Consider the following 57,671-nt stretch of genomic DNA (forward strand, 5'->3'; position numbering starts at 1 on the left):
TGAATATCGCTTTAATCATCGTCGTGATAATCTTTACCTTGGACTACTCAAATTGTTGAGACTAAACCCGCTTTAACTTCCTAAGACCCTAAAAAAATACAGAACAGAGGGGCTCTGCAAAATCATCCCCCTCAATAGCTGGCGTAATTAAGCCTCAAGATCGGAGACACCATGAACCAACCCATATTATGGTATTTCGCAGACCCCATGTGCTCCTGGTGCTGGGGGTTTTCCCCCACCATCGAAGCACTCAAACTTACCTATCAGGACAAACTGAAAGTCGCGCTGGTACTGGGCGGCCTCAGAGCTGGCACCACCGACCCCATGACGCCACAGCAGAGAGAAGACATCCTGCACCACTGGCATGCCGTGCAAAAACATACAGGGCAAACATTCCAGTTTGATGGTGCCATGCCGGAAGGATTCATCTACGATACCGAACCCGCTTGCAGAGGAGTTGTCGCCATATCCGAATCCAGTCCGGAACTTACCTTTCCCTTTTTTAAAGCAGTGCAATCGGCATTTTATGTCAAAAATCAGGATGTCACAAAACCCGAAGTATTGGCAAAACTGGCAGAAGAGTTAGGGGTAGACCCCAAACTTTTTTTGGAAGCTTTTCATTCAGAAGAAACCAAACATAAAACCCTGGCCCATTTTCATAAAGCCCGCGAATGGGGAGTGCGGGGCTTCCCCACCATCGTTTTACAAAGCGACGCAAATTACCATTTACTCTCTAAAGGCTATAGCACAGAGGCAGAACTAAAAGAACAAATCGACCCAATACTCGCAGAGAAACAGGGGGATTCGAACAAATCCATCCAATAAATAAAATTATTGTTTTTCTCCATCAGACCATTTTAAGCTAAAATGCTCCCTTCGCCCCGGTAGCTCAGTGGATAGAGCGACCCCCTCCTAAGGGGTAGGCCACACGTTCGATTCGTGTTCGGGGCACCAAACAATACAACAAAACAATAAGTTAATATCCTACCCAACTTGATGCTATCTAGCCATTGTATTAAAGAAATGTATCAAAGTATTTCATCGACTGGATACCTCAGTAAAAACTTAAAACTTCCCATCTAAAAGAATTTTTATATAGCCATTGCTAGACTGTAATATTGCGGTTAAAGTTAAGGCAAGCTTCTTCATCATCTAATTAGGACTTGGGGTGTGACTAACACAACGTTCAAACAAAATTATGGATTGAAGTAGCACTTAATCTACTGGGTTGCCATTAAACTGAATCAACTCTTGATTCCTTAGGAAGTAATCGACCAGCGCAATAAGGGCATCCTCTTTTACCTTTCGTTCGCTTTTCAATCTCTCTGAGCCATTCATGACCTATTGAACATTGCCACCAAGCTTTCTTCCCTGATCCAGCCACTACATCGTTAGCAGTCAATTTTCCATTCTTTGTTGGGTGCCATTGCTTTGCAATTTCAGGGTACAGTCTAGCCAAGGAATTTTCTGGGGTTACTCTTCTATTTGAACAAAATGGACACCCTGCCTTTGTTCTTGTATATAAATATGATTGCCATTCATGTGCATTAGAACACTGCCACCATATATTTAATCCAGACCCCACTGAAACCATATCAGGAGTAATTTTTCCGTTCTTTGTTGGATGCCATTGTGCGGCAATTTTTGGATGCGTTACCGTGAGGGACTTATCATATCCGGGACCAGGTAATTCAGAAATAAGTTGCTGATAAAGCCCGTCATTTTTATAATTTTCAAGACTTAGGTAATTCTCTACCTTGATCATTTGTTTCTCAGATAACGAACTCTTCACTAAAATCATTTTAACTAAATTTTGTATTAAAAATAAATTGTTATCTCTGTCTTTTTCCTGATAAAAAATATTGTTTTCACCAAGAACCCCTAGCCTTTTGTCACGAACTCTTAATAAAAGATAACCATTTGCTTCACACAACAGATTCTTTTGGAAATCTTTTTCTTTCTTTTCTAAATGCCAAGGATAACCATCAATTTCAATACACACAGATAAGCTAGGAATGCTTATATCAAATTCTTTACCCCAAATCTTTTGCTGCCTACTAACATCTGAAAAGAGGCTCAAAAATTCTGCAAATATTCTAAGTTCAAGCCTTGAGATATTTGGTCTACATAAAGGGCAACCAGTTTTTGCAACAGTTCTTTGTTGAATTGCAGCGATCCATGAATGACCTCTATTGCAATTCCACCAAACTTTTTTATTAGAAGTACCAACATAATCATCAGGCGTTTTCCCGTCATTTTTCTCATAGTCCCACGCCTTCGCAATTTCTGGAAACCGCACGGCAAGGGAATTATCTTTGCTAACAATCAGATTTGCACAATATGGGCAACCGCTATTTTGATTTGTTCTTCGACGAATGGGGGCTTCCCACTCATGACCTTTTGAACATTTCCACCAGACTTTTTTAGCTGATCCAGCGACAACATCGCTAGGCGTGAGTTCTCCATTTTTAACAATTTGCCAATCATGGGCTATATCAGGAAAACAATATCCAAGACTATTTTCTTTATGAACGCTGCTATTTTTGCAATAAGGACAACTGCCACCAGAAGACAATCTAGATGGTGGAGCTTCCCACTCGTGTCCTTTAGTGCACTGCCACCAGACCTTCTTATTGGTTTTAGGCATCACATCGCGTGGAGTTAAGTCTCGATTCTTTGTTGGGTGCCAGAGTTTGCTTACTTCGGGATGAATAGCTTCTAGGCAGTTTTCATTTGTTGCTTTTTGTCCAGCACAATACGGACATCCACTTTTACTTCTAGTACGGTGTTCAATTTTTGTCACCCACTCATGACCTTTTGAACATTTCCACCAGATTCTTTTTGCCGAACCAGGCACAACATCATTCGGCGTAAGCTTCCCATTCTTGTCTGGATCCCACTCTTGGGCTATATCAGGGAATAAATATGAAAGAGATAGTTCATTTTTATACATGTTTTTCATTTAAGTATTTCCATAGCACTTGGTTTTTTTCTGTAAGGAAATGTTTTCAACTTAAATTGCTAAACTTTACAATTGCTGTTGCTGACAACTACTAACAATTTGAATCTGATACAAAATATAAACAGATCTGGATTACCCGGTATGGACTGATCTCTTTGCTTGTATAGCTTTTCTTGGTGTAGCTACCGAGACGTTCATAATGATCTTCATGCTTTCTACAGTAGAGATGATTAAGTCCATGACTAGTACCAGCACTGGCAGCATTAGGACAACCTATGACTCTGCAATGGGAGTACATATGGTTGGGACTTGAGACTCGCTCAAGTAGTTTATCTTTAATCATAAAACATCAATAAATAAAATATTAAGAAATACCTTATGACTAACATAATAGCCACCCCACAAGCATGATAAGTGAAGACTAAAGTGACTGCTTAGGCTAATCATTAACGTTATTAACTACTTTAATCATCTACTTTATTTATTTTGGCGGAGCTTAACTCTGCCATTACTCGCCAATTTGTTAGGGCATAAAGCATTTATACATAAGATTTACAATGCTCAAAATTTACGATAACATTCTTTTTGCATTTTAATTCATTGATTAACTATTTGAATAACATAATTTTCTAATGCCAAATAAATTCAGGCAACTTTCAAAACTCGAACATTATTATTGCTAATCTATTTGCAGCTGGTAGGACGATAAATTGAAAACACTATTAACAAGCACTAAATCATTTATTGAGAAAAACAAAAAATTTGCTCTCGATGATTCCTTTATGGTGATTTACCTCATTCTGGCTTATTTTTTTAAATGGGCACCTGTTTCTACTCTCTTAGAGAGCACCGTCCTGTTTTTAAGTGCGGTTTTTATTTTTTGGGGTTTTATTATAAATAGCAATTGGGCCATCCAAAAAAAGCAGAAAACGCACATTGCCTTTCAAATCATTGCGGCAATCCCTTTAATCATTGAGATGTTTAAGTAACCAATCACTCTACTATCAGGCGTTCAGCTCATAGCCTTCATCTGAACACAACATCGCACTGGTAGCGATGCCCTTTCAAATATTAAATTTTCAATTTAATATTTGAATAAAAATGCTTTAGCTATGATAATTCCATCTTTAAAAATCATGAAACCGAATACGCCCCCAGTATTCACTGTAATACCTTTTTAAAGAATGGAAACAAGCATGAACACCACCAAGTCGGTCACTGCGCTAGCTCTCTCATTAGTGCTATTCAGTTTTTTACCATTAACAAGTTCAGTGTTTGCTGCAGAACATGAAAGCAAAGGAGAAGGTGGGGCTTCCGCGTATGCAAAACTGGAGACATTTACAGTTAATCTTCATGGATTAACTCAATACCTTCAAGTAGCCATCACACTAAAAGCAGCTACGCCCGAAGTCTCGGAAAAAGTAAAAACATATATGCCGATGATTCAGCACGAAATGATTTTGCTACTCAGTAATAGTGAGGCTGATCAACTTGCCACTGCTGAAGGCAAACATAAACTCAAAGAGTCAACCAAACAAGCGATCAACAAAGTGATTGGCATGACGGAAAAGCAAGGTGTAACCGATGTATTGTTTGAATCATTTATTATTCAATAACTACTTAAGATTCTGGTTGGTTTCTGCATATTCCTGATGGCAGAAATACGCTTAACCAACCTGTTGAATTTGTGACATGCATGCTCATTTTTCATCGCAGAACATTCACATTCAAAACACAATAAAAATATATTACATAAACAAATCATTATGTTATATATTTATTTCACAGTGGCATACGAATTGCATAGCTATTAGTGCCGGCTATAAAACAACTATAACGGCTCCTCGACTATAGAGGATGGGGAACAGGGAGAATAATATGGACGCGCTATGCGTCCATTTTTTTACCTGGATGGGTAAGCACTGCCCCATAAAGCCATTGTTCATATAGACAACCCAAATATGTTGCAACCACGTGTTTTACGATACGATGACAGACTTAAATAATTTCAGTTGGATGACTCATGACTACCCATTCTCTCGACAGCATCAAAATTGGCCTGGTGACAATCAGCGACAGAGCTTCACAAGGTGTTTATGAAGACAAAGGTATTCCAGCGCTGCAGGAATGGCTGACCAGTGCACTTTCAACCCCTTGGCAAACAATTACGCACATCATTCCAGACGAACAGGCATTGATAGAGTCCACGTTACGGGAACTGATAGATAAGGAAGGTTGCAATCTGATTCTCACAACAGGGGGAACGGGCCCTGCACCGCGAGATGTTACTCCAGAGGCTACTCTCGCCATAGCCGATAGAGTATTAGATGGGTTTGGTGAGCAGATGCGTGCGGTCAGTTTAAAATATGTGCCTACTGCGATTCTTTCACGCCAGGTTGCGGTTATTCGAAAACAATCCCTGATTATCAATCTTCCGGGCCAGCCTAAAGCCATTAAAGAAACGCTGGATGGCGTATTCGCTGCAGTACCTTACTGCATAGACCTGATAGGCGGGCCATACATTGAAACTCATGATGAAATCGTCAAGACATTCCGTCCAAAATCCGCGATTCGTGAGAAAAGTTAATGCCATCAATAACACGAAAAACAACTTAACCTTAAAATCCAATCAGACTTTAAGGTATTTTCCAATTATCATATGACAAATAATACACATCGTGCAGAAATCCCATATAAATTCAAGTGAAATTAGTTTAATATGCCTCAGTGAGTATTTTTACGCATCACTAACAGATAGGGATGGAATGACCGCTTCAGCAGGATACAAATACAATGTTTGATTTCAAGGGATTTATTAGCGCACTGTTACGTAAAAAATCTGACGCTCAGCTCGAAAATCTGAAATCAGCAACGATCTGGGTACAAGAACTCCCTGATAGTGATGTGCAAGAAGCACAAGATGAAATCATCAAAGTACTGGGAACCATCAATAGCAACGAAAAAACACCCCTGCTTGAGCGCATTCAGGTACTGATGTATCTGGATGAAAAAGCCAGCAAATTACAAGATCTACTCTGCCGGGAATACCTCTCCAACTTTAACAAGCAAGATGCGACAGAGCGGCTTTACCTCCCTACAATCCTCTCATTTTGGGAGGAAATGGCTGAAAGCTATCAGCTATGTGTACGGGAATTTGCCAACAACCCCTCCAACAAAAAAATCTGGAAAAACCTGCCTCTGCTAACCACCCGTGCAATCAGATGTTATGCCATGCAAGCGAAATGGAGTTACATTCGCTATATGCAAGTTGATGCCCATGTATGGAGAAACCTGCACCGGTTGTATTTATTTGCAGAACGAGAAAAATTCGCCCAAACCCCTTTGCGTCTATACCCTCACTTTACCAAAGATACCACCTGTACAGCCGAGTATATGCAAGCACTCCTTTTGCAACTCGCCAATCCAGAAAGCTTACTGCCCAACCAAATCAACATGGTAGATCACTGGCTGGACACCTGGGCCAGCAGCATCACTATTGAAGATAGTTTCCGCCCCCACAGACAAATTTACGCAGTCAACCTTGGTGATAATAAACCAGCCAAAAAACTGCGGCGCAACATGATTGGCGATAAATACCGCTATTGGGGTGTAGGTTTGCTCCAAGTGACTATTTCTAAAACAATAGAACATATTAAAGCTGGAGAGTTGCCAATTCACCTTCAACTGAGTGAAGAGTGTCGATTGCCAACCTGCCTGGAATTAATCGAACTGTTATCCGATCGCTGGTCAGGAAAAAACACCACCCGCAAACATGAACGCCAGAAAAACAAAGAAATCCTGCAAGTAGCGCAAGGCCTGAGAGAAATTTTGGAACAAATAAAGCCTGGTGCGAAGTCAAAATCAAAAGTTATACTGCCACCTGCAGAGCCGGACTTGGTTGAGCAATTTATTATTGATTACCAGTTAAATGACTCAACTGAACCCGGTCTAACCAGTGACGAAACCACTATGATGGGCGAACCGGAATTATTTGAACACGTTTCCGATCAATGGATGGTTGAAGATGAAAGCGCCAGCGGATATGGTGCGGTTTTCAATTCAAATGGTAAAAGCCGACTTAAAGTAGGTATGTTAATCGGCTTGAAACCCGACAATAAGAAGCACTTTGCGGTTGGCATTGTACGAAGAATAAACAAAGATACTTCAAGTAAAACCCATGTGGGTATCCAGACACTGACCCAAACACCCATTGCAGTTGAACTGCTTGATACTGAAAGTAAAAAGTCGCACAACCCCTCTATGGATGCGATATACCTGCCAGAATCTACAGCAGCAGAATTGCAGCGCAGCATCATTATTGATGCAAGTGCCTATATTAAAGGCCAAGCTTTGCAATTGAAAGCACAAGGCAAATCCTATGTGATCCGAATTCAAAATATACTTGAACAAAATGATGATTTTGTTCGCACCAGTTTTGACGTCATTGCGAAACATTAATGACCACTGAAGTTCTCCCTCATTTGGAGATTACAACCGGTCTCTCGCCTTCAGCCAGTATTATATGGCTGCATGGCCTGGGGGCAGATGGTCATGATTTTGAATCTATTGTCGGTGAGTTATCGCTTCCGGATGATCTTTCAGTCCGGTTTATTTTACCCCATGCACCCAGCATGGCCGTTACGATTAATAACGGTTACGTCATGCCAGCATGGTACGACATTTTTCATCCAGACCTGACAACAAGTGAAGATGAAGCAGGTATTCGGCAAACCCAAAAAGCCATAGAAAAATTGATTCAGCGCGAAACAGATCGGGGAATATTCAGTGAACGCATCATACTGGCGGGGTTTTCCCAAGGGGGGGCCATTGCTCTTCACACTGGCTTGCGATATGCAGACAGATTGGCAGGCATCCTCGCTTTATCTACTTACATTCCGTTACAATCGACTTTTGCAAATGAGGCTAGCCGCACTAATGGGCATTTGCCTATTTTCATGGCACACGGAAGTGCGGACACTGTCATTCCTATCACGAAGGCAGTGGCATCAAAAAACTTACTATTGGAAAATCACTACAATGTTGAGTGGCATGAATATGCAATGGCACATAGTTTATGTCAGGAAGAAGTCAGCGATATCAATGACTGGCTCATTAGCGTGTTAGGGTAAAACCAGCATTCAAGCGGGTTCTGCCTCAACATATCAAAGTAAAACCTGTTCAAATTCAGCTGGTTTTCGCTTTGACTACTATAACAAATGCCACACGCAACCAGTCATCACCTTTTTCAAGTACATCAGTTAACCGGATCATGTAGCGTTTTTTACCTGCTGCTAACTCAAGCACTCTATCAGGTGCATATTCAGAAGGGTCTACAACCAAACTATTCGGAAAATGATTTTCATCGTCTTTTGGCACGTAAACACCCGCAATAGGTAGCAACATATCCGCAGCATCAACACCATCCACCGCATAACCCGTTGAATAAAGCTGTTTCGCATGCAACGTGACGACGATTGGAAGCTTTACCAGCACTTCTATACCAACATACAATTGGCCAGCAGCTGGTTTTGACAAGCGTCTTACCACGCCGATTTGCCATTGTCCTGAACGCTCTGGTTTTAATCCAACCAGCTTATCCAGGCGGATCCAGTCATTCCCCATTACGTTTAAGGTAGCCCCATAGCCACCCTCGCTCTCATTTTCCATTACCCATCGCTCGTGATGTGCCACTTGCTGCTGGTCTAATGGGCTTCCGGCGGCACCCAATTTGGCTTGGGTGCGTTTAGTCACAAAACCGTAAAGCCGAACGTCTACCATTTCATCGTAGCTAAGCGCGCCCTTGTCAATATCTGTATCAGTCGGTTTCTTACTCAGCAATGCAAGTTCGTTATCCACTCTTACCTGACCAAAGATATCTTCAACTTCATGTACGACTTCTATCATTTTAACGACTGTAGTACGTGCATGCAGTCGATTAACTCGGGTTACTGTGGGTGCCCAATGCCGCATCAAGTCATCCAGGAATTCAAGGCAACCAGGCAATCTGCAAGCCTCTCCCAATCCTAGTCTGGCTGGCGCATCTCCTTTAAGAAGCTTCGTTTTGACACGCTCAATCCTGCAAACCAAATCATGCGTTCCCCAATAACGCTGCATATCGTTATTCTGCATTTTGCGTATCCTTTTCCCACCCCTGTCTGTACTCAGGTCTACACAAAAAACATGCTGGGCAGGATCGTAGACTTTTTTCAGTGTCATGCTGGAGGACCATTCTTCCAGCCACATACTCACCATATCAATCTGCTTTGGAAACAAACTTCCGGTATTCAGATTGTTCAGCATCAGTGCCTGCACATACAGATCCGTGCAAGTTGCACTTTTTCCGGTGACGTCATATAGCTTGATTGGTTCGTGATCAAACTCTTCATATTCAGCAAAATGATACAGGTTATGTAACCGCTTCCACATCTTGGGCTCAAGCTGTTCATAACGGAAATAGTTCCACTTAAAAGTCATGCCAAAATAGTTAATTGCTCTGGCAGTAATTTTAGGAAGCAATGACTTGATCTTGCTGCCGGATGGATTACCGACATAATCCATTATGAATGCGTGGTAACCGCGTGTAGTTTCCCAATAGTAAGCGTGAATTGAATTCCACAGACGACTTTCTATCACTCGGGACATGCGCGGATTTTGCAAATATTGCTGGCACAGTGATTCTTGTAGCTCTACACCTTGCTCATCGAGCTGCATCAGCATTTGCAGACGATCTTTTGAAAACGGATCAGTTTTATTATTTAGCTCAACGATGCACTGGGTGATTTTCTCGTGCGCAGTATACATATCACCCATCGGCAATTCGTTGTTAATCCAATTGGTGAGTGCTTTCAGGCTAGAAAGGGGGTCTGTCGTCTTATTCCGGCCGAAAGGTAAAAAATCAAACATTCAATATAACTCCAGATTCTCACGGTTTTTGCGTGATCACCTAATTATCAAGATGCAATTACTAACGCAAAAATCATGCCATAACAAAAACATTGCATGAATTAAGCGCATCTTGATAAAAAACGTGTGAAAACATGGATTATAAAAGAAATTCCACTTTCAGCCTAACATTACATTAACATAAATTAATGTAATTTCAACAAGAACATCGAAATTTCGACGATGCCATTAAATTACCCCTAATTAGCAAATCACTCTTACTTTACGAAGCTATTTCTCTATAACTGATTCGCTGGTAATCCTGGCCTTCTTCAAGTAACTTATTGAGGGCAATACGGCATGTTTCTTCCTGATTGATCATTTCGAAGCAATTTTCACCCACGAAACTCTGTGGCTCCATCAGCAAGGTGCTTTCATCAACACATTTATTATTTGCGCCCATGAAAATCGCATCGATGTGGGTACTGACAACCACATCGGTCACTTTCTCCCATACAGAAACATTATTAATGGACGGTTGCATACGTATAGAAGCAGGATTATGTCCCAAAACCTGTATACCCACATGGATTTTATGATCACTGTCGCGACTCAGCCGACGCACCGTACCAACCACCCATTCCTTCCCATCTTCAGGTTTAAGCGCAATTAACAGCCCGATTTTCACCCAATCCTCTCCGATAGAGGGTATCACAGCACCAAAGCCACATTCGCTAATGTTGACGGTCACCCAACTTTCAGTATTACCTTCTTCTTTTACAGTGGCATTTTCCAGTGCGGTTGCCGCAATTCTCATTTGTTTGGTTTTATCTGTAACAAAGCCATAGAGTTTTAAATCTACCCTTTCCTGATACAACACGTCTTTATCATCATCAATTCGCTTTGTCGTACCTTGAGTTGATATCGCAATTTTTCTGCGAATCTCCTTAAACCCATGTACAACATTCAAACGGGTGACCACTTTGCTACGTGCTGTTTTACGTTGCGGCGGCGTTGGGGACCAGCATTGCTCCAATATATGAAACACTTCCTGCAAATCATCTTTTTTGAACTCGGATGCAAAATCAAGTGACTGTGGAATGACGCCCGCATCTATCTGATCCACAAAAATTTTCATATTTTGCGCAGCTTCATTAGAACTAAAGAATAGCATCACTGCATGTATAGGCGTGCCTTTTATTAACCGCGCCGGAGCTGTATGCGCAGAAATATCCATATAAAACATACTATTGACTTCAGGTTGTCCAGACATGGAAAATGAATTGATTAAATTCATAATTACCTTATCTGCAAGATGTATTTGAACAGGCAGTAATTTATCTGGTGTAGAAACGCTCAGCATAACTGCGCGCAACAATTCTTTAAACGCTGTAGTAGGTCCCGACTCATGCTGATAAGGGACCAATAAACCATGAAATAACGCATTAGACTCAGCAAAAAAATACAATTTTGACAAACCAGCCCAAATTTTTTCATCAATCGGCCTGTAGCGAATATAAAGTAACTTATTCTGTTCTGCATAGGCTCTCATGGTTCGAATAACCATCAAGGGCAGATGTTTTTCGATCAACAATGCATCTTCACCATTACCCTCATATAGAGAAATACAGTGCTCGTAAGCGGCAGCGAGATGTTTCCAGAACTCAAATAGTGCCATCCACAAACGGTTTTCTTGCGTTTTCTGCATGCGCGACAAATCTAGATACTGCTGGCTCAACTCTAATTGCAACGGCTGCGCTGTTTCATCCAGCAATTTCAGAATTTCAAACTGTTCTACAGGATTATAGCCATCCGTATTACGAACTGAATCTAGCCAGAATGACACTTCTTCCAAAGCTTTAAGTGAGCTTCCCAACGGCAAATCCAGAAGCAATTTTTTTGCGTCCTGAATATTACCCATCGGATGATCCGGGCCTTTTTTAAGCAGTTTTTTAAAACTGAACATGAGTACCTTTATTCATTTTGCTCGACGGCAGTAACCAACCGCCTTCATGGAAAAAACTTCCTTAGATCGTTATCGGCAAAAAAATACAAACATTTAATTTTACGAATAATAATGTAGCAGACCAACATGTTGATCATATGAAGTCGCACTGCGATTTCTTTATATACGGATGTATAATCAATACGTTAACAAACAATAGGCTGCTATTTTATTGTGCCAATTTGAGGAAGACTCAACACATACCTCTCTTTGAGCAATAGACTATATCTTTGAAATGTAAAGATGAAACTAAAATTTTACTTCGAGCCAGTCAATTTTAGACGCAGTTTTATCTATAAAAATCCGGCACAAAGTGATTGAGAAAAAACTGATGCAAAGTGGTATGAAATTGAAAATACAATGAGAGTAAACGCTTTGAAGCACAAAGCATCATAGATATTGAAAATTACAATATCAAACAATGCTTAACCATATTCTGATTATTGAGCATTGTCCTTATTTTGCTCGGGCTTTTCTTCGATTAATATTGTCATTGTCTGGTCACCGAGTGAAAAAGCTTCTTTAATAGTGCCGATCACCCTGATCTTCTGACCTTTATTTGGTAAAGCCTTCTCGCTCACAACGCCTATTTCACCTGTTCCATCATTCACCAGGAAATATTTCACAATAAACAAAGAAAAGGCACCGGTTACCTCCCCTTCAATCGCTACTTTTTTATCAGCATACTCTCGTGGATTATCAATAATTGTTTTAATCTGCACTGTACGAGTACAGGCGATTAACAATAACATTGTGAGGATAGCAACAGACCAGAATTTGAAACGACGCGCCACTTTATAATCCTTTTAAAAATTTTCCTGCTTGGCTCAGACTTATTCTGAAACTCAGCAAAACGTACAGGTACTGTTTTTATTCAGGTTCAGGCCAATGTTTAATGTAGCGTTTAAGCAACTGGTTTTCAAAATTTGCTTCGGTCAAACAGGCTTTGGCTACATCATGAAAAGTAATGACCCCCAACAAATTCTCACCATCAATAACCGGTAAATGCCGTATATGATTTTCCGTCATGATTCCGCGTACGTAATCTACAGTATCTTCGGGACCCGCAATAATGAGTTCTTTGGTCATCAAATCCTGAACTTTAAACTTACCAAGGTCACAGGCATATTTATAAGAAGCACGTAATATATCGCGCTCGGTTACTATACCAATCATTTTGCCATTACTGTCCAGCACTACCAATGAGCCGATGTTCCGATCTACCATCTGGTGTATTGCTTCCGTCACAGGGATTTCCGGACTGATACTAAATGTCTCTCCCCCCTTAATTGCCAGAATATCGCGGATTATCATTGTCACCTCCTTAAGCATTGAAGACTGGATATAGCAAAAACCAATCCAGACGAAGCTATCTAAAAGCAATTAACAAATACATCCCGGAAAACGCATACAAATCTATCTGTTACTAACCATACTATCCCATGTTGACCTTGCTTGTCGATACAACTGACAGATGCAAAAATCCTTATTGAACAACAAAAAAATCAGGTTGATTCAATCGGCCGGTAATCAGGTAAAATATGTCTTTATTCGCTCAACGACCTATGCCTTCCCCCTTAACTTCCGCACAACAAATACTCCACGCTACATTCGGCTACTCCACCTTTCGCGGAGAACAGCAGGCGATTGTAGAACATGTTGTATCAGGCGGCGACGCGTTGGTACTGATGCCGACAGGCGGAGGGAAATCACTATGCTACCAAATCCCCTCACTATTGCGGCCAGGCGTCGGCATTGTCGTTTCACCATTGATAGCGCTTATGCAAGATCAGGTAGATGCACTGAAACAGCTTGGCGTAAAGGCTGCTTTCCTTAACTCCAGTCTGGAGTTCGATGCTGCTAGGGAAGTTTTTACCCAACTGGTGCGTGGTGAATTGAATATCCTTTATGTCGCTCCGGAACGGCTCACGATGCCTAACTTTCTGGACACACTAGAGCAAGTAGCCTCCGGCCCGGGTTTAGCGCTCTTTGCTATTGATGAAGCTCATTGCGTATCTGAATGGGGCCATGATTTCCGCCGTGAATATCGCGCATTGTCCATTTTGCATGAACGCTTTCCATCAGTTCCCCGCATCGCATTAACTGCAACTGCCGATGCGCCCACCCGGCGAGATATTGTTGAGCGACTGGCGTTGGAACAAGCCCGTCAGTTCGTATCCAGCTTTGACCGTCCAAACATCCGTTATCGCGTTACGCAAAAAGATAATGCCCGCAAGCAGCTGCAAGTTTTTCTGGAAACTGAGCACGCCAATGACGCAGGCATCATCTATTGCCTGTCACGAAAAAAAGTAGAAGAAACTGCCGCTTGGCTAAAGGACCAAGGGTGGGATGCCCTCCCCTACCACGCCGGTCTTGACCCAGCCACACGCAATACCAATCAGCGCAGGTTTCTGCGGGAAGAAGGCGTCATCATGGTCGCCACAGTCGCATTCGGTATGGGCATAGACAAACCCAATGTGCGTTTTGTGGCCCATCTCGACTTGCCAAAAAGCATGGAAGGGTATTATCAGGAAACTGGCCGTGCAGGCCGTGACGGGCTGCCGGCAGATGCCTGGATGGCTTTCGGGCTGGGTGATGTAGTTTCTATGCGCCGCCTGCTGGACTCAGGCGATGCACCAGAAGAACGAAAGCGGTTGGAACGCCAGAAACTGGATGCTCTGCTAGGATACTGTGAAGCCACTGCTTGCCGTCACCAGACCATCTTGCGTTACTTCGGAGAAGAACACCCCGGCAACTGCGACCAGTGTGATAATTGCCTGGAACCCGTCGACACATGGGATGCCACCCAGGCAGCACAAATGGCCCTGTCCTGTGTATATCGGACAGGTCAGCGTTTTGGCGTCGGATATCTGATTGATGTACTACTTGGCAAAACCACACAACAGGTAGAAAGATTTCAACATCAGCAGCTGAGTACTTTCGGCATTGGCCAAGACCTTAGCCAGTCGCAATGGAGCAGCGTTTACCGCCAGCTTGTTGCAGGTGGTTTGCTGGAAGTGGATATGGAAGCATTTGGCGGGCTGCGCCTGACAGAAACCGCACGCCCGGTACTCAAGGGAAAGCAGGAAATATGGCTAAGGCGTGACCCAGAACCCGCCAAACGTAAATCCAGCCGTGCCGAACGGGGATCTCAAGCCCGCGAAGCTTTAGCCAGCGCCAACGAAAACCCCTTATGGCTTGCCCTCAAAGAACGACGATTGGAGCTGGCCCGTGAACAGGGCGTGCCGCCTTACGTGATTTTTCACGATAGCACACTATTGGAAATACTGAATCGACGCCCTGAAAATCTCACTGAATTAGGAAAAATCAGCGGTATCGGCCAAGCCAAACTCACTCGCTATGGTGATGCATTTTTAAAAGTGATCGAGGATGAAACAAATAACGCCATTTAGTTCGCAAAGTAATGCTGTTTAGGGCAAACCTGACCAGCGCAATTCAACTCTTATAACTTGATTCTCTTACAATCTTCCACTGATCATCAATACGCTGATATTCTAGGTGTTTGTGTAAACCGCTTTCTACAAATGTATCATTCTTAAAATACTGCACCAACTCTACAATGGCAGAATCTCCCTTTGTAATAGCAGTAATGTCAGACAGTTTTATTTCAACCTTACCGTACTTAGCGATACGATTACGGCGTTGATTAACCCACTCAGCATGGGAAACATTTTGAGACGGCTGAAAATTTGGGGCATAAGCCGATACATAATTTTCCACATTTTTGCCTGACCATGCCTTGACCCACCCATCCACTGCTGCCAGCACTTCTTTCCGGTCACTGTCTGCTTTCTCTGATTTAATCGCAACAGTCTGTGATGATGTAGCAGGTACAGGCGTAACAACACTTGCTGGCGCAGCAACCATCTTCGCTTGCTGATCATTGAGAGGTACAGCTTTGGCAGGCTCAAGCACCACTTTCATTGTGACTGCACCTAAAACAAAACCCACCGCTCCAACGGCTAACAATTTATGCCAAACTGGCTTCCCAACCTGCCCGTTAATTACCGGCTCAGCTTCGAACCACCGGGTTTTGCTATGTTGAGCGACTTGCGATTGGCGCATAGCACCTTCAATTATGCTCATTACGATTTCCTGACCAATTTTACTGACAATTCCAGATTAAAAATAACCGCCACCTTAAATTGACGAACCTTCAATGACATCACAGCAAATCAATTTTTTTCGAAGTGTCATTTTACTCAAAATGCCATTAGACTGGCTCGAATCTATTTATATACACTACGCCAAATAATGAGAATGCACACATTAGGTTATAACACACCCTCAGCAAGACAACTGGTTAAGAGCAATGCAACATCAACTATCTATATCGGCCAAGCAAGCTCACCGCAAAGATCAACATGCGTCAGATACAAACGCAGATCAAATTCAAATTGATGATATTCAGGCTCCATGTGAGTACACAGCTGATAAAAAGCCTTGTCATGATCTTTTTCCTTCAGATGCGCAAGTTCATGCACAGTGATCATGCGAAGAAACTCAAGGGGTACTGCCTTGAATAAAGTGGCAATACGAATTTCCCGATTAGTTTTGAGTTTATTGCCCTGCACACGAGAGGTTGTCGTGTGTAAACCAAGCGCGTGTTTGTCAACCTCAATCCGGTTATCAAATACAACTTTATTGATTGGCGCACCGTTGCGCATAAAACGGTTTTTCAGCTCAGAAACATAATCGTACAAGGCTTTATCAGTACGAACATCGTGCATGACGGGGTATTTTTTCAGCAGAATATTCCCCAACCGATCCTGTTGGAGGAGTTGCTGCACTTGGACTTTAACAGCTTCCGGATAGCCGGCAAGATACTTTAGAGTAGACATCGGTTTATATTCAGTGCTTAAAGTCAAAAATCAGTTCTCATCAATTACCCCTTTATGCCTGAAGCAATGCGCAACATGTTACTCCACATTAAATAAAAATCAGAAAAAGTACCTCACATGAAAATCAACCCAACGTAAAACAGGCACCCTAAGGTGCCTGTTTCGTTTTCACCCTCTGTAACTTAAAGCTTACAACAGCGGCACCATCAACAACGCCACAATATTGATAATTTTAATTAACGGGTTAATGGCCGGGCCCGCTGTATCCTTGTATGGATCACCCACAGTATCGCCGGTAACAGCAGCTTTATGGGCTTCGCTTCCTTTACCGCCAAAATGATTATCTTCAATGTATTTTTTGGCATTATCCCACGCACCACCACCGGTGGTCATGGAAATTGCCACAAAAATACCGGTGATAATGGCACCCATCAATACGCCACCCAATGCCTGAGGCCCTAGGATAAGCCCTACTAGTAGCGGCACCAGAATCGGCAAGAGTGATGGGATCATCATTTCCTTGATCGCGGCTTTGGTCAGCATGTCCACTGCCTTAGAGTAATCCGGCTTGGCTGTACCTTCCATAATCCCCGGGATTTCTTTGAACTGACGACGCACTTCCACCACCACAGACCCTGCTGCACGGCCCACTGCTTCCATACCCATGGCACCAAACAAATACGGGACCAAGCCACCGATAAAGAGGCCGATAATAACCATATGATTGGAAAGATCAAACATGGTGGCAACATGTTTATGAGCTTCAAGCGTATGCGTAAAGTCAGCGAACAACACCAGTGCAGCAAGGCCAGCTGAACCGATAGCGTAACCTTTAGTCACAGCCTTGGTGGTGTTGCCTACAGCATCCAGCGGATCAGTCACATTGCGCACAGACTCCGGCAAATCAGCCATTTCAGCAATACCACCCGCATTATCTGTTACTGGGCCGTATGCATCCAAGGCGACGATGATACCGGTCATGGACAGCATCGCCGTAGCAGCAATGGCGATACCATACAAACCAGCCAAAGCATGTGCCGCCAGAATACTTAAACACACTGCCGCTACAGGTGCCGCTGTGGAACGCATGGAAACACCCAAACCGGCAATCACATTGGTACCGTGACCGGTTGTAGATGCTTGCGCAATATGCTTCACTGGCGCGTATTCAGTAGCTGTGTAGTATTCAGTAATCACTACCATTGCTGCTGTCAAGGCAAGACCAATCAGGGACGCATAAAACAGATTGATCGTCGGCAGGGTATTTCCCTCCAGCATTATGCTGTCGCCCATAATCCAATTAGTGACAAAATAGAATGACACAGCTGCTAGCGCGGCTGAAACCATTAATCCACGATACAGCGCATTCATGATTTTGCCGCCTTCACGGGCTTTGACAAAATAAGTACCAATGATGGAAGCAATAATAGACACACCACCCAGCACCAACGGGTAGATCATGGCTTTTTCGCCCATGCCTTTCAACATCAGTCCGCCGAGCAGCATAGTGGCGATGATAGTTACTGCATAGGTTTCAAACAAATCGGCGGCCATACCTGCACAGTCACCCACGTTATCACCCACGTTATCAGCAATAACCGCTGGATTACGAGGATCATCTTCAGGAATGCCGGCTTCAACCTTACCTACCAGATCAGCACCTACGTCTGCACCCTTGGTAAAGATACCGCCACCCAACCGCGCGAAGATAGAGATTAGCGAGCCACCAAAACCCAACCCAATCAGAGGAGTGAGATTGACTTCCTGACCAGCTGGTGTGATCGAAACAAGCAATGCATAGTATCCGGCCACACCCAGCAACCCTAGCCCCACTACCAGCATACCGGTAATAGCACCACTTCGGAATGCCACTTGAAGCGCTGCATTCAAGCCACTGCGTGCTGCTTCTGTGGTGCGCACATTGGCCCGCACTGAAATATTCATGCCAATAAAACCAGCTGCACCTGACAAAATAGCTCCAAGTGCAAAGCCATTTGCTGTAAGAGCCGAACCGGAAAAATGATCCAATTGCCACCAAATAAGCACATACAAAACTGAACCTACATAACTGATAGTGGTGTACTGTCGTTTAAGATACGCAGAAGCGCCTTCCTGAATCGCAGTGGCAATTTCTCGCATGCGATCATTCCCAGTAGGCTTGGCAAGCACCCAACCAATAGAAACCACCCCGTATACAATCGCTAGTGATGCACAGGCTAGCGCCAAGATCAGACCTTGAGACATGAATATCCTCCTTTGTTAGATATCTAATTTGTCAGGCCGATTGATAACGGCCTATGCAGCAGCTTCTTTGGTGTTTATTTCTCGTTATTATGTAAAGCGTGATGATTAAAACTGATCAATAGTCTTTTGTTTTTATGGCTAGACCTCCTTCAAAGCGCGTTCCCGTTTCAAAACCGAAAATCTCGCCTAAATTGAGTTCGCGAATCATTTGATCTACTGCTGCCTGACCATGTTCTTTCTGTACTTCAGACAGGATTAACTTGGCAGAATTGCCATTGTAAAAGCCACCGAAATCGGCTTGAACTTTGAGTAACTGGCGCGCCCTGTCTAATGTCATGTATTTTGTGCCTTGCTCCTGGAAAGCGCTTCCAGGTGAATCGGTTAAAACGCAAAAGGTACAGAGAAGCAGCTCATTTTGACTATTCAAACATACTGAATCCCTGCACCTTGCACGCTTCCCCTTTAAATTTTGAATTCGCCTTTCAGCTTCTTTGGTACCGCTATGTTTTTCAACGTAACGTACTTAGGCAATCCATTTTCATACGGAGGATAATCTTCGCCCTGAATCAACGGCAACAGATAACGCTTGCATTTGGCTGTAATGCCAAAACCATCTTTGCTGATAAAGTCCTTGGGCATGAATTTTTCCACATTGGCCACATCTTTCAGATCAGCCACACCAATCTTGTACTTGTATGGCTCATCAGAAATGCGGTCAATGGTTGGCATAACTGAGTTGTAACCTTTTACAGCCAATTCAACTGCTGCTTTACCCAGCTGGTAAGCCTGTTTTACGTCAGTTTTGGAAGCCACGTGGCGTGCTGCACGCTGCAGATAATCTGCCACCGCCCAATGAAATTTATAGCCCAGTGCTTCTTTAACCATGTTAGCCACTACTGGGGCAGCGCCACCCAATTGAGCATGTCCAAAGGCATCACGGGTACCTTGTTCAGCCAGGAACTTACCATCGGGATAATGACATCCTTCAGAGACAACCACCGTGCAGTAGCCAAATTTCTTGACGTTCTCATCTACTCTGGCCAGAAATTTCTTCTGATCAAATTCCACTTCCGGAAACAGAATAACGACAGGAATACCATGATCAACCAATAAACCTCCTGCAGCTGCAATCCAGCCTGCATGACGGCCCATCACTTCAATGACGAATAACTTGGTTGAGGTTTTTGACATGGATTTCACGTCAAAAGAGGCTTCCAGTGTTGAAACAGCAATATACTTGGCAACAGAGCCAAAACCGGGGCAGCAGTCTGTAATAGGCAAATCATTGTCGACCGTCTTAGGCACATGAATCGCCTGTATCGGGTAGCCTAACGTCTCGGACAACTGGGAAATTTTGAAACAGGTATCGGCGGAATCGCCACCACCATTGTAGAAAAAGTAACCAATGTTATGCGCCTTGAACACTTCTATCAATCGCGCATATTCACGCTTATTGGCTTCAAGGCTTTTAAGCTTGTAACGACAGGAACCAAAGGCGCCAGAAGGTGTATGGCGCAATGCTGCAATAGCTTCTGCAGACTCCTTGCTGGTATCGATCAAATCTTCTGTCAGCGCACCGATGATACCGTTGCGACCGGCATAAACCTTTCCAATTACATCCTTGTGCTTGTTGGCAGTTTCAATCACGCCGCAGGCAGAAGCATTGATTACTGCGGTTACGCCGCCCGACTGAGCGTAAAAGGCATTCTTTTTGGCCATGTTAACTCTCTTCTCCATTATCGTTGGTGCAAATCCTAATCGCTTAGGCACCGACATGGCGCCAACTGCGACATCGTGAATTTGTTATTTTTTTATTGTTATAAAAACTTGAATCGATTATTTCTTGCTGCTTGATGCGCCTGCTCGTTGCAAAGCGTGATCAGCCTGTACGCGAAGCACCGTGGTAACACATTCCAGCAGATCCCCGAACTCATCATGTCCCGTGCCAAATTGTTCAAGCACGGAATAATAGAACTGCGTACGAAAACTATTATCGCCCACCTTGCTCAACACAAAGGCTACATCTTCTCCTGTCCAGAACAAAGCCGGGCATGTGGTCATTTCTCTGTCATCCGGTAACAGGCGTAACTCTACGTCAGCCAATTGCACCTCCACCGGTTTGCCATAACGCTCTTTCAATGCGCTTTCCACTACCCATTTTTCTGCATCGGTAAAATCAGGCACATTACTCATAATCAAAAACCCTGGTTTAGCCTAAAGCAGCAAAAATATTGTCACGAATTTGTTCTACTGATCCCACACCTGCAATCTTGACGTATTTAGGTGCGTTTTTTACACCTGAATCAGCCCATTTAGAGTAGTAAGCAACCAGAGGCTCAGTCTGCGCATGATAAACTTCCAGACGCTTTTTAACGGTATCTTCATGATCGTCATCGCGTTGGATCAGGTCTTCACCCGTTGCATCATCTTTGCCGGAAACTTTGGGTGGATTAAACACTACGTGGTATGTACGTCCAGAAGCCACGTGCACACGACGCCCACTCATACGTTTGATAATCTCATTATCATCCACATCAATTTCCACAACATAATCGATTTCCACACCGGCATCTTTCATTGCATCTGCTTGCGGAATCGTGCGCGGAAAGCCATCAAACAAAAAGCCCTTTACGCAATCCGCTTCCTTGATACGATCTTTCACAAGGCCAATAATGATTTCGTCAGAAACCAAACCACCTGCATCCATGATTTTCTTGGCTTCAATACCTAATGGCGTGCCTGCTTTTACGGCAGCACGTAGCATATCACCAGTGGAAATCTGCGGAATACCATATTTTTCTTTGATGTAATTAGCTTGGGTTCCCTTACCTGCACCCGGTCCACCCAACAGGATTAAACGCATGTGAAATTTCCTCCATTTGAATTATTAGAATAAAGACGAGTTTGTCTGAATTACGTAAGAATATTTTAAATACCCCATTGTGGACATTTAATTTTTTTTATCCAACCATAAATAGTTATTTTGGACACGACAATTCAACCAGATATAGCAGCTAAATGAATGAGAGGATTAACGAATTGAAGCAACTCTTTGGTTAAATTAGATTGCTTTTATTTGATTTTGATCGCAAACCTTGACTGATATAAGCAAAAATCAGCCAAAATACGCTCCAACCGATTTAAACAACCTCAGACAGAATGCGATTCAAATATTTGACGAACACGCTGCAAATCTTCTTGGGTATCTACGCCTGCGCCTGGAGTATGTTCAGTTGTAGCTACGCTGATTTTATAGCCATGCCATAATGCACGAAGCTGCTCCAGCGCTTCAAATTCCTCAATACCTGCAGGTTGCAACTGATTGTATACTTTCAGAAAAGAAGCGCGATATGCGTAAATTCCAATATGACGGAAAGCAGGAATATCCTCAGGAAAGGGGCCTCCACCAAAGGAGTCACGTGCGAAAGGGATCGGAGCACGGCTAAAATACAATGCGTACCCCATACGGTCTGTGACGACCTTCACTACATTGGGGTTAAACAAGGTTGGCCAATCATGTACCGCATGACTAGCAGTGGAAATTGAAGCCTGCGAATGATCATGAAGATGCTGCGCCACTTCCTGAATCAAGTTAGGCGGAATAAGCGGCTCATCACCCTGGACGTTAACGACAATTTCATCATCCTGCCAATTCAGGTGCTGAGCAACTTCAGCCAAACGGTCTGTTCCTGAAGCATGTTCACTGGATGTCATCATCACGTTAAACCCATGGGCCTTAACGGCATCAGCGACACCTTGATGGTCAGTTGCCACCCAGACTTCACTTGCACCGGATTTTGCCGCTTGTTCGGCCACGCGAACCACCATGGGTTTCCCTGCGATATCCAGCAATGGTTTACCCGGCAAGCGCGTGGAGGCAAAACGGGCGGGAATGACAATTTTGAAGTTAACCATGGATGTAGACACAGAAATGTAGAATTAATAACAGTGCTTATTTGCAAGCACGTGGAAGCTACCCGGCAAAAAGGTTTAAATCTCTTCTTCCGGAGGAATTTTACGCGCTTCTTCTGCCAGCATGACCGGAATATCGTCCTTGACTTGAAATGCGAGGCGATCAGCTTTGCAGATGAGTTCCTGTTCAATTTTTTTAAAAACAAGCGGGCCTTTGCAAAGCGGGCAAACCAGAATTTCAAGCAACTTTGGATCCATATTATTTCCTTAACTTCTCGATTATTTTAACACCCAAGGCGGGATCAATAATTGCATCCACAGCCAGAACCCATGCGTTTTCCAACCCCAGCCCGGCACATTTTACCGCATCTTTTTCTGTCATCAGAATGGCATCACTATTCTGAAAACACAAATCATCCTTCTCATAAACATAATGATCCGGAAAAGAGTGTGCTTCAAAAAGCAGTCCTAATTGCCTTAAATGGGTAAAAAACCGTTCAGGGTAGCCAATTCCAGCAACGGCATGCAACTGTTTACCCTGCAAGGATTTCACGTCTATTTGCTCGGCAGGATGAGATAAATTATAAAGCACCTGTCCCTGAAGTTGCATACTGAATTCTTGCCCATTCGTGGCAATCTGGCCTGTTGCAGTTTCACTTTGATTCACTACCACTGCATCGACTGTATTCAAGCGACTGACACTTTCGCGTAAAGGGCCAGAAGGCAGCAACATACGATTGCCAAAGAGTCGCGCGCCATCCACGACAGCCAGTTCAACATCTCGCACAAGTCGATAGTGTTGCAACCCGTCATCACTCACCAACACATTACAGTCAGGATGAGATTCGAGTAAAGCCTGCGCTGCCGCCACACGATCTCTGCCCACCCATACAGGGCAGCCACTGCGTCTGGCTAGTAAAACCGGCTCATCTCCAAGCTCAACGGGGTTACCTTGAGGCATCACCGCCAGCGGCCGGGTTACATGCCCGCCGTAACCTCGGCTAATAATGCCAGGCTGCCATCCCTGCTGCTGCAAGTATTTTACTAACCACAACACGCAAGGTGTTTTACCTGTTCCGCCCACGCTGATGTTCCCTACTACAATCACAGGAACAGGCACCCGATAGCTACGTAATAACTTTACTCGGTACATCACACGCCGAAGTCCCGACAAAAGCCAGAAAACAAGACTGAACGGCATGAGCAGCAGCTGCCAAAACGACCATTTATACCACTGCTTTTGTATCCAGTTTTCCACAATCACCATTCAAAAATGCGCTGTAACAACGCCTCATTAACTTCTGCAGCGAGCCGACGCTCCTGCCAAAACCATTTTCGGGCAAGATCGCTTCGCCCCCGCGCCAGAATTGGGTTTTCACAATACTCCTTCCAGCGATGCAAAATAGCTCCTGTTTCAGCAATCATCGAAACAGATTGCGCCATGTCAGACTTGGGAAGAAAAGTATTATCCTCGCAACTCACAGCGCACCCTCCTGCCATCGCCTGCCACAATACGGACAAAGCCATTCCCTGCAAATGAACAGCGCTTACAGCCGCTGAAATGGCTGGCAACCATTTCTGTTCATCAACCATCACCATTGTACCGCTGCCAATTTTTGTACGCTGCCAATGGCTTATTTTCAATCTTTGAGACGATTCAGTATTTTGCTCTGCTTGTGCAGCAATACCACTCACAAACAATATGGCATCAGGAAACTGCGCACGAAACCTGCCGAAAAATGCTGTAACAAATTCAATGTCATCACTATGCAGCCACCATAGGTGGCGATCTGCGCCATCATTGACCAGTGAAACAAAATTAGGATCAACCTGCGCCTCAGTTATCAAGGCTTGAAAATCAACAATAGGTGCTTGCGGCTGTGTTTTCCAGGAGTTTGACTGATATTCGCTTGCCGGAAATATCTGCTCAAATGAAACTGGCTCAGCGGGTGCTTCTGCAGCCACCACCAGTTTGTGGGTGCATGATTCTAAAGCCTGCATTAAATTTTTTCTGGGAGTGATACCAGCAAAAATCACACCAAAGGGAGAAAACCGTCCTAAAATGCGTTTAACCGCAAAAGGATGATCACAAGGTCCATATCCGTGGCCTGTTTTTTTCAGGTTTTCAAGGTTCGTGAGCAACTCAGGGAATTCGGCTTCAAAAGTTAAAACCAACCGAACATCCAGTCGTTTTTCCCTGATAGCACGCAGCAGTTCAACGCCCAACCTGACACTTTCCCTGCTTTTCCCAGTCAACACCCAGATTACTTTGCCTGTGGTCGGTGGCAACCGCACCCCACCCCAACGTGCATTTGCGCTGGATGCATTTCCGTGCAACCGTTCGCGCAACCCGTGATACCAAAGCGACGGAAGAAATGAACCGTAGGGATCAAAAATAGAGTAGGCCATTCATTACCAGAATTTGAAATGAGCAGGTTGCATTAACGCAAAACTGCTCACGCATAAGAAGACCTTACTTCGTAGGACCTGCCTGTGTGGCAAAAGTAACACGACTAAACCCCGCAAGGCGCGAAGCTTCCATGATATTAATGACGGATTGGTGCGGCGTGTTGGCATCTGCATTAATCACCACTGTCGGCTCGACTTGATCGCCTGCAGCACGGCGAAGCTCAACGCTGAAAGCCTCTACGCCACTGAATACAACAGGTGTGCTATTCACCACAAAATGACTGGAAGCATCAACAGATACATTGATCACAGAGGGTTTTTCCACTGATTTGTCTGCCTGCGCCTGTGGCAAATTAATCTGCAACTCTGACATTTTGGTATAGCTGGTAGTAATCATCAAAAAAATCAGAATTACCAATAACACGTCTATCAGAGCAATCAGATTAATCTCTGGCTCTTCTCTTTGCTTCCCACGCTGAAAATTCATCGCCTGACCCTATTTACGCTCGCCATGAATAATTTCCACCAGCTTGATCGCTTGCTGTTCCATATCCACAATGACACTCTCAATTTGTGAGCGGAAATACCGATAGAAAATCATGCTCGGGATAGCAACCATGAGACCAAAAGCAGTATTGTAAAGCGCTACAGAAATACCATGCGCTAAAATTGCTGGCGAACTGCCAGTGGGTGTTTGCGAGCCAAAAATCTCGATCATCCCTACAACCGTACCAAACAAACCCAGCAATGGGCTTATTGATGCAATTGTACCCAGTGTGGTTAAGAAGCGCTCTAATTCATGGGCAGCAGCGCGACCAGATTCCTCAATGGATTCCTTCATGACTTCACGTGAACTTTTCACGTTTCTAAGTCCAGCCGCAAAAATACGTCCCAATAACGGCCCTTTTGCCAACTGGTTCAGCATTTCAACCGACACATTTTTTTGCTTGTATTCCTGTATCACAGCATTGAGCAAAGTAGCCGGGGCAACTTGACTCGGACGCATCCATAAGAAACGAAACACAATGATCGTTAACGAGATTAGCGATGCAAAAATAATTGGCCAGATTGGCCAACCAGCAGCTTGAATAATTTCCTTCACGCACATCCTCCTGAAGACGCAGCCACGCTTGATAAAATTTCCTAACTTTAGCTTGATGCGCTAAATTCAGCAAGTCCGGATAACAACTCTCGTAATATTACTGCAAAGTGCATGAATACTACAGTTCAAAATTTCCACTTCCGGCCTCAGGACGAAAAAAAGCCCCAGGAGGATGAACACCTGGGGCAAAGCGGAACTTAACCGAACATACTCAACACAGAAACAACACAGGGCAATGAATAATGATTTACACTAAACAAAACACCTGACACTACAAAAAAATCGCTACTTAAACCGTCCGACCAAACAGCAAACTAGCCAGCCAAACAGTTCAATACGCTGCATCTAAAATGCTTCTTAACCAGAACATGCTGAAGCAATAAAGACATCATCATATGTCAAGGATATTCATTATGTCAATAAAATATATCATCAGCATATATTTAGACCCACTGCCGGGTCAATTTTGTCACATTAGTACAAAACTACCTTTTGCCAGTTGGGATGAAAAAGTACTTTCAGCACAGCGCGTTCAATAGCTTCTCCACACAATCTGTGGATAACTCTGTGAATAAATCATCAATTCATATGCTAAGTTAATGTCAGAATGGACATTTTTATACTTTGTTCATATCTTAATCACATATTTATTCATTAAATAACAATTGGTTATATTTCATTACAAATATTTCACCAAAAAAACACCAATTTTTCTAATATTTATTCATCAGTTGATATTAATGATAGAATTTCGCAATGCATTCAACGCCTAATTTAGCCCTTGAAAATGAAGTAATTACGGTAAGTGAGCTTAACCGTAGCGCCAGACAGGCTTTAGAAAGAGCAATCCCCCTAATCTGGGTGGCAGGCGAAATCTCAAATTTGACTCGGGCCGCTTCAGGCCACTGGTACTTTTCTCTGAAGGATGACAAAGCACAAGTAAAGTGCGTCATGTTCCGGCACAAGAATCAGTATATGGACTGGGCGCCAGAAAACGGCATGCAGGTAGAAATTCGCTCATTGGTCACGCTGTATGAGCCTCGCGGCGATTTTCAGCTGAATGCGGAAGCGATGCGCCGATCCGGGCTAGGTGCACTGTTCGAAGCATTTGAAAAGCTTAAGTCGCGCTTATCGCAAGAAGGATTGTTTGATGCGGAGCATAAAAAACCGTTACCAGCCATCCCCGGTCAGATTGGCGTTATCACTTCTAAAGATGCAGCAGCGCTGCGTGACGTGCTCACTACTCTTCGAAGAAGAATGCCAGGAATACCCGTTGTTATCTATCACACACCAGTACAGGGGGAAGGCGCTGCACAACGTATTGCAGATGCTATTCATATCGCAGCGCAACGCAATGAATGTGACGTACTGATTCTGTGCCGCGGTGGTGGCAGCATTGAGGACTTATGGCAATTTAATCAGGAAGTTGTGGCAAGAGCAATCTTTGAGTCGGCTATCCCTATCGTTTGTGGGGTCGGACATGAAACCGATATAACGATCGCAGATTTTGTTGCAGATGAGCGCGCACCTACCCCAACTGCTGCTGCTGAATTAGTTGCCCCAAACCGGCTGGAACTACTTCAAAAACTGGAAACAACCAACATGCGCCTTTATCGCATGATGGGACGAGTGCTGGAAGTACGCATGCAGCATCTTGATCATATTTCACGCCGACTTGTTACTCCAAGCGAACGGTTGAATAACCGGCAGACGCAATTACAGCATCTGCAACAATATCTGCAAAATGCATTTAACCGCCAGTTAAACAATACATCATGGGAATTAAAACAGATTGAACAACGATTGCTGACGAAACGCCCTGATATTGAGAGTAAATTGACGTTTCAAAAAAACCTTACTCATCGTTTGCAGCAAACCATGACACAACAACTGGAAAGCACAAACCACACCTTGCAGCGACTTACGGCCAATTTACTGCACCTTAATCCGCAATCCGTCCTGGACAGGGGCTACAGTATCACTCAAACAGCATCAGGGAATATCGTTCGAAGCAGTACTGAAGTAAATTTGGGAGACATACTCAAAATCACACTGGCAAAAGGTTCATTAACAAGTGAAGTAACAGAAAAAAATTCTTAGCTGACTTATCCTGCGTTTTCCTGAGTTTATTCATTTAAACTCAGGAAAACCATTCACAACTCAGCGTTATCTCGCCTGATAAAAACTCACTTTATACCGTGCTTTTTTACATTGAGTGAACCAATGTAAATCACCTTCAGTTGCACCAGCGTTGCCAGCAGCAGGAGACCGCTTGTAAAGCTCACATAAACATTCATGATCGGTTACTCGTTTAAAGTTGGTTGCATCCTTGACCAGACCTGGTAGTCGGCAAGACATTTGTGCTTCTGAGCTAATAATAAAGGATTTATCCCGAGGAGATTCAAGGCTCTGCGCTTTCGTTGCTACAGCTTCATCGTTTAGTGATGCTTGAACGATTTTTTCAGCGGTTACCTTATTTTCAGTAGCAAAGGAATCGATCTTCTGAACCAGATTACCAATTACTTCGATGCTTGAACCGGAAACATCCTGTGAAGCAATAATGTCAGTAATGATATGCTCGCTGGCTTGATAAAATGCGGTGCCATCGATAGTTTCAGAATGTGCCTGCGGTATGCTTGAGAGTACAATAGCGGTGATTGCAGCAAAATACTTTGCATAGTTACGTAGTGTGACCATGGGTTAGCTTCCCCTTCAATATTGCGAGTTGCTGCCTGCAACTCCATCTTCCTTTTGTAAGTAATTAATTTTTGCAGTAAGTTAGTGCTGATTTCTTACCACGCCATACATGAACTAAAAGCAATCTTCGTACCAGAATTCAAATAAAGCCCGCAATACCGCTATTTTAAAGGGATTATGATTTTTGGCTGTCAAATTAACCATTATTAAATTGACAATTATCGTCACATTGTGTCAGCCAATCGTGCCAGATCCAAATACAGCTATAAATGACACTTTTAAGCCTTTTTAACCATTACTGATTCTTAACGCGAAGTAGAATGGTTCATTTTGCAGTTAAATAGCAGTTAATAAAAAATTATTTAAAAACATGAAGCTACAACATAAATATGAGCAAGAAACCCAAACACACAGGCAATACAACATGGCGCTGGCGGATTGACGATAATTCAGCAGTGACGACTAATTTTTGGCACCCGATACACCTCAGGTCGAGACAAAATCCCTAAAAGAAAGGCTTCAAGTAAGACACTACGTTGCTTGCCAACTTGTCATCCATACATTCAAAAGACTGAAGGTCAGGAGTGGAGCGTAACCACGTTAACTGACGTTTGGCTAACTGTCGTGTGGCGATAATGCCCTTTTCGCGCATGGTATCATAATCAAACTCCCCATCCAGATACTGCCAGACCTGGCGATACCCGACGCAGCGCATAGAGGGAATAGCCAGAGACAAATTATAATTTTCTCTCAACCATCGCACTTCATCAATGACACCTTGTGACAGCATCACATCAAAACGCTGCTCAATCCGTTGATGTAACTGAGAGCGATCATTTGGCAACAGTGCTATATTGAAAACCTGATAAGGAAAGGATGAGGTATTTTGTCGGCCAAATAACACCGACATGGGTTCTCCGGACAAATAACACACTTCCAGCGCGCGCTGGACGCGCTGACTATCCATTGGGTTCAGGCGCTGCGCTGTTTCCGGATCGAGACGGGCCAGTTCGGCATGCAATGCAGGCCAACCGTTCTGCCTTGCCCGTTCACCAATCTCGTTACGCAGTCGCAAATCCGCCTTTGGCAAATCGCTTAAACCATGCTGTAGCGTCTTGAAATAAAGCATGGTTCCACCAACTAGCAAAGGAATTTTACCCCGTGAGGTAATATCCGCCATCAGAGCAAGGGCATCGGTTCTAAACTGTGCAGCAGAGTAACTTTGCGTCGGGTCAATTATGTCAATAAGGTGATGGGGGGCCACTTTCAGAATGTCCGCTTCTGGCTTGGCTGTACCAATATCCATATGACGGTATACGAGGGCCGAATCCACACTGATAATTTCTACCGGCAGATGCTGCATCAACTCAACGGCAACACCGGTTTTACCGCTGGCGGTCGGACCCATCAGAAATATAGCCGGGGGCTGGCTAATACTCATTGTCCACGCATAAACATTTTATCAAGCTCGGATACCGTCAATTGGAACCAGGTTGGACGACCGTGGTTACATTGACCAGAGCGTTCAGTGACTTCCATTTCCCTTAAAAGGGCATTCATTTCCGGAATGGTCAATGTACGATTAGCGCGCACCGATCCATGGCACGCCATGGTAGAAAGTAGTTCGTTTCGTCGCTCGGTTAAAACGCGGCTCGCTCCGAACTCGCGAATATCTTTCAGCACATCACGGGCAAGCTGCGCCGCATCTGCATCCTTGAGCATTGCCGGTACTGCGCGTACAGCAAGGGCAACAGGAGAAAGTGCTGCCATATCAAAACCTAATTCTGTTAGCGTATCCGCATTCTCTTCAACGGTTACCACATCCAGTTTATCGGCATTGAATGTCACCGGGATCAGCAACGGCTGCGCCGCGATTGCATGGGCATCCAAAGCTGTTTTAAGCTGTTCATACACTACCCGTTCATGGGCAGCGTGCATATCCACCACAATCAGCCCTTTGACGTTTTGCGCCAGAATATAGATACCATGCAATTGTCCCAGCGCAAATCCGAGCGGGGGAATTTCCTGTTCATACTGAATTGTCTCACCGGCAACCGCAACAGATTTTACTGACGAATTATTACCAAACATTGTCTGGTAAAAGCCCTGGGGCTGGGCAACCCCTAATCCCATTTGTGTCTGATGTGTAAAAACTGGCGGTTGTGGCGCATAGGGCCGGGATACGGCTGTTTCATGGTTTATAGGCATTGCTACCTCACCGGCTTTTGACCCTGCCAGCGACTTGTTCAAAGCATGATAAAGAAATTGGTGAATCGCCCTTCCATCGCGGAAACGCACTTCAATTTTGGTCGGATGGACGTTTACATCCACCCCCTGCGGGTCCAATTCAAGAAACAACACAAATGCGGGATGCCGTCCATGGTGAAGTACATCTTGATAGGACTCGCGCAATGCATGGGAAATCAGTTTATCCCGAACAAATCTACCGTTTACAAAGACATATTGAGCGTCGCGTGTACCCTTGGAGTAAGTAGGAAGGCCAGCCAGCCCCCATAATCTCAAACCACTGGATTGCTCATCCACCACAACAGAAGCCTGTGCAAATTCATCCCCAAGGATGGCTGCAATTCGCTGCCTTGGATTCCCTTGCGCGCTGCGCAAGGCTCGCTGCGCCTTGCCATTATGCATCAAGGTAAAGGCTGTTTCAGGCCGGGACAGCGCAATGCGTTTAAACATTTCATCGCAGTGAGCAAACTCTGTTGCTTCAGTTTTGAGAAATTTGCGCCGGGCAGGGGTATTAAAATACAGATCATTCACTTCGATCGTAGTACCTGCAGCAAGAGCAGCAGGTTGAGGCTCTGACATCGCCCCACTTTCCAGAAATATTTGCCAGGCATGTTTTTCACTGGCCTGGCGGCTGGTCAATGTCAAACGTGATACAGCAGCAATACTGGCTAAGGCCTCACCCCGAAAACCAAGGCTACCCACCTGTTCAAGATCTTCCAGCGAATTAATTTTACTGGTGGCGTGTCGCGCAACCGCCAAAGGAAGTTCATCACGGGCAATACCGCCACCGTTGTCTGCGACTTGCAAGAGCTTGATACCGCCCTGCATTAATCGCACCTCGATCTCTGTTGCGCCAGAGTCCAGACTATTTTCCAGCAATTCCTTGAGGGCTGAGGCGGGACGTTCTACTACCTCGCCGGCGGCGATCTGATTGATCAGAAGATCGGATAAAACATGAATGGATGACATAAACAGGCGATTGGCCAAAGTAGTAATTTTTTAAAATTATACCTGTTTCAGACAGGGATTTCCCCTTCGGCCATTCTCACCCTCTTTACCACCTGTACCTAAAAGATGGAAAAGCAAACCGGGATACGCTTTAAAACTAGCGCTTTGGTCCTCTAAAATCATGGTGACAAGATTTACAGCTCTCTTCGACAGCATCATAAGACTTGCGAATAGCTTCCAGATTATCGCCTTTAGCAGACTGCGTGAGTTGCTCGCTGGCTTTAATGAATTTCTGCTGCGCCTGCTTAAACTCTTCAGGCTTTTGCCAAATATCAGGCTTTGCTCTGGTTGGAGAATAATTACTGTCAGGCGTAAAATACTGCCAAGGTTTATTGGTTAGCGCTTCCAATGCAGCAGCCTGTTCCAAAAACTGTTGTTTATCGTAAGCCGCTCGACCTCGCACAGTTAACCCCATTGGTTCAAATGTTCGAAGGATTTCTTTGAACACTAGTTTTCTTTTTGTTACTGGCTGGCCAGCATGAGTATCAGCCTCTTCACCGCTACATGCTGTTAATGCAAGACATACAAAACTTAAAACCAGAAATCGTGAAGTCATAATCGGGAAAATACTTTTTTTACGCGCTTGCGCGCTATCAAAACTGGGCATTTCAATTTCCATTAAAAACAGTCAAACAAACCTACAGGGGGGTGATATTAGATATATTTCAGCGAATACGCAAAATTATTACAGCATTTCAACGCCATAAATCAATTTCAGAGACATTTAACTCCCACAATATTCGGCGTCTGGAGCAATCAGTTACAAACACAAATTAACACTACGAATAATTTTTACGTTTGTTGGAAACACAGAATCTGATTTAGTTCAAAACAGGTAACAATTAAATTGCTCTTTCCCTTTCAGACACCCTTGTACAGAGCGATTCATGCCTGCACAACCTAAAATTATCCATCGACAAAACTTGACTCAGAAGCGCAGTTATTGTTTAATATCCGAGTAATTCACTCGGATATAGTGAAGCGTAAACGTTTTATACAACAATTTAGGAAGGTTTGATTATGGAACTACCAGATCGCGACGGTGACGGTTACCTCAAAGATATGAACGATTGGACACCAGAAATTGGCCGCGCTATGGCCGAAGCAGATGGCTATGAGCTTGATGATGTCAAATGGAACCACATTTTGAAAGCACGCGAGTTTTACGAAGAAGAAAGCGTTGTTCCTCCAATTCGTAAATTTGCAAAATTTTTAGGTGAAGATCAAAAAGTTATTTTTAACGTATGGATGACTGGCCCAATGAAGCCAATCACCAAATACGGTGGTCTGCCAAAACCAACCGGTTGCGTATAACCGGCCATTGGTCTGCTTTACCGGTCAATGCCCATCAGGATGAATCTGTCATCCTGATGGGCATTGATTCAATCTGTAAATATGTAATTCTCCATGCCAGAAATAAATCCGCAAGTCATCGTATTTTTACAAGAACTTGCTGAACAAAAATCAGATTACATTTGCACTTCAACGCTCCCAGATACACAAGTATCTCTCCGCTTCACTAGCAATTTCCAGAAACGTCCAGTTATATGGGACACGAGCATTACAACACTCCAGCACTACTATCAAAACAGAGATCAGGATACCGGCCTGCAGTTCATGGAAATTCAAGAATCATCTGACAGCATTTACAAATTAACTGTTGGACTTAACCTTCCGATTATAGATATCCCGGTAATCAAAAAAACCATCATCATGATCCGCAATTACAAGCTACTCAGGATTGGGCGTCATGAATGGGGAAAGCAGTCCTAAGCATTCATTCCGAAACAAACCATTCATTTTGCGCAACGGTGTGCATAACGAAATACAAGGCCGTTACCTCCCTTTCTCTCATGTAAACTCAAGTTACCTCCCAAGCGAACCGCAGCTTCCCATGCGATCGCAAGTCCCAGACCATTACCTTCCCCTGATGTACCAGTTATTCGGTAAAAGGAATCAAACACTCGTTCGCGCTCTGATACTGGAATTCCAGGACCGTTATCTACAACTTCTATCACGGGGCATCCATTGTCAGACAACAACCGAAGTGTCACCTCACCATCCTCATGCGTGTACTTAAGCGCATTTTCCAGAGCATTCTTTAGCATCAACCGGAGAGCGTCCGGCGCACCGGTTATAGACAATGGCGCCATTTCTTCCAGCCCAAGGTCGATATGCTTTGCTTCAGCAAATGGCAAATGTTCTACAATCAGTTCACGGGCAACTTCCGATACATTAATCTTGTTCTCCCCTGGAATACCAGCCTGGGTTCTGGCCAGGTTCAGCAGTTGCTCAGTCAGTTGTCGCGCGCGCTCGATACCCTCCTGAAGTGGCGCTACACGCTCACGCATTTCATTCAGCGATCCAGTTTTAACCAAATTCTGCGCCTGAATTGATAATGCAGTGAGCGGACTACGAAGCTCATGTGCTGCATCTGCAATAAAACGCCTCTGATTTCCCATCAAATTATTTACCCTGTCCAGCAATCGATTAATGGCATGCACAAAAGGGGTGATCTCACTCGGCAGGCTATTATCATCTATCGGCTGAGGCCGATCTGCCGATTGCTCATCCAGGCTCCTGGAAAGCCGGGTTATAGGCGCAAGTTCAGTTCGCACAATCCATACAACAAGCCACACAAGTAGCGGAAGTAATAACAACAAAGGAATCAGCGTGCGCAAAGCACTGTCAATCGCGATCTCATTACGCGCATCGGTAGGTTGTGCGACAACGGTACGTTTTCCGGTGGATGAATCACGAACATACACACGAAGCTGTTCCGAAGTAGTGCTCAGGGTATGAAATCCCGATGACAGGTTAGCAGCAAGCCAATCGGGACGACGATCTCCAGGAATATGGATAACCACAACGCGAGACTCTGGATCACTCAGCAGAATTTCACTGGCAATTTTCTGCTGATTCTGCAACCGCGTATCGGCGGTAATACTCTGATTTAGCATTGCTATCTGTCTAAGCATGTCATCCTGAAATTCCTTTGCCTCAGAGTAGGCAAGAAAAAAAGAAGCAGTCGCTGCGATCAAACCAGTCAGCAGGATTGCACTACCTAACATAAGCGACAGATGTCTCTGCAAAGACCTTTTCATAAGGCTTTTTTCACCATCCAACCTGCACCGCGCACATTTTTGATAACATCAGCCCCAAGTTTCTTGCGCACGCCATGAATTAAAAAATCTACTGCATTACTTTCTACCTCTTCATTCCAGCCGTATATCCGTTCCTCTAGCTCAGTTCTTGCAAAAATTGACCCTGGGCGCAACAACAAGGCATGCAGAAGCGAATACTCCCGCGCACTTAACACCTCCACCACTTCACCACAACGTGCTTCGTGTGTTGCGGGGTCAAGTTCTACAACACCATTACTTAACACTGGCGCAGACTGTCCGCCCTGGCGACGAGTTATCGCCCTTAACCTTGCGAGCAGTTCATTAATATCAAAAGGTTTTACCAGATAGTCATCTGCGCCAAAATCCAATCCTTTGATGCGGTCTTCAACCCCGTCACGTGCCGTGATCACTATCACCGGAACCGCATTACCAGCTAGACGCAGGTGACGCAACACTTCCAACCCATCCCGTTCAGGCAACCCCAAATCAAGCAGCACGGCCTGATGCTCCCCTGTACGAAGGACGCTTTCAGCTGATTCGCCATCTCTTACCCAGTCCACCGCATAAGCGGCATCTTTAAGAGCAACGGATACGGCTTCACCAATCATTTGATCATCTTCAACAAGCAGGATACGCATCTGGCTCTCTCAACTAACTGTGCACTTCATTGTCTCACCCAGCCCCTTCGGATAAAACCGGAAAATAAAATCCGGTATAGCGGCAATATCAAACTCATTAAAGGTGGAATCAATCGATGCTCTTTACGCTTGACTATCCAGGCACTACCCCATGCTACCAACACAGCGCCCAGAATATCAAGCGGGAAATGCACCCCCAGATAAATGCGCGCCCAGGCCACGGGCACACCCAGTAAAAACAATACCCAACCTGTAAGCCGGAATTGCTTATTCAGCAACAGACTAATAGCAACCGCCCAAATCAGTGTCAAATGATCACTGGGAAACGAACTATCCATGACATGCGGAATAAGTGTAAGACCAATCCCAGCCTCAAAAGGTCTGGGGTGATACCAGTATAATCCGATAACCTGATTGACCAACAGTGCGAACAAGCCTGCCACCGTTGCAGCTACCAGTGCATGTCGCGCCAGATTTGCGCTTCGCAACCACACTATTTTCAACCCGGCAGGAACAATCCAAATCAGACTTTCTGCAATAAAAACAGCTAAATTAACCATAAACCCTGACGCACCAGGGGCGGCGTTGATCAGCAAAAAAAGGGATTGGTTCACGTGTTCCATTACAGGCTCTCGATTAGTTTCATCATCTATTCGCCTTTTTCACACCTTACCTGCAGCCTTCTTACTGAAGCTTAAATAAGTCACCATTCCCAGGATAGCGGCAAGGAATAAAATGCTGGTAACAATTGTTCCCAATCCAATACCACCATTTGCTGCAGGTTGCGACAAGTAATCACCAAATGATGCACCGAGTGGGCGTGTCAGGATATAAGCAATCCAGAATGCCAAAACAGCATTTGCCTTGAATGCGTAATAAAAGAGTGTCACGAAAGCAATCATTGCGCCAAACATGAAAGTTGAGTTGGCATAACCCAGCTTCAGTCCTTCTGCAGCAAGATCTCCAGCAGCAGTACCCAGAGCAAAAGTGAACAGGATCGTCGCCCAATAAAACCATTCACGCTTAGTTGAATAAATAGTATGGATAGACAGTGTTTTCTCGCTCACATACCAGAAGATAAAAGTCGCCAGCAATGCAAGACTAAAAACAATTGTCGTTGTTTCCAGCGAAACGCCAAAATTATCCACCAGATTATCAGTTATCAGCGTTCCCACTATGCTGATCAGTACGACGACCATCCAGTACATCCACGGTACGTACTTTTGGGATCGCATTTGAATAAACAGGAAACCTGCCAGCGACACCCCCATGAGAACTGACGTTCCAGTAAGTCCAAAATGTAAATTGAAATTAAGAAAATCAGCTGCGGTTTCACCAACTGTTGTAGCCATGATTTTAATGAACCAAAAATAAAGCGTCACCTCTGGCACCTTATTCAGCATCAACTTTACATCTTCACGTGTAAGTGAACTCATTTACACTCTCCTGTGAGTTTAGAAAGCCAGAGCTGCAGCTCTGGCATAAATACTTCTGTAAGAATTAGTCTGCCCGATCGTGATGATCATCGTGATCGTTCTTATCTTCCACAGCCGCAATCACTTTGCCACTCGTTGGGTCAACTTCCACATCCATGACATTTTTGTCTTTTACCACTTCAATATCGAAAACGTACTGCCCTTTGGCACGCTCATATTCTGCACGGGAAGCTTTTCCACCCACATGCTGCTCTGCGGCTGCAATAGCTTGCGTAATACTGACTTTTGCTGCTGTGACAGCCAGCGCATCGTTTTCAAGGGATTTAGCCGCAAAGGCGGTGCCAATGGCTGCGGCAGACAGAACAGAAAGAACTACAAGTTTAACTATGTGTTTCATGATAATCGCTCCTTAAAATTACGCGGATATTCACGTAGTAATAAGGATAGCGATCTAGAATTAGGGGAGAATTAGCGACCTGCGAGAAATAAGCAGTTATCTGATATTGCAGAATTATATGTAAATGCCACCATGCGTGGGCATTACCAAGGGATGGCTACCGGAACTGAACAGCAACATACCCATAAAGAAACTGATGATTGCGACAAAAATGCTGGCAAAAAATGCAGTCCAGAAACCCGTTATTTTAAAGCCGGGCACCATCGCCGCAACCAGCAACATCATCAACGCGTTGATCACCAGCAGAAAAAAACCAAACGTTACCAAGGTTAATGGCAACGTCATGAAAATGAGAACCGGCCTGACAATTGCATTTGCAAATCCCAACAACAACGCCGAAACAAACAGCGATGTTTTGGTGGAAAAAGTGACCCCATGAAAAATAAAACTGACTATCCATAGAGAAAAAGCGGTAATGCACAAATGCAACAGAAAAAGTGGAAATGAATCTAGCACTGGTTTTATTCCTGTATTTATTGGTTATGTCTGCAAACATGAAACATGTATCAATATCGGTTAGCTGGAAAGTTGTGCCATCAGGTAAATAAGCTCGGCGGTATTCTGCGGACCTGGGCTGGGGGTAAAAGATACATGTTCTTTTATTGTCATGTAAGCAATTGCCTTGCGCAATGCAATAGGGTCAGAGTGGAAACGCGGTGTATAGATATCCCCTTCCACAATATAAATAACATGTTCATAGGTTTTTTTGAGTGATGCTACATTATTGAGAACATGTTTATCCATCACGCTTAACATGAAATCGGTACTGGATTTGCGCTCAATGATGATGGAGTTTCCAATGGCATAGTCACCGAACTCCATTTCCACAAACTCATATTCCAAGCCAGGGAAATTCCCGGAAAATTCCTTCCAATGTTTAATTACCTGTGTATTTTTCTCTCGGGAATCTATTTTAATCCGGATTGGTTTAACTACATCATTCATCAATTATTACCTTTGCCTAGCATGCTTAAAACCTCTTCAGGTTCCTCTACTCTTCAACAAGAATCAAGCGAGGCAGATTAAATTAATTTCTTGCCAATCTGGATTTTGATAAGGAAGGGTTCTTACCAAAGTAATTTTTTATACCGGTAAGAATGGAGTTTGCCATTTTATCCTGGTAAGCGCTATCGGATAGCTTACGTTCCTCTTCGGGATTGCTGATAAACGCAGTTTCTACCAGAATGGAGGGGATATCGGGTGATTTAAGCACAGCAAAACCTGCTTGTTCCACAGAACCTTTATGGAGCATATTTATTTCACCCAATTCAGATAGAACTGCTCTGCCCAACTTCAGGCTGTCGTTATTGGTGGCAGTCTGAGAAAGATCCAACAGTGTTCTGGCAAGGTAGGGGTCTTTTACGTCAATATTTACCCCGCCGATCAAATCCGCATCATTTTCTTTTTTTGCTAGCCAGCGAGCAGCTGTGCTCGTTGCGCCACTTTCAGATAGTGCAAAAACCGAGGAGCCTCTGGCATCCGGTTTAACAAATGCATCTGCATGTATGGATACGAAAAGATCGGCTCTTACTTTACGCGCCTTCAGCACCCTACCCTGTAGTGGAATAAAATAATCTCCATCGCGAATCAATACGCCACGCATGTTTGGCTCTGCATCCACTTTTGCTTTCAAGCGTTTTGCAATAGCCAGCGTAACGTCTTTCTCTTTGCTTCCGCTATTTCCGCGAGCGCCCGGATCTTCACCACCATGTCCTGCGTCAATTGCGATAGTGACCAACCGTATCACGTCTAACGCGCCAGATTTTTTTCCATTGCGATCTGCTTTTGGCGTTTTGTCATTATTGACATCAAGTCCATTTTCAGTATTTCCTGATGCACCTGACTCTGTCGCAGAGTCCAATTTAGCAACCGTTGTTGGTGTATTTTCAACTGCGCCACCTGCTGCAGCCGTATTGGCACTTGGGGTTTCTATCAGTGCCATCAACGGATCTGCTGGCTTGGTTGGGTAGATATCCAGCACCAGTCGATGCTGGTATTCCCCAACAGGTTTAAGCACAAAAACTGAAGGATTTACTTCCGTTTTAAGATCCAGCACTAAACGTACTACACCAGGTTTAAAACGTCCTACTCGCACCTGTTTAATGTATGGGTCTGTATCTGACACCTTGGAAACCAGATCTTTTAATGCGGCATCCAGATTAACATCTTCCAGATCAAGTACCAGCCGATCAGGATTTTTGATAGTAAATAATTTATGTTGGATAGACGAAGTCGATTCAATGGTGAGACGGGTATATTCAGCAGCAGGCCAAACACGTGTGGAACTTACGGTGATTGCGGCAGATGCGACAGAAGCAGAAAAAAAGGCAAACAACAGCAACACACCACATGATGTAAGTGTGCGCCCAATACTTTTTACACTGACATAATTTCTCGCAATCGCTTTAAGCATACTTTTCCAGTTTCTGTCCCTGCTACTATTTCGGCATTCCGGCCCGACTCTTGAATTTCTATCTTGATGGTCAGGTCTGCCTGAGGCAGTAAATCTCCTGCTTTTTCAGGCCATTCCACTAAGCAGACCGCCTCCGAATTAAAATAATCACGGAACCCTGCATCCGCCCATTCGTGTGGATCAACGAACCGATATAAATCAAAGTGATATAAGTTTAACCTAGAAATAGCATAAAGTTCAACCAAAGTATAGGTCGGACTTTTCACTTTGCCAAGAAAACCTAACCCGCGCAGCACTGATCGTACCAATGCAGTCTTGCCTGCCCCCAGATTTCCGGATAGATAAATAACCAGTCCCGGTACCAGAATCTGTGCAATCTGGCTGCCTAATTGTCCGGTTGCTTCTTCATCAGCAAGGAAACATGTTAATTTTTCTGTCGGATGGTTATCATGTGGGTTATGCATACTGTTTTACCTAATTCCAAACCTGAAGTGGACTTCGATCAACTTGCCGCTGATATCAAAAGCTGGGGCAAGGCTTTAGGATTCCAGACAATCGGCATCAGCGATGTCAATCTGGATGCTGCTGAAAAAGGGCTGATGAACTGGTTGGCCAAAGGTTTCCATGGTGATATGGATTATATGGCAAAACACGGTACCAAGCGCAGCCGACCTGCTGAAATACTGCCCGGCACCTCTCGAATCATCACTGCCCGCTTGAATTATCGCCCTCCTGCAGCACGTGATAGCTGGGAAACACTGCATGATGGAAATGCCGCTTTTATTTCACGTTATGCACTGGGGCGAGACTATCACAAGGTTATGCGCAAACGGTTGCAACAATTAACTGAAAAAATTCAGGCTGAAACAGGTGCTGCGCACTTCAGAGTCTTTACAGACAGCGCCCCCGTCATGGAAGTAGCACTCGCGCAAAAATCCGGCATTGGCTGGCGTGGTAAGCACACACTATTATTAACGCGCGACCACGGCTCATGGTTTTTTCTGGGGGAAATATTTACAGACCTTCCCTTGCCAGTAGACCCACCTATTGTTGACCACTGTGGCACTTGCCAGTCCTGCATAGACATCTGTCCTACACAGGCTATAGTCGCTCCTTATCAAGTAGATGCCCGCCGCTGCATTTCCTATCTGACCATAGAATTACACGGCAGCATTCCCATTGAACTACGCCCGCTTATCGGCAATCGGGTGTACGGTTGTGATGACTGTCAGCTAACCTGCCCCTGGAACAAATTCGCACAGACAACCGGTGAATCCGATTTTCATGTGCGGCATGGCCTCGACAATATCACGCTTATACAAGCATTCGGCTGGACAGAACAACTGTTTCACAAAAACATGGCTGGCAGTGCCATTCACCGAATCGGATATGAACGCTGGTTACGTAATATAGCGGTCGGATTGGGAAACGCACCCACATCGGGTGCGGTGATTGCTGCGCTCGAATCCCGATTAGCCTATCCATCGCAACTCGTTCAAGAGCACGTAAAGTGGGCGCTAACACAACATCAGGTTAGCACCTGAGTAAAACACCTGCCTTTCCAGTCAAACAACACACCAGACAGGAAAGCCGCCGCAATACCTAAGCGTGCTGATATAATCTCCAACATTCACAAAAATCATTACTCCAGACATTTCTATGCAACCTGATCCAAGCAAAGCAATCGGTGTTTTCGATTCCGGCGTAGGTGGACTAACCGTAGTACGAGCTTTAATGGAACGCCTGCCATTCGAAGACATTATCTACTTCGGTGACACAGCACGCGTGCCTTACGGGGTAAAATCAGTCGAAACCATTTCTCACTTCACTACCCAGATTGCTGAGTTTTTGCTTCAGAAGCAGGTTAAAGTCCTGATTATTGCCTGCAACACGATGGCAGCGGTTGCAGCACAAGTTGTCAGGGACCTATCCCCCGTCCCAGTGCTGGATGTCATTGATGCTGGCGCTCTGGGCGCACTGGCCGACACCCGTTCAAGAAAGGTAGGCGTAATAGGAACCCCCACAACCATCAATAGCAACGCCTATGCGCGCGCCATACATCAGTACGAACCCGATGTACGTATTTTTTCACAAGCCTGCCCGTTATTTGTACCGCTGGTAGAAGAAGGCTGGTTGGACCATCCCGTAACAAGACTGACCGCTCAGGAATATCTCAAACCCGTATTAGCCGAGAATATTGATACATTGGTGTTAGGGTGTACTCACTACCCGCTTTTAAAATCTCTGTTACAGGATGTCGTCGGGAAAAGCATCATATTGGTTGACTCTGCCGAAGCCATGGCTGAACGCACTGCTGCGCTGCTTGCTGATCTAAATCTGGCTAACACAAAGCGTACCCAGCCTGTATATCACTTTCATGTCACTGATGTACCGTTGCGCTTTCAGACGATTGGTGAACGTTTTCTGGGAAGAACATTGCTAAATGTGCATGTGGAAAAGTGGTAGATTAACCCTGCATGACATACTTTAAACTAAGTATGCAATCCCTTTTAACTGCTATTCTGAATCGTCCCGATTTAGGAGATACTAAGTCACTTATTGTCAGTGTGTAAAAATCGTGAACTTCACTAGCCGCCCTCAAGCAGACGATCATAGTTTTCTAGTCTAACGTCCGCTCAGAAACGTAAAACGGATTGTATAATCCCACTTAATTATTTTTTACGAACGCTTCAAACAGTTCCGCAGTTAAGGGTTTGCTAAAGTAATAGCCTTGAACCTCATCGCAACCTTGTAAGCGCAGGATTTGCAGTTGCTCAGCTGTTTCCACACCCTCTGCAATAGTTTGAATACCTAGACTTCTAGCCATTTTGATGACGGCGCTGACGATAGCCTTATCTTCTGGATCATCGGTGATATTACGCACGAAAGACTGATCTATCTTCAGTTTGTAAACCTTGAATTTTTTCAGGTAGCTCAAACTTGAATAGCCAGTACCGAAATCATCGATGGACATGCGAATGCCGGATTCATGCAATTTATCCATCACCTCGATTGCCACCTGCGGATTACCCATTGCAACGGCCTCAGTCAGTTCCAACTCCAGATATTCATGCGGTAGTTTCACTTCATCGAGAATATGCGTGATTAACTTCGCAATATTAGCCTGTCGGAACTGAACAGCAGACAGGTTCACTGCCATCACCATAGGCGGCATCCCACCATCCATCCACGCCTTAATTTGTTTGGCTGCCGTGCGCAACACCCATTCGCCGATCTGGATGATTTGACCGCCATCCTCGGCGATGGGGATAAATTCAGCGGGTGAAATCATCCCCAACTCCGGATGCTGCCAACGCAGCAAGGCTTCCGCACCGATGATACGTCCGTCTCGAATGGATAATTGGGGTTGATAGTGCAACTGCAACTCATCACGCTCCAGTGCGTGACGCAGCGCATTTGCCAGCTGCAAAATGCGAGCAGAATTAGCCTGCATCTCAGGCGTGTAAAAACGGAAGCTGTTGCGGCCGCCTTGTTTGACGCGATACATGGCCACGTCGGCGTTCTTCGACAGCGTCTCGAAGTCTATGCCGTCTTCCGGATAGATGGTGATGCCGATTGAAGGGGTGATGATCAATTCATACTGCTCAATCTGACAGGGTCGTGAAATCGCCTCGATCAGCTTGGTGGCCACATTGGCCGCACCATTAGCATCGGTAGCATGCAGAATCAGCATGAACTCATCTCCCCCTTGACGGGATACCGTGTCTTCGTCACGCAAACTTGCCATGATCCGTTTTGCCACTTCCATCAAGAGTTGATCGCCAATGGTATGGCCCAAGGTATCGTTGACATCCTTGAAATGGTCGAGATCAAGGAACAACACTGCCAGCGGCTCATTATTCCGTTGTGCCAAGCTGCGCGCGTATTTGAAACGATCGTTGAGCTGGCTGCGATTGGGCAACCCGGTGAGCTGATCGAAATGGGCAAGCCTTTCAATAAGTGCTTCTGCTTTCTTTGCCTCAGTGATGTTTTCCTTGATAGCCAGATAGTGGGTTATCTGTCCATCCGTTTGCCGCACTGGTGATATCTGTGTTGACTCAATGTATTCGCTGCCATCCTTGCGCCTATTGATCAATTCGCCGCGCCATATTTCGCCACGGGTCAGATGTCCCCACATATCTTCGTAGATTGCTTTGGGCGTCTTGCCGGATTTCAAAAAATGTGGATTTTTGCCGATCACCTCGTCACGACTGTAGCCGGTCAATTTAAGGAAGGTATCGTTGACATATTCAATGTTCGCATCAAGATTAGTTATGATGATGGAGTTGGGACTTTGCTCTACCGCCATAGAAAGCTTGCGCAATTCGGCTTCCGCTTGCTTGTGCTCAGTGAAGTCATGAGTAATACCCAAGACTTCTCTTACCTCGCCCTTCTCGTCCAACAGGGGTATGCACGTTATCTGGAGGGCCAACAAAGCACTGTTGGGCAGCAAAAGATTCGTCTCCAGGGAACGAATGGTACGGGTTCTGAATGCCTCTTGTAATGTGGGCAAATAGACCTCGTACACTTCCGGCGGCCAAATTTCCTCCTCGCGCCGCCCGATGAAGTCGGAAGTGGGGCGCCCGGTAATCCGGCGTGTGGCATCGTTGACGTATTGAATTCTCAAATCGCGGTCATAGATCACAACCACGTCCGGAATGTTTTCTAGCGCCCGCCCAAACCGCTCCTCGCTCTTGCGTAGCGCCTCCACCGCCTGCTTGCGCTCTGTGAGATCGTAGAAGATCACCAGGTTGGAGGAGCCCATCGGCGCCATGCTGAATCGTATGTTGCGCACGCTGCCATTCTTGCAGGTGACCTCGTATTCCAACGGTTCGATCTCGGTTCCGTCCCGCTGCGCCCTCTCCACCGCCACCTGCCACTCCTGCGCGACGCGCAACCTATAGGCGGGATCGGGATAGGCCCGCGGCCACCACTCCGACAGGATTGGAATGTCGACCAGCGTGTAGCCGAATGTCTCGACGAACTTGCGGTTCAGGTACGTGACATTCTGGTACTCGTCATTCATCGCCAAGGCCACGGGGGATGATTCAATCATCGCGCGGAACTTTGCCTCGCTCTCGCGCAACTTCTCCTCTGCACGCTTGCGTTCGGAAATCACAACGGCGGACGGCACCAGCAACACTACTCTGCCGTTTGCATCCAGAAATGGCTGCACCGAGAAATCCAGAGGAATAAATTGGTTTTCCGCGACACGTATCTGCACATCGTACCGCGAGGCTTCACCTCGGGCAGCGCGGGCGATGGTCTCGCGCATCTGCCGTTTACTTTCTTCGGAATAGCCAAACCAGTACGTTTCCTCAACTGGCTTACCCAGCACGTCTTGCGGTTGCAAACCAGCCGCCGCCAACGCTTGCTGGTTTGCTTCCAGTACGACCCCCTCGGTGGTCAGCAAACCCACGAACATGTTCGGCCCAAGACCATCAATGATATTGCGTAATCGGCCTTCACTTTGGCGCAACGCAATATCTTCCCGCTGCCGACTGATGGCGATGGATGCTATGTGCGTGGTAGCATCGATGAGCTTAAGGTGCTTCGGCTGGGGCAGCCCCGGTTGGCGGTAATACATCGCGAATGTGCCTAGCACCCGCCGCTGCGAATCGAAAATTGGCGTGGACCAGCTAGCGTGCAACCCGTGCTGTAGCGCCACCTCTTTGTAAGCCACCCACAGCGGATCGGTGGCAATATCCTCCACAAACACCGCCTCCTTGCGGTAGGCCGCAGTGCCGCACGAACCGGCGTTCGGCCCAATCGGTTGCCCTTCCACTGCCGCGACAAAATCCGCAGGCAAACTTGGCGCCGCACCGTGGCGGACGTGAATGCCATCCTGGTCCAGCAGGAGAATGGACCCCAGCATCCCTGGGGTTTGAGCCTCAATAAGCTTGACCAGCACGGACAGCGTCTCCGGCAAGGATGCTCCGGCGGCGATCATCTCCAGCACCTGTGTCTGCCCGCTGAGCAGCATTTCTGCCTGTTTATGCTCCGTGATATCATGCGCAATGCCGAGAATCTGCCTTACCTGCCCATTATCATCAAGGATAAAAGGGGTTTCCCGACTAATCAACCAGTGCCAGGCACCTTCTTTATCACGAAGACGGTACTCAATCGAGCGCATTTCTCCAATAGAGGCATCTCTCCATGCATCGTGGTTAGCAGCGATGCGAGGCAAATCATCTGAATGAAAAAGTTGGATGATCTTACTGCCCATCTCCTGGGTCTCCACGATCGAATAGCCATAGGTGGTGAGCCAGTGCAGGTTGATATAGATATTACGCTGTTCAATCAGATCGAAGATATAGACAGTACCCGGTTCGGTATCCAAAATCCGCTCAAGCATATGATTTTGGTTTTTCAGCTCTGACTCATGCTGTTTTCGCGGACTGGTATCGCACACATTCGAGATGATCGCATGCTCACCATGATGAGTAATTGGGTAAGAATAAATTTCAACAGGCAGTTCGCTACCGTCTTTGCGGCGGTGCCTCAATTCGAACTTATCACCTGATTTCAGTAAGTTGTTGAGGTGGGCTGGCAACTTATCCCTCAGATCCTCGGAAGCTAAGTCAGTTGCATTCAAATGCTTCAATTCTTCGAGACTGTATCCATATTGTTGAATGGCAGTTGGATTCGCATCGAGTATCCGACCTTTTGAATTAAGAATAAAAATAGCATAGGGATTCGCATCAAATATCCCCCGATAATCGATGCCAGTATAAGTGGAGATATTTTCGTCCAAATCAGATTTCATTAGTATTTGCCGAATTCCCTTGTTCCCTCACTATAGCAAAATACCTGAGTACGTAAAGAATCCTTCTAGGATATTCGGATGAAATATGTCGCATGAAAACTTAAAAATTCAGCTGACAGGATCAATAATTTGTTAGGTTGGAAAAATCAGATTCCAAAAATTCTGTAGAATTTCCGATGACGAAGAACAACGATTGTAGTGGTTTTTCAAATGAGTGCTCACTCTGGGATTGTTTCCAGATAGGCTCAAGCTAATGTCTGTTGTCCACACACATCCAGACTTTAGCAAGTGAACAATGATGGGTGTTCCTGGCACATCTGAGACAGTTGTCACGCACTTAATGTATATTCCAAGTGGCGAATTTCATTATTTAAGGTGGCATTTTGGCTGCAAAATCAAACAAACCAAAAGCAACTCTCAATATCACTCAGTCACTTCCACATTGTAGCCCGTATATTTCCGCATATTGATCACACCAATATCAAAAATCAGGTACTGACCTTTAATTCCCAACAAGGTACCCCGGATACTTGGTGTTTTATCCAGATTGAGAGAAGTGATTTTTGTTGGGTATTCTAAAACTGGATAGTCAATATTCACCAGCTCAGCTGATTCGAGAGACTGAATAGCCTCTTCCCCAAAGCGCTCACGCGCTTCGCGAATACCTGCTTTACACACATCAAAAAGCTCATCTCGTTTGTTCATGAGATCGGCTGGTTCCGGATCGCCTTTCAATAACGCGCGCCAATCTGTTTTATCGGCTACGTGCTGCTTCAGAATTACTTCAAGTACGCCTGACTGGTAGCGAGTCGCTACTTTAAAGATTGGCAGTGCTTGTTTGGCACCTTGATCTATCCAACGGGTTGGCAACTGTGTTTCACGTGTTATTCCTACTTTTACCCCGGATGAATTAGCCAGATAGACATAGTGCGGGCGCATGCAATGGGTTAAGCCCCACTCCGGTTCACGGCAAGTGCCTTGTGCGTAATGACACAATTCGGGTTTGATAATACAGGAGTCGCATTGGGCCAGTGACTGCATGCAAGGGAAACAATAACCCTGGCTAAAACTTTTACTGGTTTTTCTGCCACAGGCGATACAATTGATTGTGCCGGAAAAATTGAGCGCCAGCTCTTTTCCCAAAAACTGGTTCATGCCGAGCCGCTCGGTTCCTACCGGAAGAGAATACTCTACGGGGCCAGAGAGCTGGCTGATCATTTTGCTCAGGTTACCACTAATCATGGGAAGGCTTTGACGTGTTTATTAAAGTGCTAATTCTCCCATGATCTGACATTTAGCGCGACTATTGATGTTATCAATTGGACTTTATCCTTAAATCCGCCCTCATTTGTAAACAAAGCCAATTTTAAATATTCCATCTACAACTCAACATAGCAGTTCATGGGAATACCACGATAGCATTTTACCGCAGAGGCGCTGAGGCGCAGAGAAAAGCAAGGAATTGAGGCTACATAAGACAGCTTCAGAATAAGAAAAAGCATCGTGATACTGGATGTTGTAGCTGCCTATAACTCTGCGCCTCAGCGCCTCTACGGTTAACGAATCTTCAAACCCTTAACGAGCAGACTTATATGCGCACCTGTCTTGTAACAATACGGTTCATCCGTAAGAGCGCAACACCAATCAAACCACTGATGAGCAAAAATATCGTATCAGGCTCTGGTATTTGCAAGGCCCTGGCCATTCCATTTGCCAATATCTGATGCAATTGCGCTGTTGGATGAATGGTATCCCAGAAAGCATACTGATCCGGGTTACTGCAAACCGTACCTCCTCCCGTGAAGTTCTGATCATCCCCCGTGTAGCAGGGATCAGTCACATTGGTAATACCAAAATTGCCTGGATTAGCAACCACATCATTTAACACGGAAAAAGTATCAAAACGTGTGATATTTACACCTAGATCAATCTGCAGGGTATTCAACTTGCTATCCAGTAACGTATTAAACTGGGTAGCAAACAAATTTGCTACAAAAGAGAGGGAGGTAATTCCCAGCATGCTGACACGCGGAACCATAGCAAGATCTGGTGTATTGGGTACCAAAAACTGTTTGGCTCCATCATTCGCCAGGTTTCTTAAAGCCGTATCAATATTATTCACAGCAGCAGTCACTAGGCTCTGTGCAGCGCCAAAATTATTGATGCTTGCGGCAATGGCATCCTGAATATCATTAGCCCCACCAAAAACAATATACAAAGCATTAGGGTCTGCAGACAAACTGCTTACATAGCTATTCACCTGTCCAAGAATGCCATAAGTAGGGCCAAGAAAGTGGGAATCGGTGCGCGCACCACCATTAGCGTAGTTAGTCCCACCCATGAGTGAGGGCAATGTTGAAAACCCTAATTTTGCGCCCAAATCATCCACATAATTGGGTCCATTGCTCAAACGACCGGCGTAATATGGCGCATTGGGAACAGCTCCACCGGTTAACAGTGACACATTGCCCGTATCAGACAGACTATCTCCAAACACATAGAGATTACTGAATGCAGTAGCCCATGCACCGGATGATATAAATATAGATAACAGCAAACAGCTTTGGATATAACGAAGCTTTACCGGTGTTTTTATGATTGTGTTTTTGAATAAGCTGCGGGTCAACCAATTAAAAATTAGCGTTTTCATTGTTTCTCCAGAGAGCATAAGTCTTCCCCACATGAAGCAACGGACATTAATGCGGGATTATAGAAATATGATTGATCTGAAAAAACAGATTCAGATCATGCTAACGACATATATACTTGCTTAAGTAAGTATAATAGCTAACTCGTTATATGCAAGATTCACTTATCTGATTAGCATGGCGTAAAGGCACTTTAATAATGCGCGTGTGCAGCGTCTTCTTCATCCTCATCAGTATCCAGTGGCCACAACTGATGCGCATCCAACATTAAACGATAACGACTTTCTGCTGCGTTGGTCTGTGCCATCATGGCGTCTAATTTCGCTTCTACAGATTGTTTACGGGCTGTCAGCACATCAGTTAAACCCGCTTCTCCCAAAGAGTAGGCACGCGCCATAAGCTCAGCATTTCGTTGTATGCCTGCGGCTGCACTCTGGATACTTTTCCAGCTTTCATAAGATGCTTGTGCAGTCGCAAACTGATTGTTTACTTCGGCATTCAGTCTTGCCAATACCGCCGCTTCTTTCTGCAGAGCGACGCCATTTTGTGCCTGCATCATATTTGCATTGGCAGAGCGGGCACCGCCGGGCAATGCAATTGATACACTTAATCCGGCAATACGATCTTCCCCGCCACGTTCACTGGCCAGATGCAATCCGACTGTTGGATCTGGCATGCGATCTGCGGAGGCGCGTGATGCCATCAACTGCCAATGCTTTGATTCTGCTCTTGCCAAACCCAGTTCATGATTATGTTCCAGTATCTGTTCACGCCAGTAGGTAATATCCTGCGTCACGGGTTCAGGTTCCATTAACACTGGCTGTGAAGGAGGAACGATTCCCGGAAAACGTTGTGTCAGATCAGTCAGCACTACCCTCACACGGAGTTTTGCCTGTAGTAACGATGATTCAGCCTGTGCCAGAGCGGAATCAGCCAGCATGGCTTCAAGCTTGGGTGCGTCACCCGCTTTTACCCGTTTGTTGACGATGCTGGATTGCTCCTTGAGGATAGACACCTGACTTTCCCATTGTTGCGCCTGCTGGCTAGTATTGACCCAGTTGAACCACATGCGCAACAGCGTCCGGCCTGATTCGTGCATGGCATCACCATAAGCCAGTTTTGCCTGGGAAACTCCCTGGCTGCCGAGTTCACGGTCAAGAGAGGCTTTGTTTGGCAAGCGAAAGGGTCGCTCAACGGAGACATTCCATTCATTGAATTTTCCTGTGGGATCCATCCTCACCGTTCGTTGCTGTGTGCCTAATCTCACGTTATATTCGTAAGATCCCGCACGTAAAACTTCCTGATTAGCCTCACCCACTTTTACGCCGCTTTGAGCAGCCAATACTGAAGGGTTGGCCGCCATAGCTTTGGTAACCATTTGCAATGATGGTAAATCGGGAAAGTCTCTGAAACTCTCTGCACTCGCAGGAGAGGCAGCACACGCTGCCATTAACCAAAATCCAAAATGAAACTTCATGCAAATCTCCCAAACTCAATCACTGGCATCATCCAGTAAGCTATTTCTTTGCTAGGCAAGGCGGTTTTGAGATGTGTGATCAACGCCCTGGCATCCTCGCCATTTAGCACCACCTGAATCTGGACACGACGCGCACGCCCGCGCACTTCTTCCTCAATGCTATGGCGCGCGACAGCCTGACCGTGCCCTTCCACCTGCATGGTGGTAAATCCAGCAGCATATTCAGGATGGTCCAGCAAATGGTCCACCAGATTTTCTTCAAGAGCACGGGGAAAAACGATAGTCAGACAAGTATCCAATTGTTTCATGCCAATTTCTCCTTGGCTTGGCTTACCCCAAACCGGCGGTAAAGTATAGGTAGTAATATCAGTGTCAACAGGGTAGACGTGACCAACCCGCCAATCACTACAATGGCTAAAGGTTTCTGAATTTCGGAACCAGGACCCGTGGATAATAGCAACGGCACCAGACCGAATGCTGCGATACTGGCGGTCATCAACACGGGTCTCAAACGCCGTTTTGCACCTTCCACGATGACTTCGGCAAGCGGCATACCTTGCGCCAGTAACTGATTAAAATAAGTCAGCATAACCACCCCGTTGAGCACAGCAATGCCTAACAGCGCAATAAACCCTACCGATGCAGGAACAGACAAGTACTCACCAGACATCCACAATGCAAATACCCCGCCCACCATTGCAAAAGGGATGTTTGCAAATACCAGCACCGCCTGTCGTACCGATCCAAAAGTGGCAAACAACAACAGGAAGATCATTCCCAAGGCAATCGGCACCACCACTGCCAGTCTGCCCGCCGCACGTTGCTGATTTTCAAACTGCCCACCCCAGGTGGCGTGATAGCCTGTTGCCATTGGCACTTGCTTGGCGACAGCCTGCTTAGCCTCTTCCACAAAACCTACCAGATCACGCCCTCGCACATTGGCTTGCACGACCACCATACGATTGCCGTTTTCCCTGTCAATTTTCACTGGGCCATCCACACGTTCCAGTTTCGCCACATTGGTGATGGGAATCGCCGTACCGTCAGGCAAACCAATTCGCAAGTTGTTAAACAGGGAAGCAGAAGAACGCAAATCTTCCGCACCGCGTAACAGGAGCGGTGTTCGGCGTGCGCCCTCAATGACCACACCCAAGGGCTTTCCTTCCAGATGACCGCGTAAATCATTTTCAATATCATCCACACTCAGGCCGAATCGACCTGCAGCCAGCCGGTCTATCTTGACTTGCAGATACTGTACGCCTTCGTTTTTGACGGTATACACGTCTTGTGAACCTTTCACGGATTTGAGTACCGTTTCAATCTGGGCGGCCAGTTTGTTCAGAGAAACGAGTTCGGTGCCGAAAATTTTTACGGCTACATCACCCCGAACCCCAATAACCATTTCAGATACCCGCATATCGATAGGTTGCGTAAAGCTGTAGGAAATACCCGGGAATTGCTCCATGACTTTTCTCAGCTCACCGGTCAGCCACTCTTTATCCGGCTTGCGCCACTGCTCTCTGGGTTTTAATACCAGAAAAGTGTCTGTCTGATTCAGGCCCATAGGGTCTAGACCCAGCTCGTCCGAACCGGCACGCGCCACGACACCTTTGACTTCAGGCACCTGAGCCATGATGGCTTGCTGAATACGTAAATCTGTCGCAGCGGTCTGTTCCAGACTGATTGAAGGAAGTTTTTCGACGCCAATGATAATATCGCCTTCATCCATGACTGGCATAAAGGTTTTTCCTATCAATGTATATGCCCCGACTGTCAGCCCCAGTACTATCAACGCACCCATGATGACGGTTTTTGAATGCGCCAGTGACCAGCGCAAGGCAGGAACGTACAACGCAGTCGATTTACGTACCAGCCAAGGGTCTTCATGTGCACCCGGCTTAAGCAAAAAAGAAGCCAGTACAGGAATCACTGTCAGCGCCAGTATGAGTGAGCCGGATAGCGCAAAAACAATCGACATCGCTACCGGTATAAATAATTTCCCTTCCAACCCCTGCAGGGTCAACAGCGGCAAAAAAACAATCACGATAATGGCCACACCCGATGCAACAGGCAGTGTCACTTCTCTCACTGAGCGATAAATCACATGCAGGTGCGGCAATTTCCCCTCTGTACCTTGGTGTGCCAGATGGGTAATCATGTTTTCCACCACAACCACTGCCGCATCTACCAGCATACCAATTGCAATCGCCAACCCGCCCAAACTCATCAAATTGGCGGACATACCGAACTGACGCATGAGAATAAATGTGATCAGCGCCGCTAATGGTAGCGTCACCGCTACGACAATCGCAGCCCGTAAATTCCCCAGAAACAGCAGAAGCAATACGACCACCAGCACAATGGCTTCCATCAGCGCTTTGGAAACTGTCCCCACAGCGCGCTCAACCAGATTACCCCGATCATAGAAGACTTCTGTATGCACGCCTTTTGGCAAGCTCGGCTGAATTTCAGCAAGCTTCTTGCGCACGCCTTCCACTACCTGTTTCGCATTTGCCCCTCGCAAGCCCAGCACCAACCCCTCTACGGCTTCACCCTTACCGTCCTTGGTCACTACACCGTATCGCGTCATGCTGCCAATACGCACCTGCGCCACATCTCCCACACGAACCGGATTAGCATCACGGCTTGTAATCACGATGGCACGTACATCATCCAGTGTCTTTATTGCACCCTCAGAACGAACCAGCAATACCTCTTCACCGTCGCGCATCCGCCCGGCGCCGTCGTTGCGGTTATTCATTTCCAGCGCCTGCTGCAATTGAGTAAGCGAAATACCACGTGCATTCAATGCTGCATTGTCCGGCACAATTTCAAATGTCCGCACCAGACCACCCAGCGAATTCACATCTGCTACACCAGGCAAAGTACGCAACGCGGGACGAATGACCCAGTCCAGCAGACTTCGGCGTTCCATTAAACTCAGATCCCCCCCTTCCACTGTAAACATGAACATTTCACCCAGCGGAGTTGTGATCGGAGCCAGCCCGCCACTTACACCTTGCGGCAAATCTTTGGAAATATTACCCAGCCGCTCAGCCACTTGCTGCCGCGCCCAGTAAATATCCGTTCCATCCTGAAAATCTATGGTGATATCGGTCAACGCGTATTTCGCCACCGAACGCAAAATTTTCTGGTTGGGAATACCCAGCATTTCCACCTCAATGGGTGCGGTAATACGGGCCTCTACCTCTTCCGGCGTCATACCGGGAGCCTTCATGATCACTTTAACCTGAGTTGAAGACACGTCCGGGAATGCGTCGATAGGCAATCCCATGAACGCATAGGTTCCACCACCAATCAACAACAACGTTAATACTGCTATCAGCAGGCGCTGAGTGAGCGAAAATTCAACCAGGCGGGCTAACATGTTTTACACTCCGCAAGGCCTATTTCATGTTTGAAAATAAATAGAGAACTTTGGCAAGCAACATCCATCATTATTCCCCACCCCCTAATCCCATCCAGGCAGCTTTCAATGCTGCTATACCTTTAACCGCTATACGCTCACTTCCTTTCAAATTACCACTGATGACACTGCTATCCCCCGACTGTCCTACAAGGGTGACAGACTGAGCACGGAAACCACCTGACGTTTGCACAAACACAAAAGCTTTTTCCTGATTTCTGGCAAGAGCTGCGCTTGGTACTTGCCACTGTTTCTCTGTAGAGACAGAAGAAACCAGTTGCGCCTCCACAAACTGACCGGCGTGCAGGCTTTGCAAATCATCCTTGATATCGGCCCGAACCATCACTGTTTGATTGGCGCTGACGTTACGCCCGATAGACAACACCTTGCCTGTCGCACTAATTCCTCGCACGCTGACCTCAGCCCCGGCCTTCACCCCGACTGCATAAGTAGCCGGCACCTGAATTTCCAGCCACAATGGATTGAGTCTGGCCACTTTAAACAGTGGCGCAGCAGCCTCAACACGCTGGCCAACGGTTGCCATTTGCTCAAGCACCATACCATCCATGGGCGCAACAATATCCAGCGTGCTACTTAGCACATGGCTTGACTGCAATTTATTGATAGCCGTATCCGACATACCATACAGACGCAAAGCCTGCCGTCTTTCAGCTAATCCTGCAGCAGCCTGTGCGTGCGCTGATTGCGTTGACAGATACCGCCCTTCGGCAATGATGCCTTCTTTAAATAATTGCGCGTCACGCTTCAAACTGCTCTGTGTCAGTTGAGTTTGCGTGGCGGCCTGTAAAAAATCACGTTGAGTTTCGATCAGCATGGGGCTGGCAAACCGCGCCAGTAATTGCCCTTTTGTCACCGTATCATTCACTGACACGGCAACATTTTGTATCAACCCAGATAGTGGTGAACTGATCACTTGCATCTGCCCATTCGGGATAACAACCTGAGCTGGAAAGCCATTGCCTGGCACACCAGTTTTCACTGAAAGCGGCGCGACAGCAATCCCTGAAGCCTGCCTCTGCTTTGGCGTCATTTGAATATCATCAGTACCAAATGCTGTAGCTGATCCAATAGTAAAAAAAGCAGACAGCAAAAATCCTGCTAATCGTTTTGTTTGCATGCGCAACTCCGAATCCATTGGGGTATGGATGCTATAAGATGAAAATTGAGCGCCACGAAAAGCGAATAGACACAAACGTGCACTCAATGAGGCAATTAATACACCCCCAGTTTAATGGGGAAATCTTAAGAATAGCTTAAGCAGACAAATACGGAGGAGCTTGGGCTGGCGGAAGTCTTGAAGTGAATAGGTATAGAGGCTGATGCAATAGATCACTATGACGTGAATGTATATAGTTCAAAACTTGAGACGGATATCTGAATGGCAGAACAACATCAGTGATTATAAATAAGACCGCGTCTTTTTTGAATTCCTGTGCCATGGTGATAGCGGGCAACTCAGTTTGAGAAGTTTGCAGTTCCGCCTTACCCGGTTTGGCACTATGCTCAAGCATGTCGTAATCAAGATGGAAATGTACACCACTGGATTGATAATTACCCAGTGCATGCGCGTGCAAAAGTGGTGCAAAGCATTGTAAAAATGCCAGCAGAACAATTACATGCAAGTTTTTCCAATTTATAGACATAGATGTCATTTTATACTTAGTCTAAAAGCATTTCAAGAAATATAGATGCCCATGAATGCGTTACCATATGCTATATATAAAACACATCCACAATAGGAGTCACTGATGAATTCGCTACTCGAACTCACTGGTTTTGGTCAAAGCGTATGGCTGGATAATCTGTCCCGCACACTTTTGAAAGAAGGCGCACTGGCCAATCTCGTTCAACACGGCGGTGTCTCAGGCGTAACATCCAACCCCAGTATTTTGTATAAGGCCATTTTGGAAAGCCCTTATTATCACGATGAGCTAGTCTGGCTAAAATCGAATGAAATCGTCCATGAACGTCGCTATGAAAAGCTGGTCATTGCTGATATTCAGGCGGCTTGTGACATACTCCGCGAAGTTTTTGACAGAACCAAAGGCAAAGATGGATATGTCAGTCTTGAAGTTTCCCCAAGGCTTGCACATGATGAGGTACACACCATTTCTGAAGCGATACGTTTATCCCAGGCAGTGGCACGGGAAAACTTGCTCATCAAAGTACCGGGCACCCCAGAGGGCGTCCGAGCCTTCGAACACCTTATTGCAGAAGGAATCAGCGTCAACGTTACCCTCTTGTTTTCACTGCAGCATGTAGTGCGCATTTTTGAAGCCTATATGCGCGGCCTGAAAAAGCGACTGGCAAACGGAGGAGACACAGACGGAATCAAGGCTGTCGCCAGCATCTTTTTGAGTCGCGTGGATACGCTGGTTGATAAACAACTCAATAAAATTGGCACACCTGAAGCATTGGCACTTCGCGGTAAAACGGCCGTAGCGATGTCAAAATTGGCATACCAGCGCTACAAGGAAATGTTTCATGGTGATTTGTTTGATGATCTGGCTCAGGCTGGTTCTCATCCGCAATATCTATTATGGGCCAGTACCAGCACTAAAAATCCCGACTACAATGATCTTTTGTATGTAGAGCCATTGATCGGACCGGAAACCATCAACACCCTTCCCGATGCCACTCTGGAAGCATTTCGCGATCATGGCATACCTGCATTGACTGTAGAAGAAGACATAAACGGGGCCAAGGATCACTATTTACGCCTGGAAAAAATAGGCATCAACATGGAAACCATTGGCGAACAGCTTCAGACAGAAGGCGTAAATTTGTTTGCAGACTCCTACAGCAAATTGCTGGAATTGGTTGCCTGATGCAGCCATCGTTTAAAAAGACAATTGAATAAATACCCCCTGGGAATATCAAACTTCCACTATAAAAACGCGTTTTTTTCATGGACAATTAGTTCATAAATACTA

General features: G+C 45.5%; 52 protein-coding genes, 1 tRNA gene and 1 pseudogene. 15 read left to right on the forward strand and 39 right to left on the reverse strand.

The window, feature by feature from the left end; all coding sequences use genetic code 11:
* The 3 genes and pseudogenes from EDC63_RS10020 to EDC63_RS10030 all read left to right on the forward strand — a co-directional run.
* Nucleotides 1–76 (forward strand): annotated as a pseudogene (locus tag EDC63_RS10020) (IS1595 family transposase); the annotation flags it as partial.
* A gap of 95 nt (nt 77–171) precedes the next feature.
* On the forward strand, nt 172–825 hold the full coding sequence (locus EDC63_RS10025) for a DsbA family protein (protein ID WP_165922972.1): 654 nt from the start codon (nt 172–174) through the stop codon (nt 823–825).
* Between the two features lie 53 nt (nt 826–878).
* Nucleotides 879–954, forward strand: a tRNA-Arg gene (locus tag EDC63_RS10030).
* Between the two features lie 280 nt (nt 955–1,234).
* Here EDC63_RS10030 and EDC63_RS10035 read toward each other — a convergent pair.
* Nucleotides 1,235–2,962, reverse strand: a complete 1,728-nt coding sequence (locus tag EDC63_RS10035; protein WP_124946800.1) for a zinc-ribbon domain-containing protein — start codon at nt 2,960–2,962, stop codon at nt 1,235–1,237.
* 710 nt (nt 2,963–3,672) lie between these two features.
* Between EDC63_RS10035 and EDC63_RS10040 the strand changes: the two genes are divergently transcribed.
* The 5 genes from EDC63_RS10040 to EDC63_RS10060 all read left to right on the forward strand — a co-directional run bounded on the left by EDC63_RS10040 (nt 3,673) and on the right by EDC63_RS10060 (nt 8,091).
* Nucleotides 3,673–3,951 (forward strand): hypothetical protein, encoded by a 279-nt coding sequence (locus EDC63_RS10040; RefSeq protein ID WP_124946799.1) that lies wholly within the window; start codon nt 3,673–3,675, stop codon nt 3,949–3,951.
* Between the two features lie 207 nt (nt 3,952–4,158).
* Nucleotides 4,159–4,578, forward strand: coding sequence for a flagellar basal body-associated FliL family protein (locus EDC63_RS10045; RefSeq protein WP_165922973.1), 420 nt, complete (start codon nt 4,159–4,161; stop codon nt 4,576–4,578).
* 407 nt (nt 4,579–4,985) lie between these two features.
* The gene (gene mog / locus EDC63_RS10050) at nt 4,986–5,549 is read left to right on the forward strand and encodes a molybdopterin adenylyltransferase (RefSeq protein WP_124946797.1); all 564 of its coding nucleotides are present in this window, start codon (nt 4,986–4,988) and stop codon (nt 5,547–5,549) included.
* Between the two features lie 206 nt (nt 5,550–5,755).
* Nucleotides 5,756–7,420, forward strand: coding sequence for a hypothetical protein (locus tag EDC63_RS10055; RefSeq protein ID WP_124946796.1), 1,665 nt, complete (start codon nt 5,756–5,758; stop codon nt 7,418–7,420).
* Nucleotides 7,420–8,091: an alpha/beta hydrolase gene (locus tag EDC63_RS10060; protein WP_124946795.1), complete on the forward strand. Its 672-nt coding sequence runs from the start codon at nt 7,420–7,422 to the stop codon at nt 8,089–8,091. The genes EDC63_RS10055 and EDC63_RS10060 overlap by 1 nt, the downstream gene beginning before the upstream one ends.
* Nucleotides 8,092–8,146: 55 nt before the next feature.
* Here the strand turns inward: EDC63_RS10060 and EDC63_RS10065 are convergent, their stop codons facing one another.
* The 4 genes from EDC63_RS10065 to EDC63_RS10080 form a co-directional block, all read right to left on the reverse strand.
* A complete protein-coding gene (locus tag EDC63_RS10065) occupies nt 8,147–9,865 on the reverse strand; it encodes a hypothetical protein (RefSeq protein ID WP_124946794.1) in 1,719 nt (572 codons plus the stop codon).
* A 262-nt stretch (nt 9,866–10,127) separates the two neighbouring features.
* Nucleotides 10,128–11,810 (reverse strand): hypothetical protein, encoded by a 1,683-nt coding sequence (locus EDC63_RS10070; RefSeq protein ID WP_124946793.1) that lies wholly within the window; start codon nt 11,808–11,810, stop codon nt 10,128–10,130.
* Nucleotides 11,811–12,289: 479 nt separating this feature from the next.
* Complete coding sequence (locus EDC63_RS10075; protein WP_124946792.1) at nt 12,290–12,643, reverse strand: hypothetical protein; 354 nt, start codon at nt 12,641–12,643, stop codon at nt 12,290–12,292.
* Between the two features lie 76 nt (nt 12,644–12,719).
* Nucleotides 12,720–13,163, reverse strand: a complete 444-nt coding sequence (locus tag EDC63_RS10080) for a CBS domain-containing protein (RefSeq protein WP_124946791.1) — start codon at nt 13,161–13,163, stop codon at nt 12,720–12,722.
* 251 nt (nt 13,164–13,414) lie between these two features.
* Between EDC63_RS10080 and recQ the strand changes: the two genes are divergently transcribed.
* Nucleotides 13,415–15,262: a DNA helicase RecQ gene (gene recQ / locus EDC63_RS10085; protein ID WP_124946806.1), complete on the forward strand. Its 1,848-nt coding sequence runs from the start codon at nt 13,415–13,417 to the stop codon at nt 15,260–15,262.
* 43 nt (nt 15,263–15,305) lie between these two features.
* Here the strand turns inward: recQ and EDC63_RS10090 are convergent, their stop codons facing one another.
* From EDC63_RS10090 to EDC63_RS10150, 13 genes are all read right to left on the reverse strand, one after another.
* Entirely contained in the window at nt 15,306–15,956 is a 651-nt protein-coding gene (locus tag EDC63_RS10090) for a YybH family protein (RefSeq protein ID WP_124946790.1), read from the reverse strand.
* A 242-nt stretch (nt 15,957–16,198) separates the two neighbouring features.
* Nucleotides 16,199–16,711 carry a YgjP-like metallopeptidase domain-containing protein gene (locus EDC63_RS10095; RefSeq protein WP_124946789.1) on the reverse strand — a complete coding sequence of 171 codons (513 nt, stop codon included), beginning with the start codon at nt 16,709–16,711 and terminating at the stop codon, nt 16,199–16,201.
* Between the two features lie 189 nt (nt 16,712–16,900).
* The gene (locus tag EDC63_RS10100) at nt 16,901–18,955 is read right to left on the reverse strand and encodes a sodium-translocating pyrophosphatase (protein ID WP_124946788.1); all 2,055 of its coding nucleotides are present in this window, start codon (nt 18,953–18,955) and stop codon (nt 16,901–16,903) included.
* A gap of 115 nt (nt 18,956–19,070) precedes the next feature.
* Entirely contained in the window at nt 19,071–19,292 is a 222-nt protein-coding gene (locus EDC63_RS10105) for a hypothetical protein (protein WP_124946787.1), read from the reverse strand.
* A 125-nt stretch (nt 19,293–19,417) separates the two neighbouring features.
* Nucleotides 19,418–20,674 (reverse strand): 6-phosphofructokinase, encoded by a 1,257-nt coding sequence (locus EDC63_RS10110; RefSeq protein ID WP_124946786.1) that lies wholly within the window; start codon nt 20,672–20,674, stop codon nt 19,418–19,420.
* Between the two features lie 117 nt (nt 20,675–20,791).
* The gene (locus EDC63_RS10115; RefSeq protein WP_124946785.1) at nt 20,792–21,148 is read right to left on the reverse strand and encodes a hypothetical protein; all 357 of its coding nucleotides are present in this window, start codon (nt 21,146–21,148) and stop codon (nt 20,792–20,794) included.
* 16 nt (nt 21,149–21,164) lie between these two features.
* Nucleotides 21,165–21,818 carry an adenylate kinase gene (gene adk, locus EDC63_RS10120; RefSeq protein ID WP_124946784.1) on the reverse strand — a complete coding sequence of 218 codons (654 nt, stop codon included), beginning with the start codon at nt 21,816–21,818 and terminating at the stop codon, nt 21,165–21,167.
* Nucleotides 21,819–22,105: 287 nt separating this feature from the next.
* A complete protein-coding gene (gene kdsB, locus EDC63_RS10125) occupies nt 22,106–22,870 on the reverse strand; it encodes a 3-deoxy-manno-octulosonate cytidylyltransferase (protein WP_124946805.1) in 765 nt (254 codons plus the stop codon).
* Between the two features lie 75 nt (nt 22,871–22,945).
* Nucleotides 22,946–23,125, reverse strand: coding sequence for a Trm112 family protein (locus EDC63_RS10130; protein ID WP_124946783.1), 180 nt, complete (start codon nt 23,123–23,125; stop codon nt 22,946–22,948).
* 1 nt (nt 23,126) lies between these two features.
* Entirely contained in the window at nt 23,127–24,068 is a 942-nt protein-coding gene (gene lpxK / locus EDC63_RS10135) for a tetraacyldisaccharide 4'-kinase (protein ID WP_262982231.1), read from the reverse strand.
* A gap of 59 nt (nt 24,069–24,127) precedes the next feature.
* Nucleotides 24,128–25,276: a glycosyltransferase family protein gene (locus tag EDC63_RS10140; protein WP_124946781.1), complete on the reverse strand. Its 1,149-nt coding sequence runs from the start codon at nt 25,274–25,276 to the stop codon at nt 24,128–24,130.
* 64 nt (nt 25,277–25,340) lie between these two features.
* A complete protein-coding gene (locus EDC63_RS10145; RefSeq protein ID WP_124946780.1) occupies nt 25,341–25,763 on the reverse strand; it encodes an ExbD/TolR family protein in 423 nt (140 codons plus the stop codon).
* Between the two features lie 9 nt (nt 25,764–25,772).
* Nucleotides 25,773–26,378, reverse strand: a complete 606-nt coding sequence (locus tag EDC63_RS10150) for a MotA/TolQ/ExbB proton channel family protein (RefSeq protein ID WP_124946779.1) — start codon at nt 26,376–26,378, stop codon at nt 25,773–25,775.
* Nucleotides 26,379–27,134: 756 nt separating this feature from the next.
* Here EDC63_RS10150 and xseA point away from each other — a divergent pair.
* Nucleotides 27,135–28,478: an exodeoxyribonuclease VII large subunit gene (gene xseA, locus EDC63_RS10155; RefSeq protein ID WP_124946778.1), complete on the forward strand. Its 1,344-nt coding sequence runs from the start codon at nt 27,135–27,137 to the stop codon at nt 28,476–28,478.
* Between the two features lie 66 nt (nt 28,479–28,544).
* Here xseA and EDC63_RS10160 read toward each other — a convergent pair whose 3' ends face one another.
* From EDC63_RS10160 to EDC63_RS10175, 4 genes are all read right to left on the reverse strand, one after another.
* Nucleotides 28,545–29,075, reverse strand: a complete 531-nt coding sequence (locus EDC63_RS10160; protein WP_124946777.1) for a hypothetical protein — start codon at nt 29,073–29,075, stop codon at nt 28,545–28,547.
* A 505-nt stretch (nt 29,076–29,580) separates the two neighbouring features.
* Nucleotides 29,581–30,516 carry a tRNA (adenosine(37)-N6)-dimethylallyltransferase MiaA gene (gene miaA / locus EDC63_RS10165; RefSeq protein ID WP_189836519.1) on the reverse strand — a complete coding sequence of 312 codons (936 nt, stop codon included), beginning with the start codon at nt 30,514–30,516 and terminating at the stop codon, nt 29,581–29,583.
* Nucleotides 30,513–32,291: a DNA mismatch repair endonuclease MutL gene (mutL, locus tag EDC63_RS10170; RefSeq protein ID WP_124946776.1), complete on the reverse strand. Its 1,779-nt coding sequence runs from the start codon at nt 32,289–32,291 to the stop codon at nt 30,513–30,515. The genes miaA and mutL overlap by 4 nt, the downstream gene beginning before the upstream one ends.
* Before the next feature lie 136 nt (nt 32,292–32,427).
* Entirely contained in the window at nt 32,428–32,949 is a 522-nt protein-coding gene (locus tag EDC63_RS10175; RefSeq protein ID WP_124946775.1) for a c-type cytochrome, read from the reverse strand.
* 401 nt (nt 32,950–33,350) lie between these two features.
* Here EDC63_RS10175 and EDC63_RS10180 point away from each other — a divergent pair, with 401 nt between their 5' ends.
* Both EDC63_RS10180 and EDC63_RS10185 read left to right on the forward strand, forming a co-directional pair.
* Entirely contained in the window at nt 33,351–33,644 is a 294-nt protein-coding gene (locus EDC63_RS10180) for a TusE/DsrC/DsvC family sulfur relay protein (RefSeq protein WP_124946774.1), read from the forward strand.
* 93 nt (nt 33,645–33,737) lie between these two features.
* Nucleotides 33,738–34,103 carry a hypothetical protein gene (locus tag EDC63_RS10185; RefSeq protein ID WP_124946773.1) on the forward strand — a complete coding sequence of 122 codons (366 nt, stop codon included), beginning with the start codon at nt 33,738–33,740 and terminating at the stop codon, nt 34,101–34,103.
* A 23-nt stretch (nt 34,104–34,126) separates the two neighbouring features.
* Here EDC63_RS10185 and EDC63_RS10190 read toward each other — a convergent pair whose 3' ends face one another.
* The 9 genes from EDC63_RS10190 to tsaE all read right to left on the reverse strand — a co-directional run bounded on the left by EDC63_RS10190 (nt 34,127) and on the right by tsaE (nt 40,863).
* On the reverse strand, nt 34,127–35,434 hold the full coding sequence (locus EDC63_RS10190; protein ID WP_124946772.1) for an ATP-binding protein: 1,308 nt from the start codon (nt 35,432–35,434) through the stop codon (nt 34,127–34,129).
* Nucleotides 35,431–36,093 carry a response regulator gene (locus EDC63_RS10195; RefSeq protein WP_124946771.1) on the reverse strand — a complete coding sequence of 221 codons (663 nt, stop codon included), beginning with the start codon at nt 36,091–36,093 and terminating at the stop codon, nt 35,431–35,433. Before EDC63_RS10195 ends, EDC63_RS10190 begins: the two co-directional genes overlap by 4 nt.
* A 26-nt stretch (nt 36,094–36,119) precedes the next feature.
* A complete protein-coding gene (locus EDC63_RS10200; RefSeq protein WP_223272287.1) occupies nt 36,120–36,707 on the reverse strand; it encodes a phosphatase PAP2 family protein in 588 nt (195 codons plus the stop codon).
* A gap of 48 nt (nt 36,708–36,755) precedes the next feature.
* Nucleotides 36,756–37,529 (reverse strand): COG4705 family protein, encoded by a 774-nt coding sequence (locus EDC63_RS10205; protein ID WP_124946769.1) that lies wholly within the window; start codon nt 37,527–37,529, stop codon nt 36,756–36,758.
* 64 nt (nt 37,530–37,593) lie between these two features.
* Nucleotides 37,594–37,926 (reverse strand): PepSY domain-containing protein, encoded by a 333-nt coding sequence (locus tag EDC63_RS10210; protein ID WP_124946768.1) that lies wholly within the window; start codon nt 37,924–37,926, stop codon nt 37,594–37,596.
* A 114-nt stretch (nt 37,927–38,040) separates the two neighbouring features.
* The gene (locus tag EDC63_RS10215) at nt 38,041–38,442 is read right to left on the reverse strand and encodes a phage holin family protein (RefSeq protein WP_124946767.1); all 402 of its coding nucleotides are present in this window, start codon (nt 38,440–38,442) and stop codon (nt 38,041–38,043) included.
* A gap of 60 nt (nt 38,443–38,502) precedes the next feature.
* Entirely contained in the window at nt 38,503–38,931 is a 429-nt protein-coding gene (locus EDC63_RS10220) for an ERCC4 domain-containing protein (protein ID WP_124946766.1), read from the reverse strand.
* A gap of 82 nt (nt 38,932–39,013) precedes the next feature.
* Entirely contained in the window at nt 39,014–40,399 is a 1,386-nt protein-coding gene (locus EDC63_RS10225; RefSeq protein WP_124946765.1) for an N-acetylmuramoyl-L-alanine amidase, read from the reverse strand.
* The gene (gene tsaE / locus EDC63_RS10230; protein ID WP_124946764.1) at nt 40,363–40,863 is read right to left on the reverse strand and encodes a tRNA (adenosine(37)-N6)-threonylcarbamoyltransferase complex ATPase subunit type 1 TsaE; all 501 of its coding nucleotides are present in this window, start codon (nt 40,861–40,863) and stop codon (nt 40,363–40,365) included. The genes EDC63_RS10225 and tsaE overlap by 37 nt, the downstream gene beginning before the upstream one ends.
* Between tsaE and queG the strand changes: the two genes are divergently transcribed.
* Together queG and murI are read left to right on the forward strand one after the other, a co-directional pair.
* The gene (gene queG / locus EDC63_RS10235; RefSeq protein ID WP_124946763.1) at nt 40,858–41,943 is read left to right on the forward strand and encodes a tRNA epoxyqueuosine(34) reductase QueG; all 1,086 of its coding nucleotides are present in this window, start codon (nt 40,858–40,860) and stop codon (nt 41,941–41,943) included. The genes tsaE and queG overlap by 6 nt on opposite strands.
* Before the next feature lie 115 nt (nt 41,944–42,058).
* Nucleotides 42,059–42,865: a glutamate racemase gene (gene murI / locus EDC63_RS10240; protein ID WP_124946762.1), complete on the forward strand. Its 807-nt coding sequence runs from the start codon at nt 42,059–42,061 to the stop codon at nt 42,863–42,865.
* Between the two features lie 202 nt (nt 42,866–43,067).
* Here the strand turns inward: murI and EDC63_RS10245 are convergent, their stop codons facing one another.
* The 8 genes from EDC63_RS10245 to EDC63_RS10280 all read right to left on the reverse strand — a co-directional run bounded on the left by EDC63_RS10245 (nt 43,068) and on the right by EDC63_RS10280 (nt 56,360).
* Nucleotides 43,068–47,165 (reverse strand): PAS domain S-box protein, encoded by a 4,098-nt coding sequence (locus EDC63_RS10245; protein ID WP_132920925.1) that lies wholly within the window; start codon nt 47,163–47,165, stop codon nt 43,068–43,070.
* A gap of 423 nt (nt 47,166–47,588) precedes the next feature.
* A complete protein-coding gene (locus EDC63_RS10250) occupies nt 47,589–48,407 on the reverse strand; it encodes a DUF2797 domain-containing protein (RefSeq protein ID WP_124946759.1) in 819 nt (272 codons plus the stop codon).
* A gap of 346 nt (nt 48,408–48,753) precedes the next feature.
* Entirely contained in the window at nt 48,754–49,815 is a 1,062-nt protein-coding gene (locus EDC63_RS10255; RefSeq protein WP_165922974.1) for an SGNH/GDSL hydrolase family protein, read from the reverse strand.
* Between the two features lie 191 nt (nt 49,816–50,006).
* Nucleotides 50,007–51,290, reverse strand: a complete 1,284-nt coding sequence (locus tag EDC63_RS10260; protein WP_124946757.1) for a TolC family protein — start codon at nt 51,288–51,290, stop codon at nt 50,007–50,009.
* A complete protein-coding gene (locus EDC63_RS10265) occupies nt 51,287–51,598 on the reverse strand; it encodes a DUF3240 family protein (RefSeq protein WP_124946756.1) in 312 nt (103 codons plus the stop codon). Before EDC63_RS10265 ends, EDC63_RS10260 begins: the two co-directional genes overlap by 4 nt.
* On the reverse strand, nt 51,595–54,678 hold the full coding sequence (locus EDC63_RS10270; RefSeq protein ID WP_124946755.1) for an efflux RND transporter permease subunit: 3,084 nt from the start codon (nt 54,676–54,678) through the stop codon (nt 51,595–51,597). The genes EDC63_RS10265 and EDC63_RS10270 overlap by 4 nt, the downstream gene beginning before the upstream one ends.
* A gap of 70 nt (nt 54,679–54,748) precedes the next feature.
* Nucleotides 54,749–55,855 carry an efflux RND transporter periplasmic adaptor subunit gene (locus EDC63_RS10275; protein ID WP_165922975.1) on the reverse strand — a complete coding sequence of 369 codons (1,107 nt, stop codon included), beginning with the start codon at nt 55,853–55,855 and terminating at the stop codon, nt 54,749–54,751.
* 136 nt (nt 55,856–55,991) lie between these two features.
* Entirely contained in the window at nt 55,992–56,360 is a 369-nt protein-coding gene (locus EDC63_RS10280) for a hypothetical protein (RefSeq protein WP_124946753.1), read from the reverse strand.
* 126 nt (nt 56,361–56,486) lie between these two features.
* Between EDC63_RS10280 and tal the strand changes: the two genes are divergently transcribed.
* Complete coding sequence (gene tal / locus EDC63_RS10285) at nt 56,487–57,566, forward strand: transaldolase (protein ID WP_124946752.1); 1,080 nt, start codon at nt 56,487–56,489, stop codon at nt 57,564–57,566.
* The last annotated feature ends 105 nt before the right edge of the window (nt 57,567–57,671 follow it).

The organism is Sulfurirhabdus autotrophica (assembly GCF_004346685.1).
In the GTDB taxonomy this organism is placed as follows: domain Bacteria; phylum Pseudomonadota; class Gammaproteobacteria; order Burkholderiales; family SMCO01; genus Sulfurirhabdus; species Sulfurirhabdus autotrophica.

Coding starts and splice junctions, on each gene's coding strand:
- EDC63_RS10025 (WP_165922972.1), top strand. CDS start 172: ATGAACCAACCCATATTATGGTATTTCGCAGACCCCATGTGCTCCTGG.
- EDC63_RS10035 (WP_124946800.1), bottom strand. CDS start 2,962: ATGAAAAACATGTATAAAAATGAACTATCTCTTTCATATTTATTCCCT.
- EDC63_RS10045 (WP_165922973.1), top strand. CDS start 4,159: ATGAACACCACCAAGTCGGTCACTGCGCTAGCTCTCTCATTAGTGCTA.
- mog (WP_124946797.1), top strand. CDS start 4,986: ATGACTACCCATTCTCTCGACAGCATCAAAATTGGCCTGGTGACAATC.
- EDC63_RS10055 (WP_124946796.1), top strand. CDS start 5,756: ATGTTTGATTTCAAGGGATTTATTAGCGCACTGTTACGTAAAAAATCT.
- EDC63_RS10060 (WP_124946795.1), top strand. CDS start 7,420: ATGACCACTGAAGTTCTCCCTCATTTGGAGATTACAACCGGTCTCTCG.
- EDC63_RS10065 (WP_124946794.1), bottom strand. CDS start 9,865: ATGTTTGATTTTTTACCTTTCGGCCGGAATAAGACGACAGACCCCCTT.
- EDC63_RS10070 (WP_124946793.1), bottom strand. CDS start 11,810: ATGTTCAGTTTTAAAAAACTGCTTAAAAAAGGCCCGGATCATCCGATG.
- EDC63_RS10080 (WP_124946791.1), bottom strand. CDS start 13,163: ATGATAATCCGCGATATTCTGGCAATTAAGGGGGGAGAGACATTTAGT.
- recQ (WP_124946806.1), top strand. CDS start 13,415: ATGCCTTCCCCCTTAACTTCCGCACAACAAATACTCCACGCTACATTC.
- EDC63_RS10090 (WP_124946790.1), bottom strand. CDS start 15,956: ATGAGCATAATTGAAGGTGCTATGCGCCAATCGCAAGTCGCTCAACAT.
- EDC63_RS10095 (WP_124946789.1), bottom strand. CDS start 16,711: ATGTCTACTCTAAAGTATCTTGCCGGCTATCCGGAAGCTGTTAAAGTC.
- EDC63_RS10100 (WP_124946788.1), bottom strand. CDS start 18,955: ATGTCTCAAGGTCTGATCTTGGCGCTAGCCTGTGCATCACTAGCGATT.
- EDC63_RS10105 (WP_124946787.1), bottom strand. CDS start 19,292: ATGACATTAGACAGGGCGCGCCAGTTACTCAAAGTTCAAGCCGATTTC.
- EDC63_RS10110 (WP_124946786.1), bottom strand. CDS start 20,674: ATGGCCAAAAAGAATGCCTTTTACGCTCAGTCGGGCGGCGTAACCGCA.
- EDC63_RS10115 (WP_124946785.1), bottom strand. CDS start 21,148: ATGAGTAATGTGCCTGATTTTACCGATGCAGAAAAATGGGTAGTGGAA.
- adk (WP_124946784.1), bottom strand. CDS start 21,818: ATGCGTTTAATCCTGTTGGGTGGACCGGGTGCAGGTAAGGGAACCCAA.
- kdsB (WP_124946805.1), bottom strand. CDS start 22,870: ATGGTTAACTTCAAAATTGTCATTCCCGCCCGTTTTGCCTCCACGCGC.
- EDC63_RS10130 (WP_124946783.1), bottom strand. CDS start 23,125: ATGGATCCAAAGTTGCTTGAAATTCTGGTTTGCCCGCTTTGCAAAGGC.
- lpxK (WP_262982231.1), bottom strand. CDS start 24,068: ATGCCGTTCAGTCTTGTTTTCTGGCTTTTGTCGGGACTTCGGCGTGTG.
- EDC63_RS10140 (WP_124946781.1), bottom strand. CDS start 25,276: ATGGCCTACTCTATTTTTGATCCCTACGGTTCATTTCTTCCGTCGCTT.
- EDC63_RS10145 (WP_124946780.1), bottom strand. CDS start 25,763: ATGAATTTTCAGCGTGGGAAGCAAAGAGAAGAGCCAGAGATTAATCTG.
- xseA (WP_124946778.1), top strand. CDS start 27,135: ATGCATTCAACGCCTAATTTAGCCCTTGAAAATGAAGTAATTACGGTA.
- EDC63_RS10160 (WP_124946777.1), bottom strand. CDS start 29,075: ATGGTCACACTACGTAACTATGCAAAGTATTTTGCTGCAATCACCGCT.
- miaA (WP_189836519.1), bottom strand. CDS start 30,516: ATGAGTATTAGCCAGCCCCCGGCTATATTTCTGATGGGTCCGACCGCC.
- mutL (WP_124946776.1), bottom strand. CDS start 32,291: ATGTCATCCATTCATGTTTTATCCGATCTTCTGATCAATCAGATCGCC.
- EDC63_RS10175 (WP_124946775.1), bottom strand. CDS start 32,949: ATGGAAATTGAAATGCCCAGTTTTGATAGCGCGCAAGCGCGTAAAAAA.
- EDC63_RS10180 (WP_124946774.1), top strand. CDS start 33,351: ATGGAACTACCAGATCGCGACGGTGACGGTTACCTCAAAGATATGAAC.
- EDC63_RS10185 (WP_124946773.1), top strand. CDS start 33,738: ATGCCAGAAATAAATCCGCAAGTCATCGTATTTTTACAAGAACTTGCT.
- EDC63_RS10190 (WP_124946772.1), bottom strand. CDS start 35,434: ATGAAAAGGTCTTTGCAGAGACATCTGTCGCTTATGTTAGGTAGTGCA.
- EDC63_RS10195 (WP_124946771.1), bottom strand. CDS start 36,093: ATGCGTATCCTGCTTGTTGAAGATGATCAAATGATTGGTGAAGCCGTA.
- EDC63_RS10205 (WP_124946769.1), bottom strand. CDS start 37,529: ATGAGTTCACTTACACGTGAAGATGTAAAGTTGATGCTGAATAAGGTG.
- EDC63_RS10210 (WP_124946768.1), bottom strand. CDS start 37,926: ATGAAACACATAGTTAAACTTGTAGTTCTTTCTGTTCTGTCTGCCGCA.
- EDC63_RS10220 (WP_124946766.1), bottom strand. CDS start 38,931: ATGAATGATGTAGTTAAACCAATCCGGATTAAAATAGATTCCCGAGAG.
- EDC63_RS10225 (WP_124946765.1), bottom strand. CDS start 40,399: ATGCTTAAAGCGATTGCGAGAAATTATGTCAGTGTAAAAAGTATTGGG.
- queG (WP_124946763.1), top strand. CDS start 40,858: ATGCATACTGTTTTACCTAATTCCAAACCTGAAGTGGACTTCGATCAA.
- tsaE (WP_124946764.1), bottom strand. CDS start 40,863: ATGCATAACCCACATGATAACCATCCGACAGAAAAATTAACATGTTTC.
- murI (WP_124946762.1), top strand. CDS start 42,059: ATGCAACCTGATCCAAGCAAAGCAATCGGTGTTTTCGATTCCGGCGTA.
- EDC63_RS10245 (WP_132920925.1), bottom strand. CDS start 47,165: ATGAAATCTGATTTGGACGAAAATATCTCCACTTATACTGGCATCGAT.
- EDC63_RS10250 (WP_124946759.1), bottom strand. CDS start 48,407: ATGATTAGTGGTAACCTGAGCAAAATGATCAGCCAGCTCTCTGGCCCC.
- EDC63_RS10255 (WP_165922974.1), bottom strand. CDS start 49,815: ATGAAAACGCTAATTTTTAATTGGTTGACCCGCAGCTTATTCAAAAAC.
- EDC63_RS10260 (WP_124946757.1), bottom strand. CDS start 51,290: ATGAAGTTTCATTTTGGATTTTGGTTAATGGCAGCGTGTGCTGCCTCT.
- EDC63_RS10265 (WP_124946756.1), bottom strand. CDS start 51,598: ATGAAACAATTGGATACTTGTCTGACTATCGTTTTTCCCCGTGCTCTT.
- EDC63_RS10270 (WP_124946755.1), bottom strand. CDS start 54,678: ATGTTAGCCCGCCTGGTTGAATTTTCGCTCACTCAGCGCCTGCTGATA.
- EDC63_RS10275 (WP_165922975.1), bottom strand. CDS start 55,855: ATGCAAACAAAACGATTAGCAGGATTTTTGCTGTCTGCTTTTTTTACT.
- tal (WP_124946752.1), top strand. CDS start 56,487: ATGAATTCGCTACTCGAACTCACTGGTTTTGGTCAAAGCGTATGGCTG.